The 56,355-nt window shown below is 71.5% G+C and carries 50 protein-coding genes and 1 pseudogene (1 of these 51 cut by a window edge); 21 read left to right on the forward strand and 30 right to left on the reverse strand.

Annotation, left to right across the window (positions count from 1 at the left end; translation table 11 throughout):
* A protein-coding gene (locus tag KQY30_RS32345) for a LacI family DNA-binding transcriptional regulator (protein WP_046499954.1) crosses the window boundary here: on the reverse strand, positions 1 to 541 show its 5' portion. The gene continues 497 nt to the left of window position 1, outside the view; the window shows 541 of its 1,038 coding nt (coding positions 1-541); its start codon is at positions 539 to 541; its stop codon lies off the left edge, out of view.
* Between the two features lie 205 nt (positions 542 to 746).
* Here KQY30_RS32345 and KQY30_RS32350 point away from each other — a divergent pair, with 205 nt between their 5' ends.
* Positions 747 to 1,706: an ROK family protein gene (locus KQY30_RS32350; RefSeq protein WP_217310087.1), complete on the forward strand. Its 960-nt coding sequence runs from the start codon at positions 747 to 749 to the stop codon at positions 1,704 to 1,706.
* A gap of 474 nt (positions 1,707 to 2,180) precedes the next feature.
* Here KQY30_RS32350 and KQY30_RS32355 read toward each other — a convergent pair whose 3' ends face one another.
* Complete coding sequence (locus tag KQY30_RS32355) at positions 2,181 to 2,603, reverse strand: hypothetical protein (RefSeq protein WP_217310088.1); 423 nt, start codon at positions 2,601 to 2,603, stop codon at positions 2,181 to 2,183.
* A gap of 92 nt (positions 2,604 to 2,695) precedes the next feature.
* Complete coding sequence (locus KQY30_RS32360; RefSeq protein ID WP_198533799.1) at positions 2,696 to 2,872, reverse strand: hypothetical protein; 177 nt, start codon at positions 2,870 to 2,872, stop codon at positions 2,696 to 2,698.
* 227 nt (positions 2,873 to 3,099) lie between these two features.
* Here KQY30_RS32360 and KQY30_RS32365 point away from each other — a divergent pair, with 227 nt between their 5' ends.
* Entirely contained in the window at positions 3,100 to 4,140 is a 1,041-nt protein-coding gene (locus KQY30_RS32365) for an NUDIX hydrolase (protein ID WP_217310089.1), read from the forward strand.
* 80 nt (positions 4,141 to 4,220) lie between these two features.
* On the opposite strand, the gene KQY30_RS32370 is transcribed toward KQY30_RS32365, so the two are convergent.
* Both KQY30_RS32370 and KQY30_RS32375 read right to left on the reverse strand, forming a co-directional pair.
* Positions 4,221 to 4,934 (reverse strand): MBL fold metallo-hydrolase, encoded by a 714-nt coding sequence (locus KQY30_RS32370; RefSeq protein ID WP_217311434.1) that lies wholly within the window; start codon positions 4,932 to 4,934, stop codon positions 4,221 to 4,223.
* Positions 4,935 to 5,235: 301 nt separating this feature from the next.
* Positions 5,236 to 6,621 (reverse strand): dipeptidase, encoded by a 1,386-nt coding sequence (locus KQY30_RS32375; protein ID WP_217310090.1) that lies wholly within the window; start codon positions 6,619 to 6,621, stop codon positions 5,236 to 5,238.
* 159 nt (positions 6,622 to 6,780) lie between these two features.
* Between KQY30_RS32375 and KQY30_RS32380 the strand changes: the two genes are divergently transcribed.
* Positions 6,781 to 8,067 (forward strand): geranylgeranyl reductase family protein, encoded by a 1,287-nt coding sequence (locus KQY30_RS32380; protein ID WP_217310091.1) that lies wholly within the window; start codon positions 6,781 to 6,783, stop codon positions 8,065 to 8,067.
* A 229-nt stretch (positions 8,068 to 8,296) separates the two neighbouring features.
* Here KQY30_RS32380 and KQY30_RS32385 read toward each other — a convergent pair whose 3' ends face one another.
* Positions 8,297 to 8,746, reverse strand: coding sequence for a nitroreductase family deazaflavin-dependent oxidoreductase (locus KQY30_RS32385; RefSeq protein WP_217310092.1), 450 nt, complete (start codon positions 8,744 to 8,746; stop codon positions 8,297 to 8,299).
* Between the two features lie 175 nt (positions 8,747 to 8,921).
* Between KQY30_RS32385 and KQY30_RS32390 the strand changes: the two genes are divergently transcribed.
* The 3 genes from KQY30_RS32390 to KQY30_RS32400 all read left to right on the forward strand — a co-directional run bounded on the left by KQY30_RS32390 (position 8,922) and on the right by KQY30_RS32400 (position 12,688).
* The gene (locus KQY30_RS32390) at positions 8,922 to 9,629 is read left to right on the forward strand and encodes a TetR/AcrR family transcriptional regulator (protein WP_217310093.1); all 708 of its coding nucleotides are present in this window, start codon (positions 8,922 to 8,924) and stop codon (positions 9,627 to 9,629) included.
* A gap of 1,198 nt (positions 9,630 to 10,827) precedes the next feature.
* Positions 10,828 to 11,976: a sensor histidine kinase gene (locus KQY30_RS32395; protein ID WP_254407725.1), complete on the forward strand. Its 1,149-nt coding sequence runs from the start codon at positions 10,828 to 10,830 to the stop codon at positions 11,974 to 11,976.
* 46 nt (positions 11,977 to 12,022) lie between these two features.
* On the forward strand, positions 12,023 to 12,688 hold the full coding sequence (locus KQY30_RS32400) for a response regulator transcription factor (RefSeq protein ID WP_217310094.1): 666 nt from the start codon (positions 12,023 to 12,025) through the stop codon (positions 12,686 to 12,688).
* On the opposite strand, the gene KQY30_RS32405 is transcribed toward KQY30_RS32400, so the two are convergent.
* The 3 genes from KQY30_RS32405 to KQY30_RS32415 all read right to left on the reverse strand — a co-directional run bounded on the left by KQY30_RS32405 (position 12,649) and on the right by KQY30_RS32415 (position 14,785).
* Positions 12,649 to 12,939, reverse strand: a complete 291-nt coding sequence (locus KQY30_RS32405) for a DUF6332 family protein (protein WP_217310096.1) — start codon at positions 12,937 to 12,939, stop codon at positions 12,649 to 12,651. The two genes, KQY30_RS32400 and KQY30_RS32405, sit on opposite strands and share 40 nt — an antisense overlap.
* Positions 12,940 to 13,079: 140 nt before the next feature.
* The gene (locus KQY30_RS32410; RefSeq protein WP_217310097.1) at positions 13,080 to 13,427 is read right to left on the reverse strand and encodes an SCO4225 family membrane protein; all 348 of its coding nucleotides are present in this window, start codon (positions 13,425 to 13,427) and stop codon (positions 13,080 to 13,082) included.
* A 71-nt stretch (positions 13,428 to 13,498) separates the two neighbouring features.
* Positions 13,499 to 14,785, reverse strand: coding sequence for an MFS transporter (locus KQY30_RS32415; RefSeq protein ID WP_217310098.1), 1,287 nt, complete (start codon positions 14,783 to 14,785; stop codon positions 13,499 to 13,501).
* A gap of 77 nt (positions 14,786 to 14,862) precedes the next feature.
* On the opposite strand from KQY30_RS32415, the gene KQY30_RS32420 reads away from it, so the two are divergent.
* Positions 14,863 to 16,080, forward strand: a complete 1,218-nt coding sequence (locus KQY30_RS32420) for an ROK family protein (protein ID WP_217310099.1) — start codon at positions 14,863 to 14,865, stop codon at positions 16,078 to 16,080.
* Between the two features lie 81 nt (positions 16,081 to 16,161).
* On the opposite strand, the gene KQY30_RS32425 is transcribed toward KQY30_RS32420, so the two are convergent.
* Positions 16,162 to 16,746 carry a DUF4865 family protein gene (locus KQY30_RS32425; protein ID WP_217310100.1) on the reverse strand — a complete coding sequence of 195 codons (585 nt, stop codon included), beginning with the start codon at positions 16,744 to 16,746 and terminating at the stop codon, positions 16,162 to 16,164.
* A gap of 86 nt (positions 16,747 to 16,832) precedes the next feature.
* Entirely contained in the window at positions 16,833 to 17,411 is a 579-nt protein-coding gene (locus KQY30_RS32430) for a TetR/AcrR family transcriptional regulator (RefSeq protein ID WP_217310101.1), read from the reverse strand.
* A gap of 227 nt (positions 17,412 to 17,638) precedes the next feature.
* Between KQY30_RS32430 and KQY30_RS32435 the strand changes: the two genes are divergently transcribed.
* From KQY30_RS32435 to KQY30_RS32445, 3 genes and pseudogenes are all read left to right on the forward strand, one after another.
* A complete protein-coding gene (locus KQY30_RS32435) occupies positions 17,639 to 17,950 on the forward strand; it encodes an SHOCT domain-containing protein (protein WP_217310102.1) in 312 nt (103 codons plus the stop codon).
* Positions 17,947 to 18,687: pseudogene (locus KQY30_RS32440) on the forward strand (ABC transporter ATP-binding protein); the annotation flags it as partial. The gene KQY30_RS32435 and the pseudogene KQY30_RS32440, both read left to right, overlap by 4 nt.
* Positions 18,688 to 19,049: 362 nt before the next feature.
* Positions 19,050 to 21,623 carry an ABC transporter permease gene (locus KQY30_RS32445; protein ID WP_217310103.1) on the forward strand — a complete coding sequence of 858 codons (2,574 nt, stop codon included), beginning with the start codon at positions 19,050 to 19,052 and terminating at the stop codon, positions 21,621 to 21,623.
* A 163-nt stretch (positions 21,624 to 21,786) separates the two neighbouring features.
* On the opposite strand, the gene KQY30_RS32450 is transcribed toward KQY30_RS32445, so the two are convergent.
* Positions 21,787 to 22,311, reverse strand: coding sequence for an ATP-binding protein (locus KQY30_RS32450; RefSeq protein ID WP_217310104.1), 525 nt, complete (start codon positions 22,309 to 22,311; stop codon positions 21,787 to 21,789).
* A gap of 472 nt (positions 22,312 to 22,783) precedes the next feature.
* A complete protein-coding gene (locus tag KQY30_RS32455) occupies positions 22,784 to 23,101 on the reverse strand; it encodes a hypothetical protein (RefSeq protein WP_217310105.1) in 318 nt (105 codons plus the stop codon).
* Between the two features lie 153 nt (positions 23,102 to 23,254).
* On the opposite strand from KQY30_RS32455, the gene KQY30_RS32460 reads away from it, so the two are divergent.
* Positions 23,255 to 24,439 carry a PLP-dependent cysteine synthase family protein gene (locus tag KQY30_RS32460; protein ID WP_254407420.1) on the forward strand — a complete coding sequence of 395 codons (1,185 nt, stop codon included), beginning with the start codon at positions 23,255 to 23,257 and terminating at the stop codon, positions 24,437 to 24,439.
* A gap of 29 nt (positions 24,440 to 24,468) precedes the next feature.
* Here the strand turns inward: KQY30_RS32460 and KQY30_RS32465 are convergent, their stop codons facing one another.
* Together KQY30_RS32465 and KQY30_RS32470 are read right to left on the reverse strand one after the other, a co-directional pair.
* The gene (locus tag KQY30_RS32465; protein WP_217310106.1) at positions 24,469 to 24,936 is read right to left on the reverse strand and encodes an SRPBCC family protein; all 468 of its coding nucleotides are present in this window, start codon (positions 24,934 to 24,936) and stop codon (positions 24,469 to 24,471) included.
* A 192-nt stretch (positions 24,937 to 25,128) separates the two neighbouring features.
* Positions 25,129 to 25,977 (reverse strand): DeoR/GlpR family DNA-binding transcription regulator, encoded by an 849-nt coding sequence (locus tag KQY30_RS32470; protein WP_217310107.1) that lies wholly within the window; start codon positions 25,975 to 25,977, stop codon positions 25,129 to 25,131.
* 421 nt (positions 25,978 to 26,398) lie between these two features.
* Here KQY30_RS32470 and KQY30_RS32475 point away from each other — a divergent pair, with 421 nt between their 5' ends.
* The gene (locus tag KQY30_RS32475) at positions 26,399 to 28,864 is read left to right on the forward strand and encodes a hypothetical protein (protein ID WP_217310108.1); all 2,466 of its coding nucleotides are present in this window, start codon (positions 26,399 to 26,401) and stop codon (positions 28,862 to 28,864) included.
* 10 nt (positions 28,865 to 28,874) lie between these two features.
* Here the strand turns inward: KQY30_RS32475 and KQY30_RS32480 are convergent, their stop codons facing one another.
* From KQY30_RS32480 to KQY30_RS32495, 4 genes are all read right to left on the reverse strand, one after another.
* Entirely contained in the window at positions 28,875 to 31,286 is a 2,412-nt protein-coding gene (locus KQY30_RS32480; protein ID WP_217310109.1) for a right-handed parallel beta-helix repeat-containing protein, read from the reverse strand.
* 306 nt (positions 31,287 to 31,592) lie between these two features.
* Positions 31,593 to 32,201 carry a hypothetical protein gene (locus KQY30_RS32485; protein ID WP_217310110.1) on the reverse strand — a complete coding sequence of 203 codons (609 nt, stop codon included), beginning with the start codon at positions 32,199 to 32,201 and terminating at the stop codon, positions 31,593 to 31,595.
* 245 nt (positions 32,202 to 32,446) lie between these two features.
* Positions 32,447 to 33,313, reverse strand: coding sequence for an MOSC domain-containing protein (locus tag KQY30_RS32490; RefSeq protein WP_217310111.1), 867 nt, complete (start codon positions 33,311 to 33,313; stop codon positions 32,447 to 32,449).
* Between the two features lie 36 nt (positions 33,314 to 33,349).
* Complete coding sequence (locus tag KQY30_RS32495) at positions 33,350 to 33,838, reverse strand: DUF6643 family protein (protein WP_217310112.1); 489 nt, start codon at positions 33,836 to 33,838, stop codon at positions 33,350 to 33,352.
* A 250-nt stretch (positions 33,839 to 34,088) separates the two neighbouring features.
* Here KQY30_RS32495 and KQY30_RS32500 point away from each other — a divergent pair, with 250 nt between their 5' ends.
* The gene (locus KQY30_RS32500; RefSeq protein WP_254407421.1) at positions 34,089 to 35,366 is read left to right on the forward strand and encodes a TerD family protein; all 1,278 of its coding nucleotides are present in this window, start codon (positions 34,089 to 34,091) and stop codon (positions 35,364 to 35,366) included.
* 8 nt (positions 35,367 to 35,374) lie between these two features.
* Here the strand turns inward: KQY30_RS32500 and KQY30_RS32505 are convergent, their stop codons facing one another.
* On the reverse strand, positions 35,375 to 36,544 hold the full coding sequence (locus KQY30_RS32505; RefSeq protein ID WP_217311437.1) for a glycosyltransferase: 1,170 nt from the start codon (positions 36,542 to 36,544) through the stop codon (positions 35,375 to 35,377).
* 82 nt (positions 36,545 to 36,626) lie between these two features.
* Between KQY30_RS32505 and KQY30_RS32510 the strand changes: the two genes are divergently transcribed.
* Positions 36,627 to 37,454: a glutamate racemase gene (locus KQY30_RS32510; protein ID WP_254407422.1), complete on the forward strand. Its 828-nt coding sequence runs from the start codon at positions 36,627 to 36,629 to the stop codon at positions 37,452 to 37,454.
* 238 nt (positions 37,455 to 37,692) lie between these two features.
* Positions 37,693 to 38,253, forward strand: coding sequence for a hypothetical protein (locus KQY30_RS32515; protein ID WP_217310115.1), 561 nt, complete (start codon positions 37,693 to 37,695; stop codon positions 38,251 to 38,253).
* Positions 38,254 to 38,396: 143 nt separating this feature from the next.
* Here the strand turns inward: KQY30_RS32515 and KQY30_RS32520 are convergent, their stop codons facing one another.
* Positions 38,397 to 39,497: an O-antigen ligase gene (locus KQY30_RS32520; protein ID WP_217310116.1), complete on the reverse strand. Its 1,101-nt coding sequence runs from the start codon at positions 39,495 to 39,497 to the stop codon at positions 38,397 to 38,399.
* A 485-nt stretch (positions 39,498 to 39,982) separates the two neighbouring features.
* Between KQY30_RS32520 and lnt the strand changes: the two genes are divergently transcribed.
* From lnt to KQY30_RS32540, 4 genes are all read left to right on the forward strand, one after another.
* Positions 39,983 to 41,611 carry an apolipoprotein N-acyltransferase gene (lnt, locus tag KQY30_RS32525; protein ID WP_254407423.1) on the forward strand — a complete coding sequence of 543 codons (1,629 nt, stop codon included), beginning with the start codon at positions 39,983 to 39,985 and terminating at the stop codon, positions 41,609 to 41,611.
* 10 nt (positions 41,612 to 41,621) lie between these two features.
* Positions 41,622 to 42,101 (forward strand): NUDIX domain-containing protein, encoded by a 480-nt coding sequence (locus KQY30_RS32530; protein WP_217310118.1) that lies wholly within the window; start codon positions 41,622 to 41,624, stop codon positions 42,099 to 42,101.
* Positions 42,102 to 42,156: 55 nt separating this feature from the next.
* The gene (locus KQY30_RS32535) at positions 42,157 to 43,038 is read left to right on the forward strand and encodes a 3-hydroxybutyrate dehydrogenase (RefSeq protein ID WP_217310119.1); all 882 of its coding nucleotides are present in this window, start codon (positions 42,157 to 42,159) and stop codon (positions 43,036 to 43,038) included.
* A gap of 99 nt (positions 43,039 to 43,137) precedes the next feature.
* A complete protein-coding gene (locus tag KQY30_RS32540) occupies positions 43,138 to 45,030 on the forward strand; it encodes a GAF domain-containing protein (RefSeq protein ID WP_217310120.1) in 1,893 nt (630 codons plus the stop codon).
* A gap of 69 nt (positions 45,031 to 45,099) precedes the next feature.
* Here KQY30_RS32540 and KQY30_RS32545 read toward each other — a convergent pair whose 3' ends face one another.
* Positions 45,100 to 46,512 (reverse strand): MFS transporter, encoded by a 1,413-nt coding sequence (locus KQY30_RS32545; RefSeq protein WP_217310121.1) that lies wholly within the window; start codon positions 46,510 to 46,512, stop codon positions 45,100 to 45,102.
* Between the two features lie 371 nt (positions 46,513 to 46,883).
* Between KQY30_RS32545 and KQY30_RS32550 the strand changes: the two genes are divergently transcribed.
* A complete protein-coding gene (locus KQY30_RS32550) occupies positions 46,884 to 48,599 on the forward strand; it encodes a pentapeptide repeat-containing protein (protein WP_217311438.1) in 1,716 nt (571 codons plus the stop codon).
* A 229-nt stretch (positions 48,600 to 48,828) separates the two neighbouring features.
* Here KQY30_RS32550 and KQY30_RS32555 read toward each other — a convergent pair whose 3' ends face one another.
* From KQY30_RS32555 to KQY30_RS32565, 3 genes are all read right to left on the reverse strand, one after another.
* Complete coding sequence (locus tag KQY30_RS32555; RefSeq protein ID WP_217310122.1) at positions 48,829 to 49,431, reverse strand: hypothetical protein; 603 nt, start codon at positions 49,429 to 49,431, stop codon at positions 48,829 to 48,831.
* Between the two features lie 407 nt (positions 49,432 to 49,838).
* Positions 49,839 to 50,351, reverse strand: coding sequence for a GyrI-like domain-containing protein (locus KQY30_RS32560; RefSeq protein WP_217310123.1), 513 nt, complete (start codon positions 50,349 to 50,351; stop codon positions 49,839 to 49,841).
* Positions 50,352 to 50,687: 336 nt separating this feature from the next.
* Positions 50,688 to 51,263, reverse strand: coding sequence for an ATP-binding protein (locus tag KQY30_RS32565; protein ID WP_217310124.1), 576 nt, complete (start codon positions 51,261 to 51,263; stop codon positions 50,688 to 50,690).
* 221 nt (positions 51,264 to 51,484) lie between these two features.
* Here KQY30_RS32565 and KQY30_RS32570 point away from each other — a divergent pair, with 221 nt between their 5' ends.
* Positions 51,485 to 51,949 (forward strand): hypothetical protein, encoded by a 465-nt coding sequence (locus tag KQY30_RS32570; RefSeq protein ID WP_217310125.1) that lies wholly within the window; start codon positions 51,485 to 51,487, stop codon positions 51,947 to 51,949.
* Positions 51,950 to 52,171: 222 nt separating this feature from the next.
* Here the strand turns inward: KQY30_RS32570 and KQY30_RS32575 are convergent, their stop codons facing one another.
* The 5 genes from KQY30_RS32575 to KQY30_RS37550 all read right to left on the reverse strand — a co-directional run bounded on the left by KQY30_RS32575 (position 52,172) and on the right by KQY30_RS37550 (position 56,029).
* A complete protein-coding gene (locus tag KQY30_RS32575) occupies positions 52,172 to 52,639 on the reverse strand; it encodes a TIGR03618 family F420-dependent PPOX class oxidoreductase (protein ID WP_217310126.1) in 468 nt (155 codons plus the stop codon).
* A gap of 171 nt (positions 52,640 to 52,810) precedes the next feature.
* On the reverse strand, positions 52,811 to 54,322 hold the full coding sequence (locus KQY30_RS32580; protein ID WP_217310127.1) for an FAD-dependent monooxygenase: 1,512 nt from the start codon (positions 54,320 to 54,322) through the stop codon (positions 52,811 to 52,813).
* Positions 54,319 to 55,224 (reverse strand): alpha/beta fold hydrolase, encoded by a 906-nt coding sequence (locus KQY30_RS32585; RefSeq protein WP_217310128.1) that lies wholly within the window; start codon positions 55,222 to 55,224, stop codon positions 54,319 to 54,321. Before KQY30_RS32585 ends, KQY30_RS32580 begins: the two co-directional genes overlap by 4 nt.
* Positions 55,221 to 55,556, reverse strand: coding sequence for an alpha/beta fold hydrolase (locus tag KQY30_RS37545; RefSeq protein ID WP_367997454.1), 336 nt, complete (start codon positions 55,554 to 55,556; stop codon positions 55,221 to 55,223). Before KQY30_RS37545 ends, KQY30_RS32585 begins: the two co-directional genes overlap by 4 nt.
* A gap of 35 nt (positions 55,557 to 55,591) precedes the next feature.
* A complete protein-coding gene (locus KQY30_RS37550; RefSeq protein ID WP_367997455.1) occupies positions 55,592 to 56,029 on the reverse strand; it encodes an alpha/beta fold hydrolase in 438 nt (145 codons plus the stop codon).
* Positions 56,030 to 56,355: the final 326 nt, after the last annotated feature.

Here is a 56,355-nt window from a genome sequence, read left to right on the forward strand (position 1 = left end):
CCGAACGGGCACCGCCGAAGCTGTCGGAGAGCACCGTGTCCGCGTCGATCCGGCCCGCCGGGCGGTCCACGAAGACGGTCGCCACTCCGGCCTTTATCTCGGGTTCCAGATAGCGGTGGTCGTGCCCGGCGGGGATCACGATCAGCCCGTCCACCCGGCGCGCGCACAGCGCGAGGACCAACTCCTGCTCACGGTCCGGGTCCTCAGCGCTCGACCCGTTGATGAGCAGCGCGCCATGGGCGCGGGCCACCTCCTCGACCGCGCGGTTCAGCGGCCCGTAGAAGGGGTCCGCGAGGTCTTCCAGCACCAGACCGATACTGGCGGTACGGCCCTTGCGCAGCACCCGCGCCGAGTCGTTGCGGCGGAAACCCAGCGCCTCGATGGCCTCCTGCACCCGGCGCTCGGTGTCGGGCGTGACACCTGGCTCCGCGTTGACCACACGGGATACCGTCTTGAGCCCCACCCCGGCCCGCGCTGCCACGTCCTTCATCGTGGGCCGGGTACCGTAGCGGGGTTCGGGGCGGCGGGCGGTGTCTGCCACAGTGCGCTGTCCTGTCGTCGTTTTCTTCGGTTTTCTCCGATGTTTCTCCGGCCGGTTTGCCGGGGGTTTGCCATCGGATGGCTGTGGCGTCGAGCATAGGCCCTGGACAACGTTGTCAGGTGAATGGAGACTGTTCAGCGAAGCCGCAGGTCCGTACATCCCCCCATACACGCGGGGATGCCTCATCCCCGGGAGATCCGACCCGATGCATACCGACTCCGTTGTCTCACTCGACATCGGCGGCACCAAGATCGCCGGAGCGCTGGTGGACGGAAGCGGCAGGATCCTCGTACGGGCACAGCGGCCCACCCCCGCGCGGGAGGACGGCGAGACGGTGATGCGGGCGGTCGAGGAGGTCCTCGCCGAGGTCTCCGCCTCCCCGCTCCGGGCATCGGCCACGGCCGTGGGCATCGGCAGCGCGGGTCCGGTGGACGCCTCCGCCGGCACGGTCAGCCCGGTCAATGTCGTGGGCCTGCACGGCTTTCCGCTGGTGGAGCGGGTACGGAGAGCCACCGGCGGACTACCGGTGACCCTGGTCGGCGACGGGGTCGCGATGACCGCGGCGGAGCACTGGCAGGGCGCGGCCCGCGGCTATGACAACGCGTTGTGCATGGTGGTCTCCACCGGGGTCGGCGGCGGGCTTGTCCTGAACGGGCAGCTCCACCCGGGACCGACCGGCAACGCCGGGCACATCGGCCATATCTGTGTGGAACTCGACGGCGATCCCTGCCCGTGCGGCTCGCGCGGCTGTGTGGAACGTATCGCCAGCGGTCCGAACATCGCCCGCAGGGCGCTGGAGGACGGCTGGGAGCCGGGCCCGGACGGTGACACCTCCGCCGCTGCGGTGGCCGCGGCGGCGCGGGCCGGGCACCCGGTCGCCATGGCGTCCTTCGAGCGGGCGGCCAAGGCGCTGGCCGCCGGGATCGCGGCGACGGCCACGCTGGTGGAGATCCGGATCGCCGTCATCGGCGGGGGAGTGGCGAACGCGGGCGAGGTGCTCTTCGCGCCCCTGCGCCGCTCGCTCCAGGACTACGCGACGCTCTCCTTCGTCCAGTCGATCAAGATCGCCCCTGCTCTGACGGGTACGGACGCGGGTCTGGTGGGCGCGGCGGCCGCGGCCACGCTCGCGAGGCGGGACGCGGCGACGGCACCGGCGGCGGGCTGAGTCCGGGGCGGGACATGACTTCCGGCCGGGTGTTGTCGAGCGGGCCGGCATTCGGCCTCGACGGTGTGACGCGCCGTGTGGTTTCCGGGGCGCGGCAATGCCCGTACCGCGACGGGAGGATGAGCGCGGCCCGCGCCAACTGCCGTACGTGAGGGGTCGGTCCGGTGTCCGGTCCGCGCCGCACGGCCCGGACCCGATGTCGGAAATCCCGCGCCGACCTGGGCGTTCCAGGTTTCCCCAAGGTTGGCCCAAAGTCGGCCGGTCAGAGTCCTCGGCAGGGGGAGTGCCCGTCGGACCACGGCCGGACCAGCGGCGGTGTTCCGACGGGCCCGGGGGCCGGGGTCCTTACGCACCACGGCAACCATCGCGGGGCCGGGGCGAGTTCACTTCCGCCCCGGGCGCCGGGCCACGAGCGGGGGGCGTGGCCCGGCGGAGGCATAGGCGCGGCGCACGCCCCGGCCCGCGGGACACCACCTAGTGCGTCGTCTGGCATGCCATGCGGCGGCTGCCCCGGAACTTCACGCACAGCTCGACCTCCGTGCCGGTGTGCGCGGTGGGCCAGCCGTGGGTCAGGGCGCGGCCCGAGCGGGTGGCCAGGGCGCGGTCCACGAAACGGCCGTTGCGGAAGAGGATCACCGAGCGGGAGGCGACATGCGCCGGCGGGTTGGTCCAGATCCCGGTCACCGCGTTCCGGCCGCCCTCGCCGTCGAGGCGGATGCAGATCTGCGGACCCGAGAAGTGATGCGTGCAGGCGCTGCTGTCGGCCGCCGCAGGAGGCGCGGTCAGCAGCGAGAGGGCGACGCCTGCCAGAGCGAGGGCCGTCGCACACCGCCACCCGCGTCGAGGGCGTACGGATACGGCGGTCGGCGTGCCGGTCCTACGGCCGGGCTTGCGCATGTCGGGAATTCTCCGGATCGTACGGCGCCCGGCTGCGAACCGGACCAGGACAGCGCCCCGCACCCGTCGGGGACCCCACAGCGGGACGCGCTCTAAGGCGTGGATTCCGTCGCCTGTTGTGGCACGACCACGAGGAACACGTCGGAGTCGAGATCCATCACGACCTCCGCCGGCGTCCCCTCGTCCCTGCGCGCCCGCGCGAACTCCTCCGCGGGCCAGCTCCCGCGCGGCCCTCCCGCGGGGAATTTCTCCAGCACTGTCCGGCACATCGGGTACCCCCTTGTCACATCGAATTCCAACGATGTTCCTCGGGAATGCGTTACGGCCCGGCACGGACATCGGTTCGTACAGTGGACGTTCCCGGCCTCGGTACGACATCGAACCGGCCACAGCTCGGCCACAGCACGCACGGTGAGCGCCCTGCCCGGCCTGGCGGGGGGTTTCCGGGGCAGGGTGTTGCGGGCAGTCCACTGGGGGCTACGGAAGAGGGGGAACCGTGATCGTCGTCTGGATCAACGGTGCGTTCGGAGCGGGCAAGACCAGTACCGCACGCGAACTGATCGACCTGATCCCGAACTGCACGCTGTACGACCCCGAGCTGATCGGCGGTGCGGTCGCGCGGCTCCTGCCGCCCAAGCGGCTCGCGGAGGTCGGCGACTACCAGGACCTGCCGATCTGGCGGCGTCTGGTCGTCGACACCGCGGCGGCCCTGCTGGCAGAAGTGGGTGGCACGCTCGTCGTCCCCATGACCCTGATCCGGCAGGAGTACCGGGACGAGATCTTCGGCGGGCTCGCCTCCCGTCGTATCCCGGTACGCCATGTGCTGCTGGCAACAGACGAAACGATCCTGCGGGGGCGGATAGCGGCTCGTGAGGCGGTGGAGGACGATCCGGCGGGGAACGGGCGGACCTCGCAGTGGTGTTACGACCACATCGAGCCCTACCGCGCCGCGCTCGGCTGGCTGACCGGCGACGCCCATGTGATCGACAACACCGGTCTCACCGCACGCGAGACCGCCGTCACTGTCGCCGCCGCCGTGCAGACCGGCGAGGCCGGGATCTGCGAGATCGTCCAGACGCCTGAGCCGACCGCCGAGACCCTCGCCGCCGGGGTGCTGCTCTTCGACGAGGAGGACCGGGTGCTGCTGGTGGACCCCACGTACAAGCCGGGCTGGGAGTTCCCCGGCGGGGTCGTGGAGGCCGGGGAGGCGCCCGCGCAGGCGGGGATACGGGAGGTCGCCGAGGAGATAGGCATAGAGCTGACCGAGGTTCCCCGGCTGCTGGTGGTCGACTGGGAACCGCCCAGGCCACCGGGGTACGGCGGGCTCCGGCTGCTCTTCGACGGCGGCCGGCTGCCCGCGCGGCTGACGGGGAGACTCCTGCTGCCCGGGCCGGAGCTGAGAGCCTGGCGCTTCGTCCGCGAGGACGAGGCCGCGGGGCTCCTGCCGCCCGGCCGCTATCAGCGGCTGCGCTGGGCCCTGCGCGCACGCGAGCGCGGGAAGGTACTCAATCTGGAGGACGGTGTCCCGGTCGGCTGACCCGTCCGCGCCCGCCCCGGGTACGCCACCTCCCCACCTCCGAGTACGCCACGAGTACGACCTGCCCCCGTCCCGCTCCTTCATGAGTCATGGGTGCGGTCCGCTCGGTGAGGTCTGTTCGGCGAGGTCGACTCGGTGAGGTCGCCGAAGCCCGGGGTGGGGTCGCCGTGGCCGTAACACACTGTCGTTGGGGACAGCGCGACCAGGCGGCGCATGGACTCCTGGGCGCGGGCGCGGTCCACATTGAAGACACCCAGCATGACGCGGCCCACCGCGGCGATCGTGTCGCCGACGAACAGCACACCGTGGCGGGGCAGATGGATGCCGATCGAGCCGTCGGTGTGACCGGGGGCGTGGATCACCCGGGCGCCGTCGCCGAAGTCCAGCTCGTCGCCGTCCTCCAGCTCGCGGTCGACCCGGGTGGGCGGTGCCTGAGGAACCGTCAGGCCGTGCTCGTACAACGGGACTTCCCAGTCCAGCAGCACCGGTTCGGGCACGGGCAGCTCTCCTCGTACCACCGGGGCGTCCAGCCGGTGTGCCAGCACCTCCGCGCCGTACCGCTCCGCCAGCTCCTCGGCGGCGCCGACATGGTCGCGGTGGCAGTGGGTGAGGACGATCCGGCGCAGGGCCTCGGGGCGCGCTCCGAGGTCCCGGATCGCCCGCTCGATGCCGGGCGCGCCATTGCTGTATCCGGCGTCGACCAGGGTCAGTTCGTCGCCGTCGCGCCAGAGATAGGCCTGGCCGATCGGGAAGCGCAGCATGTGCAGCCGGGGGCGAATCTCCACGAGGTCGATGAGGTCCATGCGTCGACCGTACGCAGCCGGGCGTGTCGGCCGTACGCGGCTACGCTCTGCGCGATCTCGCTCTCCGCTGAACGGCCGGACCGGGCTGGGAGAGGCCGTTCAGGCTGTGCCGACCGGGACGGGTCGTTCAGGCTGTGCCGGGCAGGGCCGGGCGTGCCCGGGTCGAGCCGGCCCACGCCGGACCAGACCGGGCTGGGCCCCGCCGGGGTGGGCGGGCCTGGCCGGGCCCGGCCTCTGAGCCCCGACGACCCGCCCGAACCCCGCCCGGCGCCGCCCGGCGCCGCCCGGCGTCTCAACCCTTCTTGGAATCCGCGTAGTTGACCAGGAAGTGCGCCTCCGCCACCGACAGCCGCCTCAGCTCCTCCGGCGACACACTCTCGTTCACCGCGTGGATCTGCGCCTCCGGCTCACTCAGCCCGATCAGCAGGATCTCCGCCTCCGGATACAGCGCGGCCAGGGTGTTGCACAGCGGGATGGACCCGCCCTGACCCGCCGTCTGCATCTCCTGCCCCGGGTACGCCACCCGCATCGCGTCCGCCATCGCCGCGTACGCCGGGCTCGACGTGTCCGCGCGGAACGGCTGGCCCTGGCCCATCTGTTCCACCGACACCCGCGCGCCCCACGGCGTGTGCTTCTCGATGTGCGCGGTCAGCAGCTCCGTCGCCTCGGCCGCGTCCTGGCCCGGCGGGATCCGCAGACTGACCGTCGCCCGCGCGCTCGCCTGGATGGACGGGGTGGCCCCCACCACCGGTGGGCAGTCGATGCCCAGGACGGTCACCGCGGGCCGCGCCCAGATCCGGTCGGCGACGGAACCGCCGCCGATCAGCCCGACCCCGTCGAGCACCTTCGCGTCCTCGCGGAACTCGGCCTCGCCGTAGGTGAGTCCGTCCCAGCCCGTGCCCGAGGGCAGACCGTCCACCGTGGTCGTACCGTCCTCCGCGCGCAGCGAGTCCAGCACCCTGATCAGCGCGGCGAGCGCGTCGGGCGCGGCTCCGCCGAACGCCCCCGAGTGCAGGTTCCCTTCGAGCGTGTCGATCCGTACGCGCAGCATCGTCATCCCGCGCAGGGTGGCTGTGACCGTCGGCAGCCCCAGCCGGAAGTTCCCGGCGTCACCGATGACGATCGTGTCGGCGGCGAGCAGCTCCGGATGCGCCTCCGCGTACCGTTCGAGACCGCCGGTACCCTGCTCCTCCGAGCCCTCGGCGATGACCTTGACCGTCACCGGCACACCGCCGTTGGCCTTGAGGGCGCGCAGCGCGAGGAGATGCATCAGGAAGCCGCCCTTGCAGTCGGCGGCGCCGCGCCCGTACCAGCGGCCGTCGCGCTCCGTCAGCTCGAACGGCGGTGTCAGCCAAGCCGATTCGTCCAGTGGCGGCTGTACGTCGTAGTGGGCGTAGAGCAGTACGGTGGGGGCACCCTCGGGGCCGGGCAGCAGACCGTAGACGGACTGTGTACCGTCCGGGGTGTCGAGGAGCGACACATCCTGGAAGTCCTCGGCGCGCAGCGCGTCGGCCACCCACGCCGCGGCGGCCTCGCACTCGCTCCTCGGGAACACCGCGGGATCCGCCACGGAACGGAACGACACCAGCTCCGCCAGCTCGGTACGGGCACGTGGCAGCAGGGACGCGACGGTTCCGGCGATCGGATCCGTGGTCTCGGCGATCGGATTCGCGGTCATGGGCACGCTCCTGGTGGCTGAGTCGTTGTCTCGTCGTGTACGTCGTCGTGTACGTCGAAGGGCACTGGCGATCCTCCCACAGCGGGCTTGCCGGGCCCTGGCCGTAGGATGCCGTTCGACAACAGGGGCCACCGGTCGGATCAGGAGCAGAAGCACATCGTGAGCAGCGAGAACGCAGACGCCGGAAGCGAGCACGACGAGCCGGTATGGGATGTCGTTGTGGTCGGCGCAGGACCGGCGGGAGCCTCCGCGGCATACGCGGCGGCGGTCGCGGGCCGTCAGGTGCTGCTGCTGGAGAAAGCCGAGTTGCCCCGCTACAAGACCTGTGGGGGCGGGATCATCGGGCCCTCGCGCGATGCGCTGCCGCCCGGCTTCGAACTGCCGCTGAGGGACCGGGTCCACGCGGTGACGTTCTCGCTGAACGGGAAGCTGGCCCGTACACGCCGCTCCAAGCGGATGCTCTTCGGGCTCATCAACCGCCCCGAGTTCGACCAGAGTCTGGTGGAGCACGCGCAGAAGGCCGGTGCGGTGCTGCGTACGGGCGTGAGTGTCACGCGCGTCGAACAGCACGGCCCGGCGGTGCCCGACCGCCGTACGGTCGCCGTGGTGCTGGCCGGCGGTGAGACGGTGCTGGCGCGGGCCGTGGTCGGCGCCGACGGCAGCGCCAGCCGGATAGGCGCGCACGTCGGAGTCAAGCTCGACCAGGTCGACCTGGGTCTGGAGGCCGAGATCCCGGTGCCGCCGCCGGTCGCGGAGGACTGGGCGGGCCGGGTGCTCATCGACTGGGGCCCGCTGCCCGGGAGTTACGGCTGGGTGTTCCCCAAGGGGGACACCCTCACCGTCGGGGTGATCTCGGCGCGTGGTGAGGGCGCGGCGACCAAGCGCTATCTGGAGGACTTCATCGCCAGGCTCGGGCTCGCCGGCTTCGAGCCCTCGGTGTCGTCCGGGCATCTCACCCGGTGCCGCAGTGACGACTCGCCGCTGTCCCGGGGGCGGGTGCTGGTGTGCGGGGATGCGGCGGGACTGCTTGAGCCCTGGACCAGGGAAGGGATTTCGTTCGCCCTGCGGTCGGGGCGGCTGGCGGGGGAGTGGGCGGTACGGATCTCCGAGGCGCATGACGCCGTGGACGCCCGGCGCCAGGCGCTGAACTACGCCTTCGCCATCAAAGCCGGCCTCGGTGTGGAGATGGGCGTCGGGCGGCGGATGCTCGCCATCTTCGAGCGCCGCCCGGGGATGCTGCACGCGGCGATCACCGGCCTGCGCCCGGCCTGGAACGCGTTCGCGGACATCGCGCGCGGCTCGACCTCACTGGCCGGCCTGGTCCGGACCCACCCGTTGGCCCGGCGCGCGCTCGACCTGCTGGACCGCAGACAACAGGGTGCGGCCGTGCCGGAGGAGAACGCACCGGAGCCGGAGACCGTACCGGGGGCGAGCGCGCGGGAGTGAGCGCACGGGGGTACGCGGTGGGCAGGCTGCGGGGCTGAGGGCTGAGGCGGGCGCGGTTCTGGTGGGGCGGGGACGTCTGTCGTCTGGGCTGTGGGCCCCTGGCGGTGGGCCCCGCGGTCGGGCGTAGTGCGGTTGGGCACAGTGCGGTCGGGCGCAGCGCGGTCGGGCCGGGGCTGGTCGAGCTGGGGCCGGTTGAGCTGGGACCGCTCCGGGCCGGTGGCCGCCGTGCTCAGAAGTCCGTCCTGATCAGGAAGACCGGGTGGTCCGGGGCCGCCGCGATGATCTCCGCGTCGGAGGACTTCACGGTGACCCCTTGGAAGTACTGGTTGACCTCCCAGCCCCAGCGCTTGAGATACGTCCGGAGGATCGCGAGCTTCTCGTCGTCGGGGACCTCGGTCGCGGTGAACCGCCGCACCTTGCGGCCGACCCGCAGCTCGCCGCCGCCCGCGACGCGCATGTTCCGCACCCACTGCGAGTGGCCCCGCGCCGAGACCAGGTACTGGCTGCCCTCGTGGGTGTGCGGGTTCACGGGTATGCGCTGCATCTGGCCGCTCTTCCGGCCGCGTACGGACATCTCCGCCGTACCCAGCATGCTCACCCCGTGCCGGGCGAGCCGGCCGACGATGTTGTTGAGCCAGCCGGCGGCCCGGCCAGCCTTGAGGTAGTAGGGCTGCGTCATGGTGGCTCCCCTGAGGTTGGGTTGAGGGTGGGTTCCCCGCGAGTTTGCGAGAGCACTGCTCTCGCTTGAGAGCAGTGTGCACGGAAGGGATGCTCCAAAGCAAGAGCAGTGCTCTCTGATGTGGGCGCCGCTCCGAAAATTGGGCGGTGCTCCGAAACATGGCACACTGCTCTCCATGACGACCATCAGGGGAGCCCGGGAACGCGCCCGTACCGAAGTCACGGTGGCCATCAAGGACGAAGCGCGCAGACAACTCGCGGCCGAGGGCGCCGCGAAGCTCTCGCTGCGCGCCGTCGCCCGCGAGCTGGGCATGGTGTCGTCCGCGCTCTACCGCTACTTCCCCAGCCGGGACGATCTGCTGACCGCCCTGATCGTCGATGCCTTCAACGCGGTCGGCTCGGCCGCGGAACAGGCGCTGGCCGCCGCAGACTCGGCCGGTCCCGTGGACCGCTGGGCGGCCATCTGCGCGGCGGTACGGGCCTGGGCCCTGGCCCATCCGCACGAGTACGCGCTGATCTACGGCTCCCCCGTACCCGGCTACACCGCACCCCAGTTGACCGTCGCGCCCGCGTCCCGCGTCGGCCTCGCGCTGATCTCCGTCGCGAGCGACGCCCACCGCGCGGGCGGTATCGCACTCCCCGCGCTCTCCCCGGAACTGCGCCCGGAGGCGGAGCGCCTGGCCGCGCAGTTCGCCCCCGGCCTTCCGCCGGAGGTGGCGGCGGCACTGGTCGCGGCGTGGGCGCAGCTCTTCGGCCTGATCTCGTTCGAGGTCTTCGGCCAGTTCAACGACGTCGTCGTGGCCCGCGACGAACTCTTCACCCAGTCCACCCGCCGCCTCGCCCACGAAGTAGGCCTGCTCGCCACGACGGGGCCCACGACCTAGGGGGTGTCTCGTCGGTCTTGCCGGGCTTGTGGGGCTTGGCGCGCACGCTCGGGGCGTTGTCGTCTTGCGATCGCACGTACCGGACCCTGCTCACCGACCGGGCTTGATCGACAAGACACCTGGGTCCGGTCCGGTGGATTTTTGCGGGGCCGCGACGCCGCAGTGACATCAGCCGCTGCTGCTGCGGGCGGTACCTCGCTGCGTTAACGCCGGTCCTCCGCGTTGCCATGCTCCTCCGTGGCCCGAACAGCACGGACAGGAGGGACCTCCAGCAGACGCCGCGGCCTGATCCACGTAGATCCCTGGCCCCGCAGTCAAGCTGCACATGTCCGGGCCGTCGGGCGCGGCGTACCGGATGCCGTCCTGCCGCCGACGAGGCGGCACGCAGGGGGCCGCTGGTGTGCGTTCCGGTCGCGGGGCGAGATGCACGGCCGCCGCGTAGAACGGGCCGTACCACCCGTCGTACTCCCCAGGGAGTACGTGTGATCGCCACGCCCGACGGACGCCGGAACTGTCCGGCCGGTTTAGCGTGGCCGACATGGCACAACACCCGAGCGGTCGCAACGGGGGCGACGAAGATACGCCGAGCCCGCCCCGACGAGGCGGTTTCCCCTGGTCACGGGGCGGCTCGCGGTTCCGGCCGCCGTGGCGGCCCGACGGTGGGATGGGCGAGGCACCCGAGGGCCGGGGCGGCGTTTCCGGCGAGGCGACCGGCGCCGGGCCGGGCGACGGGCTCGACGGCCGGGCCGACGGTTTCGCCTACGGGGCCGACCTCCGGGCCGGGACCCTCGGACGTGGGTCCGACGCCCGGACCGGCACCCTGGCCCCGGGCTCCGGCACGGGGTTCGACGGCCCGACCGACAGCCTGACCGACGGCACCGACGCCGACCGGCGGGCCGTCGGCCTGGATTCTGACCGCCGGACCGGATCCTGGGCCCGCCGGGGCTTCGGCCCGGGGGCCATCAGCCGTACCCGAGGTTTCGGCCGGCGAATCGGCGGCACAGGGGCCGACCGCTCGGCCGGATGTTTCGGCGGGGGGACCGGCCGCTGGGGCGCTGGGCCCCGTCGGCCTGCCGACGGCATCCCTGCCGGCGGCTTCGGCGCGGGCGGCTTCGGCTCCGGCGGCTTCGGCGCCTGGGCCGAGAGCCGGGGCCCGGGGGCCTTCGGGGCCGACGGCGGCCGGTGGGAGCGGCGCCGACTGCCCTGGGCCTCCACGTTCCTCCTCGCCGTCTTCGTTCTCGTCGGGACCACCTTCGCCGCCCAAGGCCAGCACGGCCAGCGGCTCCCCCTCGACATCTACGCCCGCCTGTTGCTCCTCGCCGGACCCGCTCTCCTTCTCTTCCGGCACCGCCGACCCGTGGCCGCCGTCTTCGGGGTCTCGGCCATCGCCCTGGTCTACTTCGCCGCCGGCTACCCGTACGGACCGATCTTCCTGACCGTCGGCGTGGCCTGCTACGCCGCGATCGCCGCAGGTCACCGCCGTGCGGCCTGGTGGGCCGTCGGTTCGCTCTGGCTCGGGCATGTGCTCATCGCGCACTGGCTCTACCGCTGGCTGCCCCCGCCCCACGACCGAGCCGCGCCCTGGGGCCAGGAACTCGTCATCGCCGCCTTCGTCGTCGCCCTCTGCGCGGCCTCCGAACTGGTCCGGGTCCGCAGGGAGCAGTGGGCCAGGGAAGGCGCCGAGCGCAGGGCCGCAGAGAAACGGCGGCAGGACGAGGAGCGGCTGCGGATCGCCCGCGAGCTGCACGACGTACTCGCGCACTCCATCTCCGTGATCAACGTCCAGGCCGGTGTGGGGCTCGCCCTGCTCGACTCTGACCCCGAGCAGGCCCGTACCGCGCTCACCACCATCAAGGCGGCGAGCAAGGAGGCACTCGGCGAGGTACGTCAGGTACTCGACACCCTCAGAACGCCCGGCGACGCCCCACGCGCCCCCGCCCCCGGGCTCGACCGGCTGCCGGAACTCGTCGAGCAGGCCGCCGGCGCCGGACTGACTGTCGAGATCGTCCGCGACGGACGGCGGATCGCGCTGCCGCCCGGCACCGATCTGGCGGCCTTCCGGATCATCCAGGAGGCGCTGACCAATGTGGTGCGGCACTCCGGTTCCCGTACCGCGCGGGTACGGCTCGGTTACGCGCCCGGACGGCTCGAACTCCTCATCGACGACGCGGGCCCCGCGACCGGCGGCGACGCGGGTGGCAGCGGCAACGGACTCGTCGGAATGCGTGAACGCGCCGCCGCCCTCGGTGGCACCATCGAGGCCGGACCGGGACCCGGCGGCGGCTTCCGCGTCCGGGCGACACTGCCCCTGCCCGGCCCCGGCCTGCCTCCCGAGGAGCCAGTGTGATCCGTGTCCGTGTCACCGCCCCCGTCCTTGTCCTGGAGGACTCACCGTGATCAGTGTGCTGCTCGCCGACGACCAGTCGCTGGTACGGGCGGGCTTCCGCGCGTTGCTCGACGCCCAGCCGGACATCGAGGTCGCCGGTGAGGCCGCGGACGGCGAGGAGGCGGTGCGCCGGGTGCGCGAACTCCGCCCCGATGTGGTGCTGATGGACATCCGGATGCCGCTGCTGGACGGCCTGGCCGCGACCCGGCGCATCACCGGGGACGGAGGGCTCGACCAGGTGAAGGTGGTGATGCTCACCACCTTCGAACTCGACGAGTACGTCTTCGAGGCGATCCGCTCCGGCGCGTCCGGCTTTCTGGTCAAGGACACCGAACCGGAGGAACTCCTGCGCGCGGTAAGGGCGGTGGTGGACGGCGACGCGCTGCTGTCGCCGGGGGTGACGCGGCGGCTCATCGCGGAGTTCGCGTCGCGTTCCAAGGCGCCCACGGACTTCGCGGGGCTCGGTGAACTCACCGAGCGGGAACGGGAGGTGATGGCCCTGGTCGGTATCGGCCTCTCCAACGAGGAGATCGCCCGCCGCCTGGTCGTCAGCCCGCTCACGGCGAAGACGCATGTCAGCAGGACGATGGTGAAGCTGGGCGCCCGCGACCGGGCCCAACTGGTCGTGTTCGCCTATGAGTCGGGGCTCGTAAGGCCGGGCTGGCTCGGCTGACCGGGCATGTCCGGTTCACGGCTGCTGCGCCGTCGCGGAAAGCGCCACAGCACCTGAACGGCCCGGGCGACAAAGGCGAGAGCCCCGGCGACAGCGCCAACCCGTATGAAAACCTCGGGTAGTCCGAAGTACCACGCGGCCCCCGCGACCACGCCGAACACCAGCCCCGCCGCCAGCATCCCCGTCACCACGGCGAAGCCGATCTCGACCGTGATGGCATCCCGCTCGGCGTCGCTCCGTGTCGTCCCCATGGCCCGAGTCTGGCCCGAGCCGAGGCGGGGGACAAGACGCCGAAAGCGGGCGGGCCGTAAGCACCCGGGCGTCGGGTCGGCGGTCTCCGGGCCCGGCATCGTGCCGGCCGGTACGGAGGGCCTTCCGCCCCATCAGGCGCTCAGGCCTCGCGCGGGTGCGAAGGCCGTGGCCCGCCGCGCATCAGGCGTACGAACGCGCCCAGCGCCGCCGCCTGGATCAGTACCGAGAGCACCAGCGCGGGGTAGACGAACGCGGCGGAATCCGCGACCGTCGCGCCGAGCAGTTCGCCGCCTATGAAGAACACGAAGACCGTTGGCGCCGCGAGGAAGAACAGCCATACACCGGCGAACGACGCGTCCTCGCGATGCACCAGAAGGGTGTCGACCGCGACGAACACGGCCGCCGCCGCGACCAGTGCGAGATAGGCCTGGGACGCCCGATTGCCGAAGGTCAGCCGTACGAGCGCGGTAAGCGGTCCAGAAGCCATGATTTTCTCCCCTGAAGTGTGCTGCTTCCCTTCCAGGGTCCGTCAGATCGAATGGCTGTGCCTGAGTACGCCTACTCAATCCCCATCTGGCCCGCCGGTTCCGGCGACGCGCTCCGGGCCAGATACGCGACAAGCGCGGCGGCGCCCGCCAGCAGTGCGACGGTCGTCAGAGCGAGGGGCAGGGTGAACCAGTCGGCCAGGAACCCGATCGCGGGCGGGCCCAGCAGCATCCCGCCGTACCCCAGCGTCGACGCCGCGGCCACTCCACCGGGTCCCGCCAGGGCTCCCGCCTGGCCGACGGCCACGGGAAAGATATTGGCCAGACCGAGCCCCGCCACCGCGAAGCCCGCCAGCGCGAGCCAGACGGTGGGGGCCAGTGCGCCCAGCAGCATGCCGAACGCGGCCGCCGTACCGCCGGAGACCAAGGCGCGGGTCTGGCCGAGCCGCTCCAGCAGGAACGTGCCGGACAGCCGTCCCGCCGTCATGGCGAGGGCGAAGAGCGAGTAACCGGCGGCGGCGACCCCGGCACTGGCGCCCAGGCTCTCGGTGAGATGGAGGGCGCTCCAGTCGGCCATGGCCCCCTCGCCGTACGCCGTGCACAGCGCGATCACCCCGAAGAGCAGCACCACCCGGCGCGCCCCCCGCCCGAGCCCGCGCGCCCCGTCGCGATCCCGCTCCGCCCCTTCCGCCCGCTCCTTCTCCGCCGTCCGCTGATCCCGCTCCGGTACGGGTGCGGGTACGGGCTGCCGCAGCAGTACGGGCCCGATCACCGCGGTCACCAGCAGCCCAAGTCCGGTCAGAAGCAGCAGATGAACGGCCGGCGAGAGCCCGCCCGCGACCAGCCCGCCGACCCCTGCCCCCACCATGCCGCCCAGGCTGAACGCCGCGTGAAAGCTGGACATCACCGGCCGCCGCAGGGCCGCGACCAGATCGACGGCCGCGCTGTTCATGGCGACATTGAGGGCCCCGTATGCCGTGCCGAACACCAGCAGCACCAACCCCAGGGCCAGCGCCGAGTGCGCCTGCGGCGGCAGCGCGATGCTCAGCGAGAGCAGCACCGCCGACACCACCGTCACCGGATGGCTGCCGAACCGCTGGCACAGCCGCCCCGTGACCACCATCGTCACCACGGCCCCCGCTGACACCCCGAGCAGCGCCAGCCCCAGATCGCTCTCCGAGGCCCCGATCCGCTGCTTGATGGCGGGAATGCGGACCACCCACCCGGCGAACATGAAGCCGTCGAGCGCGAAGAAGACAGTCAGTGCGATACGGAGACGGGAGAGGGAGGACCGGGCCGCGCGGTCCGAGTCGTCGCTCCCCGAAACGGCGCCGGTCCCTACTTTGTTCAGATGCGGCACAAAGTGAGGGTACGCTTCAGGTCGGCTCAGCGGAAGCTCCGTGAGCGTCTGTCGCGCGACATGGGAGACTCGCCCCCATGAACGGCAAGGGCACCACTACCCGGACACGGCTGGAGAGAGGCCGCGGCGCGCTCGGGCCCGCCTTGGAACTGGTGCATACCGGGCGCGCGCCCACCCGGGCCGTACTCACCGCCGAGTTGGGGGTCACCCGGGCCACGGCCGGTGCGGTGGCCGCGGAGCTGGAGGCCCTCGGCCTGATCACGGTCGATTCGCGGCCCGGTGCCGGCGCGGGTTCCCAGGGGCGGCCCTCGCACCGGCTGTCCGTCGACGACCAGGGGCCCGTCGCCCTCGCCGCCCAGGTGCACGCCGACGGCTACCGGGTCGCGCTGGTCGGGCTCGGCGGCCGGATCGTCGCCACCGCCCCCGGCTGCGGTACGGTTCCGGCCGATCCGGCCCAGGTGCTCGGGGAGGCGGTGGAGGCCGGGGCCGCGCTGCTGCGCGCGACCGAGCGGCGGTGTGTGGGCGCGGGCCTCGCCGTGCCCTCGGCCGTCGCCGAGCCGGAGGGCACCGCGCTCAACCCGTTGCACATCGCCTGGCCCGTCGGCGCCCCCGTCCGGGACATCTTCGCCGAGCGGGTCCGCGCGGCCGGTATCGAGGGCCCCGCCTTCACCGGCAACGACGTCAACCTCGCCGCGCTCGCCGAGCACCGGCACGGCGCCGGCCGCGGCGCACAGCATCTGCTCTGTGTCGCCACGGGACACCGTGGTGTCGGCGGCGCGCTCGTCCTCGACGGCCGTCTGCACACGGGCAGTTCGGGCCTCGCCCTCGAAGTCGGCCATCTCACGGTCAACCCGGAGGGGCGGCCCTGCCACTGCGGCGGAAAGGGCTGTCTCGATGTCGAGGCCGATCCGCTCGCCTTTCTCACCGCCGCCGGCCGTGACCCGGGCCCGGAGGTCTCCCTGCTCCAGCAGGCCCGTGATCTGCTCCGTACGGAGGCCGCGGACCCGGCCGTACGGAGAGCCACCGAGGAACTGATCGACCGGCTGGGCCTGGGACTTGCCGGGCTGGTCAATATCCTCAACCCCGACCGGATCATCCTCGGCGGCCTCCACCGCGAACTGCTCGACGCGGACCCCGAGCGGCTGCACGCCGTCGTGGCCGACCGCAGTCTGTGGGGTCAGGGCGGTGGCGTACCGATACTGCCGTGCACACTCGACTACAACAGTCTGGTGGGCGCGGCCGAGGTGGCCTGGCAGCCGGTGCTCGACGATCCGCTGGGCGCGCTCGTCCGGTAGGCGCTCGACGGCATACGGTACGCCGGGCGCCGCTCAGCGGCTCAGCCCCCAAGTTCCCTGCTCGGCCCGCAGGTTCGCGCGTCAGCCGCCGAGTTCCGCGCGGTGCGGCTGCGAGAGATGCAGGACCTGGTACCGGTCGCCGGTCTCGCGCGGGGTGTCGTGCTCCCAGAACGTGAGGTGTACGAGTTCCCAGTGGCGCGGATCGAGTGCCAGCGCGGCGCACACCACCCCGTCGAGCCCGGCCAGCCGCTCGGTGTCCCGCAGCGCCGCGCCGGCCAGGGCGGGCAGGTCCGCGCCCGGCCGGTCCGTACCCCCGGGCAGGTGCAGGCGGCGGCGTACGGCCGTACGGGGAGCGCTCGCGCGGGCCGGGCCCTCCGCGTACAGCAGGCCTGACCAGTGCTGGACGACGGGCCGCCCGAAGTCCCTTACGATCCCGCCGAATCCGGGCCCCAGCAGGAACGCGTTCATCGCTGTGCTCTCGGTCCAGAGATAGAACGGCGCGTACTGGTTCACCGGTGAGCCGTCGGCGCGCTCCCGGATCAGATACGCCTTCAGCCCGAGCCCCGGAAGACCGTCCAGCAGCGGGCCCTTGTCCGCGACGCGCTTGCGGATGATCCCCATGTCGTAGTCGGCGGGCAGGGTGATCTCGTACTGCATGGCGTGCATCGGGTGCTCCTGGACGTGGGAGTACGGGTGCGGCTACGGGGAGGGGGCGTACGGGTACGGGAGGGGGCGCGGATACCAAGGCGGCCTCAAGGGGCCGAGGAGCCGGGCGAGTCGGGGGCGAGCAGGGCCAGCAGTCCCCGTACCCCCGCGTCGAACGCGGCGGGCGAACCGGCCGCGCGGGCCAGGACATAGCCGCCCTGCACGGTCGCCAGAACCGTCGACGCGATCTCCTCGGGATCGAGCCCTGCCGCGAACTCGCCTCGCTTCTGGCCCTCTTCGACGATTCCCGCCAGCCTGCCGCGCAGCCAGCCGATCGTCTCGTCGACCGGGGCCCGCAGGGTGTCGTCGGCGATGATGTCGGGATCCATGGTCAGCCGTCCGACCGGACAGCCGCGCAACACCTCGCGTTCGCGCAACAGATACGCCGAGAGCCGGTCGTACGCGGAACCGCCTCCGCCGAGCGTCGCCTCGGCCGCCGTCCGCAACTCCTCGGCGGTACGGCGTATCGCGGCCAGCGCCAGCGCGGGCTTGCCCGCGAAGTGGTGGTACATGCTGCCCTGGCCCGCCTCCGCCCGCTGCTGGATCGCCCTGGGGCTGGTGCCCACATAACCCCGCTCCCACAGCAGCTCGCGCGTGGCCTCGATCAGACGGTCGGGAGTGCTCATGGGCGCCACTGTACATACCAGTAGGTACAGAGATCCAGAGCGGCCGGGAGCAGCCCGAGGCCCCGCCGCTACTCCCGGAGTCGTACGCGCACGGCCGCTGGCCGTACGACGACTCGGGCCCTCCTCCGGCGCGAGGCTCGGAAGCGACAAGGACGTGCGGCACGACAGGACGTGCGGCACGGCGGAGCGAAAGACACCGACACGCTTCCTGGAGGAGCTGTACCGACATGAACAATCTGGCCTTCGACGGCGGGCCCGGCCCGTGGATTCTGCTGTTCCCCCTGTTCTGGGCGACCGTTGTCATCGGCGGTCTCGCCCTGCTGCGCCGTACGGTGTGGCGGGGCGGCCGGGGCCTCGGCCCTGGCGGCAGGTTCCGCGGCCCCTGGCAACCCGTCGACACCGGGCACGACGACCGGTCGCCCATCGCGCTGCTCGGCCGCAGGTTCGCGGCGGGGGAGATCGACGAGGACGAGTACTGGCGCCGGCTCTCCGTGCTGGACGAGCAGTTCGGCCGTACGGGCAAGGGCGGCGCCGTATGAGCGCCACTACGGTCACCTCCCGCGCCGCGGCCCGGGTCGTGGACGCCGTGAAGATCTACGGCAAGGGCGACACGGAAGTGCGGGCCCTGAACGGGGTGAGCGTCGACTTCCCGGCCGGCCGGTTCACCGCGATCATGGGGCCCTCGGGCTCGGGGAAATCCACGCTGATGCACTGCGCGGCCGGACTCGACACCCTCACCTCGGGCTCGGCCCGTATCGGCGGTACGGATCTGAGCACGCTCGACGACCGCGCGCTGACCCTGCTGCGCCGCGAGCGTGTGGGCTTCGTCTTCCAGGCCTTCAATCTCGTACCGACCCTGACGGTCGCGGAGAACATCACGCTGCCGATGGATCTGGCGGGCACACCGCACGACCGTGAGCGGCTGGACGATCTGATCGACACCGTCGGACTGCGCGACCGGCTGCACCACCGGCCCAGCGAACTCTCCGGCGGCCAGCAGCAACGCGTCGCCGTGGCACGGGCGTTCGCCGGCGGACCCGATGTCGTGTTCGCCGACGAGCCGACCGGCAACCTCGACTCGCGCGCGGGGGAGGAGGTGCTGCGGCTGCTGAGCCGTACGGTACGCAAGACGGGCCGTACGGTCGTCATGGTCACCCACGACCCGGTCGCCGCGGCCCACGCCGACGAGGTGATCTTCCTCGCGGACGGCCGGCTCGTGGACCGGATGAAGAGCCCGACCGCGGAGCGCGTCCTGGACCGGATGAAGGCGTTTGACGCGCGGGGCGCGTCGGACATGGGCGCGGTGGACATGGGCTCCGCCCACACAGACCCGGCACACATGTCCCCTGGACACATGGGTCCGGCCGACATAGCCCCGGCCCACACAGGCCCGGCCCACACAGGCCCGGCCCACATGGGTCCGGACCACACGGTCCCTGGACACGTGGGCCCTGACCACATGAGTCCGGACCACATGGGCTCCGCACCCATGGGTCCGGGCGACACAGCTCCGGCCCATACAGACCCGGACCATGCGGCCCCGGACCACATAGATCCTGCCAACACGGCCCCGGCACACATGGACTCCGCCAACACTGCCCCGGCCCCCACAACCCCCGTCGACACCGAGGCAGTCACATGACCGCCGCCCTCCGTGCCTCGCTCCGTATCAGTCGCAACGCCCTTCGCGCCCACAAGCGGCGCTTCGCCGGTACCTTCACCGCCGTGCTGCTCGGCGTCGGATTTCTGACCGGCACCCTCGTCATGGGGGACACCCTGCGCGGCAGCTTCGACACCATGTTCGGCGAGGCCGCGGGCGGCACCGACGCCGTCGTCCGCAGTTCCCGCGTGGTCACCGTCCCCGGTGACACGCAGGGCACCCGGCAGCCCGTCGACACCGCGTTGATCAGCCGGATCGAGCGGATCCCCGAAGTCGCCGCCGTCGCTCCGAAGATCGAGGGCGCCGGGCAGCTCGTCGGCAAGGACGGCAAGCCCATCGGCGGCCAGGGGCCGCCCACCCTCGCCGGCAACTGGATCGAGGACCCGCGGCTCAACCCGTACCGGCTCGCCGAAGGCCGTCTGCCGGCCAGGAGCGGCGAGGTCGTCGTCAACCGCGGCGCGGCCGGGACCGGCGGACTGCGGATCGGCGACCGTACCGTCCTGCGCACCCCCGATCCGGTCCAGGTGACCGTCGTCGGCCTGGCGACCTTCGCCGGCGAGGACGGCATGGCCCAGGTCACCTACACCGGTATGACCCGGGCCGACGCCGAGAAGTACCTCACCGCGAAACCCGGCGAGGCCGCGAGCATCCAGGTCCGCGCGGGCCCCGGCACCAGCCAGCAGGACCTGGTGGCCGCGCTCGCCCCCGTACTGCCGGACGGCGTCGAGGCCATCACGGGACAGGACTCCGCCGACGAGAACCAGGACATGATCTCCGGTCAGTTCCTCGGCCTGTTCACCACCCTGCTGCTGGTGTTCTCCGGGATCGTGCTGCTCGTCGCCACCTTTTCCATCCACAACACCTTCGCCATCGTCGTCGCCCAGCGCACCCGCGAGAACGCCCTGCTGCGCGCGCTCGGCGCCTCCCGCGCCCAGGTCGTCGGCTCGACCCTCGCCGAGGCGACGGTCGTCGCGCTGGCCGCCTCCGCCGCCGGGCTGCTCGGTGGCATCGGGATCGCCGCGGGCCTCCAGGCGTTGTTCCCCGCTGTCGGATTCCCCTTCCCCGAAGGCCCTCTGGTGATCAGCGCGCTCTCGCTGCTGCTGCCGCTCGCCGTCGGTGTGGTCGTCTGTCTGGGGTCCGTGCTGCTGCCCGCCGTACGGGCAGGGCACACCGCTCCGCTGGCCGCGCTGCGCGAGACCGCGGTGGACCGTTCGGGTGGCTCCAGGGCCCGCGCGCTCGCCGGTACGGTCCTGGGCGCGGCGGGCGCGGCCGCGATCCTGACCGGGGTGTTCGCCATGCCCTCACTGCCGCTGGCGGGAGCGGGCGCGGTGCTGGCCCTGGTCTCCTTCGTGGTGTTCGGCCCGGTCGCCTCCTCGTACGCCGTACGGATCCTCGGCGCGCCGCTGGACCGGCTGCGCGGTGTCTCGGGCGGGCTGGCCAGGCGTAACGCGCTGCGCAGCCCCAAGCGCACCGCGGCGACCGCCACCGCGTTGATGATCGGGGTCGCGGTCGTCTCGCTGTTCACGCTCTTCGGCGCCTCGCTGAAGGCCACCATGGACCGGACGGTGGACCGTTCCTTCGCCGGGGATCTCGCGGTGAGCGCACCGGCCTTCGGCGGCGGAGGAAGCGGGCTGAGCCCCCGGCTCGCGCCCGCCCTCGCGAAGCTGCCCGAGGTGGACACCGCCGTGGGCCTTGGCAAGGGCGTGGCCGAGGTCGACGGGCAGGGCCGCACGCTGACCGTCACCGACCCGGCCGCCCTCGCCAAGGGCTTCGACCTGGGCTCCGTACGGGGCTCTCTGACCGGTCTCGGTACGGACGGGATCGCGATCTCGGACACCGAGGCCGGCAAGCAGGGCCTCAGGCTCGGCGGCACCACCGAACTCGCCTTCACCGACGGTGAGAAGCAGACGTTCACGGTCCGTGCCCTCTACGGGCAGTCGGAGCTGGCGGGCGACTATGTGATCACCCGGGCCGCCTGGGCACCGCACCGCGCGCGGGACTCCGACTCCCTGGTCTCCGTCACTTTCCGCGACGGTGTTCCGGCCGCCACCGGCGAGGCGGCGGTGGAGAGGGCGGCGCGGGCGTACGGGAACCCCGAGGTGCAGACCCGGGACGAGTACGCGCGTACCGCCGCGGGGGCCATCGACATGATGCTGACCCTCGTCTACGCGCTGCTGGCCCTCGCCGTGGTGATCGCGCTGCTCGGGATCGCCAACACGCTCACCCTCGCGATCCATGAGCGGACCAGGGAACTCGGTCTGCTGCGGGCCGTCGGCCAGACCCGGTCCCAGCTCCGGGCCATGGTCCGCTGGGAATCGGTGCTGGTCGCGGCGTTCGGTACGGCCGGGGGACTGGCGCTGGGCGGGCTTCTAGGCTGGGTCATGGTCAAGGCCTCCGAGGGCACCGGGGACACGCCCTTCGCCTTCGCCGTACCGCCGGTCCAACTGACGGTGGTCGCGGTTGTCGGCGTGGTGGCCGGTGCGATCGCGGGCTGGCGGCCCGCGCGCAGGGCCGCGCGCCTGGACGTACTGCGCGCCATCGCCGTGGAGTAGGTGCTGGTGCGGGTCGAGTAGGTGGGATGGACGGTGCAGCAGGAGCGGGTGGTCGGGAGCGGGTGGTTACCGGTCACAGGTGGTTGGTGGTCACGGTGGTCACTGGTCAAGCGGTGGCTGCTGGTTACGGGGAAAGCATGGTGGCCGGGCCGGTCACAGCCGGTCAGGCCACCACGAACGCCCGGGCCGTGGCCGGCCGGTACGCACCGTCCAGCGCGCCGAACTCGGTGCCCGGGAAGGGGCCGTCGGTCGTCGCGCCGTACACCGGACGCTGGGACAGAGCGAGGGCGGCGGGCGGGGCGGGGAGCGTGAACCAGATGCTCTTGCCCGTCTCGCCCCGGGGGCGTACGCCCCAGCTCTCGCTCACGGCCGCGATCAGTGCGAGACCACGGCCGCTGGTATCGAAGGGACTGGCACGGTTGACCGTCGGTATCCGGGGGTCGTGGTCACTGACCGAGACCGTGAGACGTTCGAGCAGCAGCTCGATATCGACGGTGCACTGCTTGTCGGGCTGTGCGTGCCGGTGGACGTTGGTCAGCAGCTCGGTGACGCCGAGTGCCGCTTGGTCGATCAAGGGATCGAGATGCCAGAAGCGCAATTGCGCGGAGATGATTCTGCGGACCTGGCCGATCCGCGACGGCAGGGCCTGGAGCTCCACCGTGCAGTGCCTGCTGGGCTGGCTGATCACGGCTGCGACTCCCCGAATGGAGGTGAGGAAGACGACGAAGGATTTGGGACGCGGCAACTGGCTCGCCCACAGGCTGCTGTCAACCGCTCGACGGAGGGCTGGATCTCAGCGTTACCGCCGGTTCACCCTGAGTGATGTGAGACCAGAGTGAAGCAGGGGGTCCGGCTTCGCAACTCGCGGCGGATCAGGGGCGGATCAGGGGCGGTTCGGGGAGTGATCAGGCCTGAATCGGGGCAGGGGGCAGCGTGGTGTCCGAGCCGGAGCGCCGGCCCGCCGGGGTACGCCGTAGGTACGTGTCCGGGCACGCCGGAAAGTACGTTCCCGGCAGGTGGGAAGCAGGCGCGGCACAGGCCGAAACGTACGTATGCGGGACAGGCCGTAACGTACGTTTGCGGGGCAGGCCGGAAATGCGCCCCGGGCAGCCCCTGGGCAGTTCAGGCCTTGGCAGCTCAGGTCTTCGGGTCTTCGCAGCTCAGGTCTTCGTACGGCCGGCCCGGCTGACGGCCTCCAGGAACCGCCCCGCCAGCGCTGTCGCGTCCGGTCTCTGCCCGCGCTGCCCCATCGTCAGCCGGTAGCGGATCCCGTTCACGGTGGCGACCGTGCTGCCACGGCCCGCGAACCAGGGCCTCGCCGCCCGTACGGCCCGCAGGGGCGCGCTGTCGATCACCCGGCCGTAGCTGGTCAGCAGCGCCAGCCTGCCGTCCTGGATGAGGACCTGCCCGGCCTTGGTGAGGGAGCGCGGCCACCGCTCGATCCGTACCCCGCGCGCGTCGAACTCCGGCTCAGCCATGGCGTTCAGCCCCCTCCGTGCCCGTACCCCTCACAGGCAGTCTGCCCAAGTATGCGCCTGGACACCAGACCGCCTTGCGCAGGGGTGTCCAAGGCAGCGCTATGGCACCCCAAAGGCGATGTTTGCCCAGGTGGTGCCGGTACCTTCAGGCGTATGACGCAGCGAGACAGCACGCAGCGGGACGGCACGCGGCGGGATGGTATTCAGCAGGACAGTGCGCGCCGGGACAGTACGCGGGCGACCATCGACGCCGACCGCAGCGACCCCGGCTACCGGGCCTGGCTCAAGGAGGCCGTACGGAAGGTCCAGGCCGACGCCAACCGCTCCGCGGACACCCATCTGCTCCGCTTCCCGCTGCCCGAGCGGTGGGGCATCGACCTCTACCTCAAGGACGAGTCGACCCATCCGACCGGCAGCCTGAAACACCGGCTCGCCCGCTCGCTCTTCCTCTACGGCCTGTGCAACGGCTGGATCCGCCCCGGCAAACCGGTGATCGAGGCGTCCAGCGGTTCGACGGCGGTCTCCGAGGCGTACTTCGCGAAACTGATCGGGGTGCCGTTCATCGCGGTCATGCCCCGTACCACCAGCGCCGAGAAGTGCCGGCTGATCGAATTCCACGGCGGGCGCTGCCACTTCGTCGACGACTCGCGGAAACTGTACGAGGAGTCCGCCGGGCTGGCCGCCAGGACCGGCGGTCACTACATGGACCAGTTCACCTACGCCGAGCGCGCCACCGACTGGCGCGGCAACAACAACATCGCCGAGTCGATCTACCAGCAGCTCCGGCTGGAGCGCTATCCCGAGCCCGCCTGGATCGTCGCCACGGCCGGGACCGGCGGCACCTCGGCGACCATCGCGCGCTATGTGCACTACATGCAGTACGACACCCGGGTCTGTGTTCCCGACCCGGAGAACTCCTGTTTCTTCGACGGCTGGACCCGGCACGACCCGGCGGCGTGCAGCGAGCGCGGCTCCCGGATCGAGGGCATCGGCCGGCCGCGGATGGAACCGAGCTTCGTGCCGGGTGCCATCGACCGGATGATGAAGGTGCCGGACGCGGCGAGCGTCGCGGCCGTACGGGCGCTGGAGCGGGCCATCGGGCGGAAGGCGGGCGGTTCCACGGGCACCGGGCTGTGGAGCGCGCTGAAGATCGTGGGCGAGATGGTCGCGGACGGGCGGCAGGGCAGTGTGGTCACGCTGCTGTGCGATCCGGGCGACCGCTATCTCGACAAGTACTACTCGGACGACTGGCTCGCCCAACAGGGCCTGGACATCGGCCCGTACACGGCGACACTCGACCAGTTCCTGACGGACGGCGTCTGGCCGGACAACGCCTGACGCCGCCGTGCCGCCGCCGGCCGTTGGTGTCAGGTCTTGGTGAGGCGGCGGTCCAGGGCGCGTACCGAACTCCGGAACGTACGGCCCATTGCCGGCCGGGAGCCCCGCAGCACGGCCCGGTACAGCACGGTCCCGTCCGTGGCGACGGTCCACCGCACCCTGGTCCCGTCACCGGCCGGTGCCAGCCGCCAAGCCTCCAACAGGGCACGCACGCCGGGTGCGTTGGTCTCGTCGGTACGGTACGCGTAGAGCACGTCCGGCTGCGCGGCCAGCACCGTCTCCCGGAAGCGCGAACCGCCCGTGAGCCGGACCGTACGGCCCTCCGGGGTCGCCGCGGCCTCTGTCAGCCCGCTGAACCACTCGGGCCAGGACTCCGTCTCGGTGGCGAGCGCCCGGTACACCGCGTCCGGCGGGGCGGCCATCGTGCCGGTGAACACCAGGCGCACCGGCGCGGTGTCGGCGAAGTCCAGTTCCACGGAACGGAGTTGGCGGGCCATGGACAGCACATCCCTGAACGGAGTCGAAGGGGTCTGACGGACCGTACAGTCTAGTGCGGGGTGCGCGGGGAGCGCTTCGACCCGGCGCGTGGCAAACGGCTCACAGCGTGGCCGGACAGCAGCCGCCAGGCCCCCGACCCTCGGCCGCGCGGTGTCCGGCTGCCCGGCCTCCGGCTGCCCGGCCTCCGGCCGTCAGGTGTCTCCCGGGGGCGGCAGCTCCTCCAGCTCGCCCGCCACCACCAGATCCGGCAGCAGCTCGGCCATCTCCTCGCGTGCCCGGGACGACAGCCCCGCGTCCGTCACCAGGGTGTCCACCTGATCCAGGGTCGCGAAGGAACTCAGGCCCACCGTGCCCCACTTGGTGTGGTCGGCGATGACCACCACCCGGCGCGCCGACTGGATGAACCGCCGGTTGGTCTCCGCCTCGCCCAGGTTCGGTGTGGACAGCCCGGCCTCCGCGGAGATGCCGTGCACCCCGAGGAAGAGCACATCGAAGTGGAGCGAGCGGATCGCCTGGTCGGCCACCGGGCCCACCAGGGAGTCCGACGGAGTGCGCACCCCGCCCGTCAGCACGACCATCGCCGCGCCGGAACGTCCGCCGCCCGCCACTCCGGCCCGCTGCGCCGCGTGGAACACATCGGCGACCCGTGTCGAATTGGTGACGACCGTCAGCTCCGGAACATCCACGAGATGGTGCGCCATCGCATATGTCGTCGTTCCGCCGGAGAGCGCGATGGCGCTGCCGGGCACCACCATCGCCGCCGCGGCCCGCGCGATCTCCTCCTTGGCGGCCAGCTCCAGTCCCGACTTCGCCTCGAAGCCCGGCTCGTGCGTACTCGCCTCGACCACCGGCACCGCGCCGCCGTGCACCTTCTCCAGGACGCCCTGGCGGGCCAGCGCGTCCAGATCCCGGCGGACCGTCATGTCCGAGACATTGAGCCTGCGCGTCAGCTCGTTGACCCGGACCCCGCCGCGCCGGCGCACCTCGTCCAGGATCAGGGCACGGCGCTGCTCCGCGAGGAGATTCTGACTGTCGGTCACCGCCGGTCCCTGTCCTTCCGTGTCATCGCCATCGCCGCCATCGCTGTCGCTGTCGCCGTCCGCGCGGCCGTCCCGGCCCGTACGACCTCAGCCGTGGCCGTACGCTCTCGTCCCCGATGGCCGGGGATGTCCGATCAGCGCGGGTCCCTCATCCTCCCACGCGGTTCGGACACCGGTGCCGGGGGTTGGGGAGCCGGGCGCCGGGGAAGCTCCGTGTGGGCCCCGCCGGACAGGGCCTGACGGCCGGGAGCCGGGATTCCGGTGTACCCCGGCCCGCGCCCGCCCCGCGCCCGGCTCGGCCTGCCACTCCCGTACATCGCGTTCACGCCGCTCCTTCCCGCTTCTTACCGCTCCTTCCGCCCCTCCCGCTCCTCCCTATTTCTTCCCGTCACTCCTGTCACTCCGAGAGCGAGTCAGCGAAGTGCCCTCAGAAACCCAGGATCCGCGCAGCGGCGCAGCCGCCCTCGAACTGCTCATTCATGGCGTCGGCGGCGCCACCCCGCAGAAGATGCTCGACGATCCGCGTACGGTCAGGATCACCGGCGACAAGACGGCCGCCGTCTACCGGCGCACGGACGACGCCGACGCGGAGCAGCACCCCGGGCGTTACGCCGACGGGCCCGTGCCCGAGGCGTACTGCTGGTCCAACCTCACCTCGGGCAATGGCTCGCGCGCCCTGTGGCTCCTGCTGCTCCCCTTCACGGTGGTCAATCTGGCGCACTGGATGCGGCCCGCCACCAAGGGCCTCGGCCGGGCCCAGCGGCTGTACGGACTCCTCGTACGGCTGGTGGCGCTCACCCTGACCGTGCTGCTGACCGCCACGGCCTGCGAGGTCGCGATGGATCTGACGGCATGGCAGTGCGCCGGTTCCGCGAGCTGTGTGGCCGAGCGGTCCTGGCTCGGTTTCCTGTCGCCGGAGGGACACGGCTGGTGGGCGCAGCCCGGGCGGCGCCTCGCCCTCGCCGCGCTGGTGCCCACGGCGCTGGTGGTGCTGCTCTGGTACCTGTCCAACCGGACCTGGAGCGCGTACGAGTCCCAGCGCCCGCCCACCAATGGGCAGTCGGCCGGATTCGGCACCCACGACGAGCGGCCCGCGCGGACCGGCAGCACCGACCGGACCGCCGACGACCGGCGGCCCTCCGCGACCCAGGGTCCGGCGCGGACGCGGCCCGCGCTCGGCCGCCCCGGGTTCTGGTACGGCCGCAGGCTCGTCGCGCGGCTGCGCGCCGCGCACACCGCCGCCGGTTTCCTCACCGTCGCGGCCGTGCTCGCGGAGGCCGTCACCGAATACGACACCGCCTCCGACAGCGGTCCGCAGGCCCTGCTCGGCCGACTGCTCCAGGCAACGCTGGTCATCTGCGCGGCCGTTGTGCTCTGGGTGGTGTGCAGCAGGGGCCGCAGCGAGCGCAGGCGCGACACCACCCTCGACCGGATGCTGATCAGCGTCCTGCCCGTCACCGCGCTCGCGCTGCTCGTCCTGGCCGTGGTGTACGCGGCCTGGTCCCGGCCCGGCTGGGTCTCCGCCGGTACGCTGCCCGGCGACGCCGCCTTCCGGGTGATCGCCCTCGCACAGGTCGCCCTTGTCGTCGCGCTCGCTGTCACGGCCCATGTCCTGCACCGCCCCGTGGCCCATCACAGGACCGCGATGCGCGGCCTCGGCGGGCCCGCCGTCGCGATGCTCGCCTGCGCGCTGGGCGGAGTGATGACCGGGGGAGTCGCCCAGTGGGTCGCCGACTGGCTCGACGGGGACGCCACACCCGGCATGGGCGAGGGCGCGATCGCGGGCCCGCCGGTGCTGCTGAGCTGGCAGGCCTCGGTCATTCCCGTCCTGCTCGCGCTGCTGCTGATTCCGGCCGCCGTCCTCGGTGTCCGTACCGTACGGGCCACCCGCCGGCTGATGCCCGACGTGGAGGCGGAGTACGGCGCGTACGGCACGGCGGGCGAGCACGGCACCGAGCGCGTCAAGGCCAGCATGGACACCGCCCGTACCCGGCAGGTCGCGGGCGCCCGCGCCGCGGCCGCGCTCACCGACGCCGTGCCCTGGCTGGTCGGCCTGATCTCCGGTGCCGCCCTGCTCCTCGGCACCGCCGCGCTCGCTGGCTCCTGGGCCAGCGGCGAGGTGCCCGGCCAGGCCGCCAAGGGCACCGACTCGTTCCTGGAGTCCGTCGCCGACATCGCGCAGTCGCTGGGCTCCTGGCTGATCGGCCTCGGCTTCATCCTGTTCGTCACCTGGGGCCGCCGCGCCTACCGCGACGCCTCGGCGCGGCGCACCATCGGCATCCTCTGGGACGTCGGCACCTTCTGGCCGCGCGCCGCCCACCCCTTCGCGCCACCCTGCTACGCCGAGCGCGCCGTCCCCGATCTGACCTGGCGGATCGCCGCCTGGACCGGGACGACCGGCGGCAGGCTCGTCCTCTCGGGCCACTCGCAGGGCAGTGTGCTGGCCGCGGCGGCCGTCTGGCAGTTGCCCGCCGCCGTACGCCACCGGGTGGCGCTGCTGACGTACGGGTCACCGCTGGAGCGGCTGTACGGGCGCTGGTTCCCGGCGTACTTCGGCGCGGGACCGCTCGGCGAGCTGAGCAGGGAGGTGCACTGCTGGCGCAATCTGTGGCGGATCACCGACCCGATCGGCGGGCCGGTCCGGGTCCCCGCGCACGACGGCCGGCCCGCAGTGGACTGCGAGCCGTTCACGGACCCGCTCGCCTTCGGACGTACGGCGCTGCGCCCGCTGCCCGAGCCGGTCCTCGGCCACTCCGACTACCAGGCGGACCCCGCCTTCGCGGCGGAACGGGCCGCGCTGCTCGACCGGCTGCCCCCGCCGGCGGTGCCCCACCAGCGGATCATGAAGGAGCTCACCGAGGAGCCCACGGAGCGGCCGGCCCAATGACACCGGCTTCTCAGGGCAGTTCGGGCAGATCGTCCGCGTAGAGCAGGGTCAGATCGTCCGTACTGGCCTCCGGCAACTGGGCGACCCGGCCCGCGTGCCGCTCCACCATCGACTCGAACGTCTGGCGCGCGGTACGGCCGTTGCCGAAGGCGGGGCCCTTGGGCAGCTCCGTGAAGTACTTCACCAGGGCCTCGGCCGTACCGTCCGCGAGCCGGTACTCCTGCTCCTCGGACTGCTGCTGCACGATCCTCAGCAACTCGGCCGGATCGTAGTCGGTGAAGGTGATGGTCCGTGAGAAACGCGACGCCACACCGGGGTTGACCGTCAGGAAGCGTTCCATCTCCACGGTGTACCCGGCGACGATCACCACGACGGCGTCCCGGTGGTCCTCCATCAGCTTCACCAGGGTGTCGATCGCTTCCTTGCCGAAGTCCCGCCCCGAGTCCTCGGGGGAGAGGGCGTACGCCTCGTCGATGAAGAGCACTCCGCCACGCGCCCGGTCGAAGGCCTCCTGGGTACGGATCGCGGTGGAGCCGATGTGCTCACCGACCAGGTCGACCCGGGACACCTCGACGAGATGGCCGCGCTCCAGCACCCCGAGGGAGTGCAGGATCTCGCCGTACAGCCGGGCCACCGTGGTCTTGCCGGTGCCGGGGGAGCCGGTGAAGACGAGATGGCGGCGGACCGAGGCGGCCTTGAGGCCCGCCTCCTTGCGCCGCCTGCCGACCTCGATCATGTCCGTGAGCGCCCGGACCTCCCGCTTGACGCTCTCCAGACCGACCAGGGCGTCGAGTTCGCCGAGGACGTCCTCCGAGGAACGTGCGGGCGCCGTGGGCGGGGCGGCGTCCGCGGGCTTCGCGGTCACGGCGGTCGGCTGCGCGGGGACCGCCCCCAGCAGACCGGTGGTCTGGGTCGCGGTCAGTACGGCGGGCGGCTCGGAGGACGGCGTCAGGACACCGCTCTCGTCGCTGGTGCAGTCCTCGACGGTCGGGCCGTCCTCCGGGAACTCGTACCCGCCGCGCGCGCACCGTTCCGTACGGCACCGCGTCAGCGACGTACGGCAGCCGTCCATCACATGGAAGCCGTAGCCGCCACTGCCCGTGACCCGGCAGTTGTGGAACGTGCCGCGGCCCTCGGCCGACACATAGAAGCCCGCCTCGGCCGGCGAGGTGACCGTACAGCGCTCGATGGTCGGATCGGCGCCCTTGGTGACGATGACCCCGGTCTGAACGGCGTCGACGGTACAGGAGTTGAGGGTGCCGCCGCTGCCGTGGTCGCGGAACCAGGCGCCGGTGGAGGCCTCCCTGATCCGGCAGTCGTCGAGCTGCGCGGTCGCGCCGTCGCTCACCGACACGGCCGTGTTCCGCACCTGGGAGATGTCGCTGTCGACGACATCGGCGCGCGAGCCGCGGTCGAGGACGAAGAGCGCGTCGGGCACGTCGTGCACACGGCAGGAGTCGAGGACGACGGTCGCGCCGTCGCTGACCCACACGGCCGGATAGTCGCCCGTACTGTCGTGGATCTCGCACTGGTTGGCGTCGACACGGGTGCCCGGGTCCCAGACGGAGAGCCCGTTGCGGCCGAAGCGCCGCACCGTGGAGCGGGTCAGGGTCAGCACCGAGCGGGAACGCAGATCGACCGCGTTCTCCGGGATGTCGTGGATGTCGCAGTCGGAGAGGGTGAGGACGGCGTCGGTGTCGAGGGTTATGCCGTCGGCCGAGGTGCGGTGCACGGACGAGTCGGTGAGATGGGCGGCGGCGCGGGACGCGATCTGCACACCCGTGCCCTTGATCTCGTACACCTCGCAGCCGACCGCCTCCACGCCGCTGCCCTCGCCGGTGACGGACAGGCCCGCGCCGGAGGCGTGGTGGACCCGGCAGCGCTCCAGCCGGGGGTGCGCGCCGCCGCGCACCGAGATGCCGGCCTGCCCGGCCGCGACGATCTCGCACTCCTCGAACACGCCGCCCGCGCCGTCGAGTACGCCGATGCCGACACCGGCCGGATTGTCGACGGTGCAGCGCCGTACGGTGGGCCGGGCCGCGCCCCGTACCTCGATGCCCGCCGCCGAACGGGTCACGACCCGCAGCTCGGTCAGCTCGGGCGTGCCGTCCTCGACGAGCAGCGCGGGCGATGTGGCGTCCTGGCCCTCCACATGGAGGTCCTGGATGGTGGCGGAGGCACGGACGGTCAGCGGCACACCGTCGGCGGGCGCGATACGGACGGAGCCGAGCGAGCCCTCGGGGCCGCGCAGCGTGACGGCGCGCGCCACGATGAGATTCTCCCGGTAGGTGCCGGGGGCGACGGTGAGGATGTCGCCGTCGCCCGCCGCCTCCAGGGCGGCGGCGAGGGAGGTGTACTCGCCCGTGCGGCGACGCCAACGCGAAGTTCCGGTGTGCGTCACCTGGACCGTGCCCTGTGCCATGGCGCTGTTGTGCCCCCACCTCGTGCGTGTGCGCGTGTTGTGCCGTCCGGGGCCCCGGCCCCGCAGAAGGACCTGGGGCGGGACCGTGCGGCACCACCGTAGCGCGCATGACAGCGCCGAGTTGACGCGAGCGGCTGGTCCCGGCAGCTCGTGGGCGGGACTTCGCCATGCTCGCCGGGGGTGGGAGCGCCCGGTGGGGCGCGTGGTGCGGCGCCTTCGCCGGGCGTACGGCTGCCGGGCCCGGCTCCTGGGCCGGACGGGGCTTCCGAAACGAAACCGGACGGGACTTCCGAAACGAATCAGGCTCTAGCTGCCCGCGCCGGTGCGGCCCCAGTCCGGACCCGCCTCGGCCCAGGCCTCGTCGAGCCGTTCGTACCGCCGTCGTACCAAGTGCCGTACGACCAGCCGTCTGGCGCACTCCACCAGCCCGGCGGCCAGTACGGCGATACCGAATCCGGCCAGTACGGCATGGAGGTGCGCGGTCTCCGTGCTCATCGGGCCCTTGACCGGCCTGCCGCGGTGGTCGGCCCAGATCGGGAAGGTGTCGCCGGGGTGGGGCTCGCGCAGCGGCGCCGAGATCGTCCCGGTGTGCGTACTGCCGTCCGCCGCCCGCCAGTTGGCGATCACCCGGCGCCCGAGATCGTGCTCCCTCGCCGACTCGGCGTCGAACGCGCGCACATGGTGGTCCGCGGAGCCGCGCACCACCACGGCGGTCGTACGGTGCCGCTGTTCGTGCTGGCGTCCGATGGTCTGCCGCATGGACGCGTCGACCGCCCTGCCGCCGAACCAGCCGACCGCGGGGACCGCCACGGCGAGCAGCGCCACCGCCGCCAGCGCGACCCACGCCTCGATCAGATCGGTGCCCCTGCGCAGGGGGTTGCGCCGCCAACGCCAGAGCCCGGTTACGGTGCGCACAGTCCTCACACCCCCTTCCGTGTCCGTTTTAGCCTTACGGAGCACGGTTTACGCGCGAAGAGAGCGAAGAGAGAGCAAGCTCACCTCATTGTCCCCTGCACTCAGTGGTTCGTGCACCGAGTGTGCGGGGCCGGACGCGGGCGGTGTGCCGGGCGGGAGGCCTTCGAGCAGGGGCGGTTCTCAGCCGACTCAGCCGTCTTCGGCCGTGCGGACCGTCCCGGCTGTCTGTCAGTCGTCCCGTTCTGTCAGTCGTCCCGTTCGAGGACCGTGAACGGATCTCCCACCCGGAGCGTGCCCGTGGACTCGGGCACCAGGTTCTGCCCGAAGATCAGCCGGCCGTCGAGTCGGCGGTGGCGCCCGAGGGTGTGCAGCGGCTCCTTGCCGCGCTCGGCGGTGCGCTGGTCCGTCGTCGTGATCACGCACCGCGCGCACGGCTTCGCGACCCGGAAGACGACCTCCCCCACGGCGACGCGCCGCCACCCGTCCTCGGCCCAGGCCTCCGTCCCCGCGACGACGAGATTCGGCCGGAACCGGTCCATCGGCAGCGGGCCCTCCTCCTTGTGATCGCCCCGCGCGATAAGGGAGTTGAGGGCGTCGAGCGAACCGAGCGTCGTTACGAGCAGCGGAAAGCCGTCCGCGAAGCTGACCGTCTCCCCGGGCTTCGCGAACAGTGGATCGACGGGCCGCCGCGAGTCGGGCGCGTCGAGATGGACGAGCCTGACCTCCACCCCGAGGTAACTGCTCGCCCAGACGTGCGCGTCGTGCCCGGCGGGCACCGCCTCGACCCGTGTCCCGAAAATGTCCACCGCGACCGTGCCGCCCCCCACCGGCTCCGGCACCCCGACCGTCAACGGCTCAAGGCCGGGCGCGTACAGCCGGACCCCGCCGTCCGGCTCCTGCCCCGGTTCCGCGCGGGCGAGTGCCAGCCGCGGCTGCTGGCGCTGGGTGACCACCTTTCCCGTGCTGTCGATCAGTGTCCAGCGGCGGTCCCCGGCGAGTCCCCAGGGCTCGACGAGCGCGCGCCCGGGCGCACAGCCGGCCATCGACTTGACCGGATGGATCCGCAGGGCGTGCAGAACGGCGTGGACGGGCTGATGAGGCGGCTTCGGCATGAAGCCATCCTGTCAGCGGCCTCCGGTCCCGCGCGGTCAGTACCCCCGGGGCTGGTACGGCCTGTTGTACGGATCGTCGTACTGTACGGGCGGCGCGGGCGCCGGGCGCGGAGCCGCCGCCGGACGCATCGCCTCGTACCCCGTGGCGGGCATCGGGCGCTGCGGCTGACGCGGTGGCTGGGGCGGCTGCGGCTGGGCGGCCGGGTAGCCGCGCTGCGGCGCCTGCTGCGGGATGTACGGCGCGGGCGCGTGCTGCAGCGGCATGGGCTGCGGCATCGGCTGCTGCTGGTAGCCGCTGCCGTACGAGGGGGCCGCGGGCTGGGCGGAGGGACCCGCGGGGAGGGCGGGCAGCGCGGAGGGCAGAGCCGGCAGATAGCTGTTGCCCGTGTCGTAGGCCGAAGGCACTCTGATCGGGGCGATCTGAGGCGTGCCCCGCTCCGCGACCAAGGAGTCGTAGATAGGGGTGTCCGGGAACGACGGCGCGGTGTAGTAACCGCCGCCGTAGGTGGCGCGGGGGGAGGTCATGGAACATAAGTTAAGCCCACGATGTGCCGGTTGGGGAGTCGGATAAGGGGGTTGTTTCGGGAGCTGTGGGCGGCTTCGGATCCCCAATGCGAGCGAACTTGGGAAAAACGGTCGTCCGGCAGTGTTCGGATCGTGTAAAGGGCAAGCTAGCAGGGGGTTACGGCGGGTCTCGCGGGGTCCGAACCACGTTCCTGCCATTAGGTTTGGCGGCACAAAATCTTCGGACACCCGACGCGCGATGGGGGCGAGCATGTCCATGCTTAAGGGAGCGAATCTTCCGGTACCGGTACCCGCCGTCCGGGTCGAATTGGGATGGCGTTCAGGACCCGGCGTACCGGACGTCGACGCGTCCGCGCTCCTGCTCGTCTCGGGGAAGGTCCGCTCCGACGCGGACTTCGTCTTCTACAACCAGCCGGAGCACGCCTCGGGCGCGGTACGCCACGAGAACAAGAAGACCGCGGGAGCCGGTGTCACCGACACCGTCACCGTCGATCTCGCACGTGTGGAGCCCTCCGTCGAGCGGATCGTTCTGGCGGCGTCGGCCGACGGCGGCAACTTCGGCCGGGTGCCGGGGCTCCATGTACGGGTGCTGGACGCTGCGGCGGGCACCGAGATCGCGCGGTACGACAGCCAGGACGCGACCGTCGAGACGGCGTTCGTCCTGGGTGAGCTGTACCGGCGGCAGGGAAACTGGAAGTTCCGTGCCGTGGGGCAGGGGTACGACAGCGGACTCGCGGGCCTGGCCAGGGATTTCGGAATCTCCGTCGACGAACCGCAGCAGAGCGCGGCGCCCGCTCCCACACGTGTCGCACAGCCCGCGCCCGCTCGTACGGTCGCGCCGCCGGCTCCTCCCGCGCCCGTGCCCGCTCCGGCGCCCGCTCCGGCACCCGTACGGCTCAGCAAAGTCACCCTGACCAAGGAGGCACCGACCGTCTCCCTCTCCAAGCAGGGCGGCAACTCCGGTGCGATGCGCGTGAACCTCAACTGGCAGGTGCGCAAACAGTTCAAGGGCTGGGGAGCCAAACTCGGCCGGGCCGTCGCCATGCACGGTGATCTCGATCTCGACCTGTGCGCTCTCTATGAACTCACCGACGGCCGCAAAGGCGTCGTCCAGGCGCTCGGCAATGCCTTCGGCGCGCTCAACCAGCCGCCGTACATCCATCTCGACGGCGACGACCGCACGGGCGGCTCCGCCAGCGGCGAGAACCTCACCATCAACCTCGACCACAAGGACCGGCTGCGCAGGATCGTCATCTTCGTGACGATCTATGAAGGCGCGCGCAGTTTCGCGGATCTCGACGCGACGGTGACCCTCCAGCCACAGCACGGCGCCCCGATCGAGTTCTCACTCGGCGAATGCACCGTGCCCTCGACGGTCTGCTCACTCGCGCTGATCACCAATACCGGCTCGGACCTCGTCGTCCAGCGCGAAGCGCGCTTTCTCGTACCGGAACGCGGGGTGAGTCCGCAGCGGACCATCGATTACGCCTATGGCTGGGGCATGAACTGGACGCCGGGCAGGAAGTGATCCATCCGTCAGGGGTCCGGCGTGGCCCGGGGGCGGGTGTACGTACGCCCCTTCCAGGCCGCGCCGCGGCCCCGGTAGTGCTGCACGGCGGAGTCGACCGTCATCAGCAGATAGAGCGATGCCGTCAACGGCAGGAGCGGAGCCAGCGCGAGCGTCTGCCGGTAGTACCGCAGCATGGGGATGTACGTCGCCGTCATCACCGCCCATGCGGCGAATCCCAGCCACCCGGCGGCCGTGTCCCCGGCGGACACCCCCACGCCCAGCGCGAGCGGCGGCGCCAGATAGATCACCGCGAGCCCCGCCACCGTACCGGCGAGCACCAGCGGATTGTGCCTGAGCTGTGCGTAGGCACTGCGCGAGACCATCCGCCAGAGGTCCGCCAGCCGCGGATACGGACGCACACTGTCCACCCGGTCCGCGAGCCCGAGCCAGATCCGGCCGCCATCACGCCGTATCGCGCGCGCCAGTGACACATCGTCGATCACGGCCTGATGGATCGAGTCGGGAATCCGCGCCCGCACGGCGGCCTCCGTACGGAGGAGGACACAGCCGCCGGCCGCCGCGGCCGTGCGCCCGCCGGGGCGGTTGATCCAGCGGAACGGATAGAGCTGCGCGAAGAAGTAGACGAACGCCGGTACGACGAGCTTCTCCCACAGGCTCACCACCCGCAGCCGCGCCATCTGCGAGACCAGATCGAGTTCGTGCGCGCGGGCGGCGGCCACCAGCTCCCGCAGACTGTCCGGCTCATGGGCGATGTCGGCGTCCGTCAGCAGCAGATACTCGGGGTCGTGGGCACGGGCCAGCGCGATGCCATGGCGCAGCGCCCACAGCTTTCCGGTCCAGCCGGGCCCGGGTTCGCCGGGCGAGGCGACGGTCAGCGGCAGCCCGCCGTAGCGTGCAGAGAGTTCGCGGGCGAGTACGCCCGTACCGTCCTCGCTGCCGTCGTCGATCAGGAAGACCTCGGCCTCGCCCGGATAGACCTGCGCCAGCAGGGACGGCAGGCTCGCGGGCAGCACGGCCGCCTCGTCCCTGGCCGGTACGACGACGGCGACGGACGGCCAGCAGGCAGCGGGTCCTTCCGGTACGTGGTACTCCTCGTGCGCCGGCAGCCGCTGATCCGTACGCCAGAAGAACCCCTGACCCAGCAACAGCCAGCCCCACGCGGCCAGCGAACCCATGGCGATCCAGGCAACGGCACTCACCCGCCGCAGTCTGCCCCACATCGCCGGGACCGCACACGCGGTCGACTATGGTGACCGAGTGAAGATCGCGCTCATGGACTCGGGCATCGGCCTGCTCGCGGCGGCCGACGCGGTACGCAGACGGTGCCCCGAGGCAGATCTCGTCCTCTCCTGCGACCCCGACGGAATGCCCTGGGGCCCGCGTTCGCCGGAGGATGTCACCGAACGGGCCCTCGCCGTCGCCCGCGCCGCCGCCGAGCACCAGCCCGACGCGCTGATCGTGGCCTGCAACACCGCCTCCGTGCACGCCCTGCCGACGCTCCGCGCCGAACTGGAGCCGGCGCTGCCGGTCATCGGTACGGTCCCGGCGATCAAGCCGGCCGCGGCCGGCGGCGGGCCCCTCGCGATCTGGGCCACCCCGGCCACCACCGGGAGCCCGTACCAGCACGGGCTGATCCGCGACTTCGCTCCGGCGGTGGACGTCACCGAGGTGCCCTGCCCGGGGCTGGCGGACGCGGTGGACGCCGCCGACGAGACGGCGATCGACCGCGCGGTGGCCGCGGCGGCGGCGCTCACACCGCGCGACGCGCGGGCCGTCGTCCTGGGGTGCACCCATTACGAACTGGTCGAGGAACGCATTCGTACGGCCCTCCAGCGGCCGGGACTGCCCGCGGTCGTCCTGTACGGCTCGGCGGACGCGGTCGCCGCGCAGGCGCTGCGGAGGGTGGGAGCGGCTGTCGCCGACGGGGCGGGCGGCGGACGGGGGCCGGTGACATCGGTCACGCCGGCGGGTCCGTCCGGCGGGCGGCTCACCGTACTGCTCAGCGGTCGGGAGGGCGTACTGCCCGAGCCCGCGCTCGCCTACGCGGAAGGGCGGCTCCTGGCCGCCGTCAGCCAGGTGCGCTGACCCGGGCTGACCTGAACGGAGCATCTTCACGGGCGCGTCCGGGGTACGTCCGGAGCGCCTGCTGGACGTCCGTCGCGGCCGTACCGAAGGCTCGCGGAGACGCTCGGACGGCAGACGGGACGCATGCGCGGCCACGTTCGGAGTACGCGGGGAGCGGTCGGGAAGTGCCCCTGGAGTAACGCGGCATCAGCTCGCCGAGGGGCTACCGGCCCGGCGGAACCTGGGTAGTCTGCAAGACATGAGGGAGCATCCCCGGCATGAGGGCGACGCCGCTGAGCCCTTGCCCGACACCTGGACGGGCCGCGCCACCAACCGTGTGCAGTGGCTCCTCGCCGCCGCGGGCGCCGCGTGCATCGCGCTCGGTGTTCTGCTGGCCGTGGAATTCTCCTGGTCCTCCGGCTTCGCCGCGCTGCTGATGGCGGTCGTCGGCTGTGTGACGGCGGGACTGCTCGTCCTGTTCGGGACGCTGGCGTTCGTGCATGTCGCGGTCAGGGTCGAGGGCGACTGCCTGGAAGTGCGCTGCGGTCACATGGGACTGCCGCGCCGCCGCATTCTGCTCGCCCATGTCGTGGACGCCGATTTCGAGCCACGGGTCACGCCGCGCCAGTGGGGCGGCTGGGGATACCGGTGGCGGCCCGAGAGGGGCACGGCCGTGGTGGTGCGCCGGGGTGAGGCCCTGGTGCTCAAGCTGGGCGACGGCAGGATCTTCACGGTGACGGTGGACGACGCCGAGTCGGCGGTGCGGTTCATCCGCAGCCGTCTGCAGCTCGCGCCGAAGCCCAACGCGGCGGGCATCTGACGCCTGCCTGTCCTTCTGACGCCTCCTGTCCTGCTTTACGCGCGTCGGCTCGGTTTTACGTCGGCGTTGTCTTACGTCGTCGTTTTTGCGTTGTCGTTTTGTTCGTCCGCGCATTGCGTCGTACGCGCATCGCGTCGTACGCGTCAGGCCGGTGCCGTACGGGCATGACCCGCGCCGGGATCGCCGGGGCCAGGGCCGTCGGGGCCGGCACCGGGCCTTGTCTCCGGCCGTGCCGTGGCCAGGCCCGCCAGCAGCCCCGCGCCCGCCGTCACCGAGGTGAAGCTCAGCGCGTTGCCCACGCTCGCCACGGCGGCGAGGGCCGTCAGCGCCGCCCCGGCCGTGAGGGCCACCGGCGTCGAGCACGCCGAGCGGGCCAGCCCGTACATCAGCCAGCCGTACACCGCGCCGAGCAGCACGACTCCCACGACGCCCTGCTCCGCCGCCTGCTGGAGCGGTGCCGAGTGCGGGGTGCCGTCGCTGTCCAGCGCGCGGGTCGCGGTCGGACTGAGATCGCCGAAACGGTCGGGCCCGGAGCCCAGCAGCGGATGCTCCTCCGCCAAGTCGGCCGCGTCCTGCCAGAGCGCCACCCGGTACTGGGTGAGCTGCCCCTCGAGCGACACCGAGAGGCCCTCCGGCAGAACCTGCTCGGCCACCGCCCACGACATGCCCACCACCAGCGCCGTGACCAGCGCCAGCCCGGCGAGACCGGCCGCCCGCCGCCGCGTCCTGGCCGCCGCCAGCGAGCACAGCACCACCCCGAGCACCGCGATGAACCCCGCGATCGAGCCGAAGAGCAGCGCGGCTCCCGTGATCGTCAGCGCGAGCAGCCACAGCACCAGCCGTACGGCAGGGAGCCGGGCCGCCGTCGCCGCGCAGCAGGCCGCCCCCGCCGCCAGCACCAGCAGCCCGGCGACCGCGCCCACGTCCCCGGGCGGTGTGCCCACGGAGAGGGCCATGCCGAACCCCTCATGGCCTGATGCGATCGCCGCCGCGAGTCCGGCGACGGCCGTCACCGAGGCGGCACCGACCGGTACGAGGGATCCGCTGATCCGGCCGCAGGCGTAACCGGCCGTGACGGCGAGCACCGCGAGCAGGACGCCCTCGGGCCGGCCGCCGTTGCCCGCCGCGCTGATCAGCGCCCACAAGGCGCAGCCGCCGAGGACCGCGGCGCCGAGGACATCGGGAGCGCTGCCGCGTTCACGTACGACTGATCGTTCCAACGGCGGTTCCGCAGGTGCGGTCATCCCGTCGCCCCCCGAACTCTGACGGGCCCCGCCCACAACCGCCGGATCCGGCCATGTGACAAGGACTGGCGCACACGCTAACGGCAGTGGTGGCGATGTGTGGAGGGATTGCGAAGGAATGTCACCGTACGTGTCGATCGCATGTGCCGACCGTCACGACGACGGGGTGATGACTCGGCTGTACGGGATCGGTCGTGGGCGTTTGTCATATGAAGTCGAATGAAGTCCATGAACCGGTCGTACGGACCAGTCGTACGAATCGGCCGTACGAGTCGGCCGTGCTCGGCCATATATATCGGGCATATTCATCAGTCCCGCGAGCCGGGCTTATGCGCCGGGCGTACGCACCGCGCGTACGGTCGGTCCGCCGGACTCCGTGGTCCGTACTTTCTGCCCGGACACCGTGGCCCGTACCGAGTGGTGCCCGTACTCCGTACATACGCCCGTGCTCCCGCGTGACGGCGGCCCACCGTAGACTCCGCCGGGTGAGCGCCACCATCACCACCGCCGAGCCGACCCCGTCCGCCCCGGCCCCGGCGGGCCGAGGGCTGTCCGCGCTGCTGCGACGGTTCATCCGGCCGGGCGCCGCCGTGCTGTCCGGCGTCATGCTGTACGTGAGCTTCCCGCCCCGCACCCTGTGGTGGCTGGCGCTGCCCGGCTTCGCCCTGCTGGGCTGGAGCCTCTACGGCCGCCGGCTGCGCGCCGCTTTCGGTCTCGGCTATCTGGCGGGCCTGGGCTTTCTGCTGCCGCTCCTGGTCTGGACGGGCGCGGAGGTCGGCCCGGGACCATGGCTCGCGCTGGTCGCGATCGAGGCGCTCTTCATCGCTTTCACCGGGATGGGGATCGCGGCCGTGTCGCGCCTGCCGGTATGGCCGGTGTGGGCCGCGGCGGTGTGGATCCTGGGCGAGGCGGTCCGGGCCCGGGTGCCCTTCGGTGGTTTCCCCTGGGGCAAGATCGCCTTCGGCCAGGCCGACAGCGTCTTCCTGCCGCTGGCCGCGGTCGGCGGTACTCCGGTGCTCGGTTTCGCCGTCGTCCTGTGCGGCCTCGGCCTGTACGAGGTGGTGCGGCAGGTCCTCGCGTACCGTACGGCCGGAACGTTCCCGCGCCGTGCGGCGTCCGTCGCGGCCCTCACCGTCCTCGTACCCGTCGCGGCGGCGCTCGCCGCCCTGCCGCTGGTGGACGACTCCGCCGAGGACGGCACCGCGACCGTCGCGGCGATCCAGGGCAATGTGCCCAGGGCAGGCCTCGAATTCAACGCCCAGCGCCGCGCCGTGCTCGACAACCATGTGCGCAGGACCCTCCAACTCGCCGACGATGTGAAGTCCGGCAAGGAGCCGCAGCCCGATTTCGTCCTGTGGCCGGAGAACTCCTCGGACATCGACCCCTACCGCAACCCCGACGCGCGGGCCGTGATCGATCAGGCCGCGAAGGCGATCGGCGTACCGATCTCCGTCGGTGCCGTGGTCACCCCGGACACCGGACCGCTGCGCAACACCCAGATCCTCTGGGACCCGGAACACGGCCCGACCGCCACCTACGACAAGCGGCAGATCCAGCCCTTCGGCGAGTATCTGCCACTTCGTTCCCTCGTACGGATGATCAGCCCCGGATATGCGGACATGGTGCGCCGGGACTTCGGGCGCGGCACGGAGCCGGGCGTCTTCGATCTCGCGGGGACGCGGGTCGGGCTCGCCACGTGTTACGAGGCGGCCTTCGACTGGGCGGTACGGGACACCGTCACGAACGGCGCGCAGCTCATCTCCGTACCCAGCAACAACGCGACCTTCGACCGCAGCGAGATGACCTATCAGCAGCTCGCGATGTCGCGGGTGCGGGCGGTCGAGCACAGCAGGACCGTCGTGGTGCCCGTCACGAGCGGGGTCAGCGCCATCATCCAGCCGGACGGAACGATCACCCAGAAGTCGGGGATGTTCACTCCGGACGCGCTGGTCGCGAAGGTCCCGCTCCGCTCCTCGCTGACGCCCGCGACCCGGCTCGGGACGCTGCCCGAGGGGCTGCTGGCGGCTGTGGCGCTGGGCGGACTCGGCTGGGCGACGGCCCGCTCGGTCCGTGGTTCCGCGCGAGCCGGCGGGCAGCCGGCGGACGCCCGTTAGGGTCGGGGGCATGGGAACCCCTGACTTCATCCGAGAGATCCGCGCCACCGCGGGCCACCAGCTTCTTCTGCTGCCCGGTGTCAGCGCGATCGTCTTCGACGACGACGGGCGCGTGCTGCTCGGGCGCCGCGCCGACACCGGGCGGTGGTCGATCATCGGCGGGATCCCGGAGCCGGGGGAGCAGCCCGCGGGCGCCGCGGTACGTGAGGTGTACGAGGAGACCGCCGTGCGATGTGTGGCGGAGCGGGTCGTGCTCGTCCAGGCGCTCAAGCCGGTCACCTATCCCAATGGCGACGAGTGCCAGTACATGGACATCACCTTCCGCTGCCGGGCGGTGGGCGGTGAGGCGCGGGTCAATGACGACGAGTCCCTGGAGGTCGGGTGGTTCCCGGTGGACGGGCTGCCGGAGCTGGCGGACTTCGCCCTGCTGCGGATCAAGCAGGCGCTGACCGACGCACCCACATGGTTCGAGCCCATGCCTTCCTGGTGAAGTATGGGCGCTGACCACATCGGTCGGGGCTTGGGCGCTGCTTAGGGTGCGGATTATGACCGCGCCCACCACATCAGGTCCCGTTTCCCGCCCGCCCGGGTCCGCCGCCGCGGAGGCCTCCGGCGGGGGACCCGCTTCCGATTCCTCCCCGGCCACCGCTCCGACCGCCCCTGTCGCGCTCGACCTCGGCGGCCGTGTCGCCCTGGTCACCGGCGCCGCGAGCGGGATCGGCCGGGCCTGCGCGCTGAGACTCGCGGCGGCCGGAGCCCGGGTCAGAGCCGTGGACCGGGACGCGGAAGGGCTCGACGGCCTGGCCATGGACGCCAAGGGGCTGGTGGGCGCCGTCGAACCGAGCGTCCTCGATCTGACCGACCTCGACGCGGCGGAGCGGGTCGCCGCGGGCACGGACGTCCTCGTCAACAACGCCGGACTGCAACTGGTGCGCCCCATCGAGGAGTTCCCGGCAGAGGTCTTCCACACCGTCCTCACCGTCATGCTGGAGGCCCCCTTCCGACTGATCCGTGGCGCGCTGCCGCACATGTACGGACAGGGGTGGGGCCGGATCATCAATGTGTCCTCGGTACACGGGCTGCGCGCCTCGGCCTTCAAGTCCGCCTATGTGGCCGCCAAACATGGTCTCGAAGGTCTCTCCAAGACCGCGGCGCTCGAAGGGGCGTCGCGCGGGGTCACCTCCAACTGCGTCAACCCGGGGTATGTGCGTACACCACTGGTCGAGAAGCAGATCGCGGACCAGGCGGAGACCCATCGCATCCCGGAGGAACGGGTCCTGGCCGATGTACTGCTCCAGGACTCCGCGCTGAAGCGGCTTCTGGAACCGGACGAGGTCGCTGAGGCGGTGGCCTATCTCTGCACCCCGCAGGCGTCCTTCATCACGGGGACCTCGCTCGCCCTCGACGGCGGCTGGACCGCGCACTGAGCCTGTCGGCTGAGCCTTTCGGGCGGCCGCGTTTTCCACATCGCTTGCGTTGTCCACAGGGCTGGCGCGGCCGGCCGTACGACGGGTAATCCTGTGTCCATGTCCCAAGAACAGGCTTCCTACCTGGAACTCCTCGCGCGCGGCGCCGCGGCGGAGGCATACGACCGGCCCGCGCTGCTCGCCCGTGCCGACGGCGCGGCGGCGGAGACGCTCCTCGCGCTGGAGAACGCCAAGCAGCTCGCCCTGCGCGTACGGGCCGAGCTGGCGGAGCGGCGCCGCCGGGAGGCCGAGCTGTCGGCGCTCTTCGAGACCGCGCACGACCTGGCCGGGCTGCGCGATCTCGACGCCGTGCTCCGTGCGATCGTGCAGCGCGCCCGGTCCCTGCTGGGCACGGAGGTCGCGTATCTGTGCCTCAACGACCCGGACGAGGGCGACACTTATATGCGTGTCACGGACGGTTCGGTCTCCGCCCGCTTCCAGCAGCTCAGGCTCGGCATGGGCGAGGGGCTCGGCGGGCTGGTCGCCCAGACCGCCCGCCCCTATGTCACCGACAGCTATTTCGACGATCCCCGCTTCCAGCACACCAGTGCCATCGACTCGGGTGTGCAGGACGAGGGGCTGGTCGCCATCCTCGGTGTGCCGCTGATGCTGGGCAGCCAGGTCATCGGGGTGCTCTTCGCCGCCGACCGCCATGCCCGGGTCTTCGAGCGTGAACAGATAGCGCTCCTCGGCTCGTTCGCCGCGCACGCCGCGGTCGCCATCGACACCGCGAATCTGCTGGGAGAGACCCGTACGGCGCTCGCGGAGCTGGAGAAGGCCAACGAGATCATCAAGGAGCACAGCGCGGTCATCGAGCGCGCCTCGGACGTGCACGACCGGCTGACCGAACTCGTGCTGCGCGGCGGCGGGGTCCACGACGTGGCGAGCGCGCTGTCCGAAGTGCTGGACGGCACCGTGGAGTTCGCGGGCCCCGGCTCCGCCTCGGTGACGGCGCTGGAGCTGACCGGGACCGACGGCCGCGCCAAATGCCATGGCGAGGTCTGGGGCGCGGCCGTCTCGGCCGGCGGTGAGCTGCTCGGCGCGCTCGTCCTGCGCGGCCATCCCGGGCTCGACCCCGTCGACCAGCGGACCCTTGAGCGGGCCGCCATGGTCACCTCACTGCTGCTGCTCGCGCGCCGTTCCGCGGGCGAGGCGGAACAGCGGGTGCGAGGCGAGCTGTTGGACGACCTGCTCGACGCCCCCGACCGGGACCCCCGGCTGCTGCGCGAGCGAGCCGTCCGGCTGCGCGCGGATCTCGACGCCCCGCATGTGGTGCTGGCCGCCAGGATCGACGGCCCCGCCCCCGACACCACGGAACGCGAGACCGCCGACCGGCGCCGGCTCTGGTCCGCCGCGTCCCATCTCGCCGCCACCGGACAGGGACTGGCCGCCACCCGCGACGGGGGCACGGTCCTGCTGCTGCCGCTCGCCCCCGGCGACACGGCCGCCGGACTCGCCCGCCGTACGGCCAGACAGCTCGGCGGCGCGCTGCGCGAGCCCGTCACCATCGGCGCGTCCGCCGTCGTCGAGGCGCCCGCGGCCCGGCCCGGGGCGATAGCGGAGGCGTACGCGGAGGCCAGACGCTGTCTCGACGCGCTGCGGCTGCTGGGCCGCTCCGGCGACGGCGCGGCCGCCCAGGACCTGGGCTTCCTCGGACTGCTGCTCGCCGACACCCGCGACATCGAGGGCTTCGTCCAGCGCACCATCGGCGACCTCGTCGACTACGACCGACGCCGCGGTACGGACCTGGTCCGCACCCTGGGGGCCTACTTCGAGTCCGGGATGAGCCCGGCCCGTACGAAGGACGAGCTGCACGTCCACGTCAACACCGTGGCCCAGCGGCTCGAACGGGTCGCCCGGCTGCTCGGCCCCGACTGGCAGTCCCCGGCCCGGGCTCTGGAGATCCAGCTCGCCCTGCGGCTGCACGCGATGGCCGCCGCTGTCGTGCGGTGAGGAGCGTTACCTCCACACGACAGCGACAGCGGCGGCCATGGCCGGACCGTCCCGTACGCGCCCGAGGCGTCAGGCGCGCGGGGTACGGAGGGAAGCCGCGGTTCCGGCGTCGGCTCCGGCGCCACGCGGCGCCGGCACCTTCGCGGAATCCGGCTCGGCGTCGACGTCCGCGAGATCCCGGTTCCGGGTCTCCCGGGCGCAGGCGATCGCCACGACGGTGATCAGCGCGGCGGCGATGACATAGAGAGCGATCGGTGTGGAGCTGTCGTAGTCGGCGAGCAGCGCCGTCGCGATGAGCGGCGCGGGCGCGCCGGCGGCCACCGACGCGAACTGCGCGCCGATCGAGGCCCCCGAGTAACGCATCCGGGTCGCGAACATCTCCGAGAAGAACGCCGCCTGAGGCGCGTACATCGCCCCGTGCAGCACCAGCCCGACCGTCACGGCCACCAGCAGATTGCCGAAGCTCGCGGTGTCGATCAGCGCGAAGAACGGGAACATCCAGGCCCCGACACCGACCGCGCCGATCACATAGACCGGCCGTCGGCCGATCCGGTCCGACAGCGCGCCCCAGGCGGGGATCACCGCGAAGTGCACGGCGGAGCCGATGAGTACGGCGTTGAGCGCGGTCTGCTTGCTCACCTCGGCCGCGGTCGTCGCGTACACCAGGATGAACGCGGTGATCACGTAGTAGCTGATGTTCTCCGCCATCCGCGCGCCCATCGCCACCAGCACATCACGCCAGTGGTGCCGGAGGACCGCGACGACCGGCATCTTCTCGGCCGCGGCGGCGGACTTCCGCTGCTCGGCCTGGGCCAGTGCCGCCTTGAAGACGGGGGACTCGTCGACGGAGAGCCGGATCCACAGCCCGACCAGCACCAGTACACCGGAGAGCAGGAACGGTATGCGCCAGCCCCACGAGGTGAAGGCGGCGTCCGAGAGCAGTGCGGTGAGCGCCGAGAGCACCCCGGTCGCGAGCAACTGCCCGGCCGGCGCACCGGTCTGCGGCCAAGAAGCCCAGAACCCGCGCCGCTTCGCGTCCCCGTGCTCCGACACCAGCAGCACGGCCCCGCCCCACTCACCACCGAGCGCGAACCCCTGGACCAGCCGCAGCACGGTCAGCAGCACGGGTGCGGCCGTACCGATCGTGGCATGTGTGGGCATCAGCCCGATGGCGAAGGTCGCGCCGCCCATCATCAGCAGGCTCAGCACGAGCAGCTTCTTCCGCCCCATCCGGTCCCCGAAATGCCCGAAGACCAGCGCCCCGATGGGCCGTGCGGCAAACCCGACCGCGTAGGTCAGAAAGGAGAGCAGCGTCCCGACGAGCGGATCGGAGTCGGGAAAGAAGAGCTTGTTGAAGACGAGCGCGGCGGCCGAGCCGTACAAGAAGAAGTCGTACCACTCGATGGTGGTCCCGATAAGGCTCGCGGCGACAATGCGCTTGAGTGAGCGGGGCGTTGGCGGAGCGGATGCCGAGGCAGCCATGGTCACCACTTCCGGACGGGATGGGGACGGTATGTGTCGCCACACCGTAGGAATGCCGACGTCAAGGGCACATGTGGTGGGGCACCATAGTTCGGGGCCGGGGTGTGCATGTGCGCCCCATGTCAGCCATCCGGGACGTGCGGCACGGGCGCGATCGACAGCGGAGCGGCCGGGGGCCGAGCATCCCGTGGAGCAGGCCCTCGTCGTGCTCTGCCCTGGGAGCAGGAACATGGCCTCCGTACTCGCCGATGTGGCACGTGGCGCCGGGACGGCAGTGATCTGGTCTGTCATGGTCCAGCTCGTGCTGTCGGTGGCGTAACGGTTCGGCGATCTCCGTCCGGCGGGTGCCGGGCATGGGCTATCACCGGGGCATGGTGACTGCGGCTTTCCCTTCGTGGGCTCATTGCGGGCAAGGTGCCGGTCCGGGCGATCTGGTCGGGTGCCGTGGGGTCGCCATCCCGGGGTCCGCCCGCTGCCTGGCGCACGCCACCCCGGCCGAGCAGACCGCATACCTGGCGTCCCTTTCCCCCGGCGCGGACCTGGATCTGCGGGGGACAGCCGTCGATGCGGCACACATCCAACAGATCCACGTGCGGACGAACGACCCCGCCACCGGGAGAGCGAGGCTGGGAAACGTCCTCTTGGACCAGGCCACCTTCGCCGAAGAGGCAGAGTTCTCATCGACCGACTTCACCGGAAGTGTTTCCTGTACGCAGTGCACCTTCGAGGGCAACGCCTGGTTCGACGGCGCCGTTTTTGCCAAGGGCGCCAGTTTCAAAGCGGCGCACTTCGTCGGGGACGCCCGGTTCGACCGGACCGCCTTCCCCACAGACGTCTGGTTCGTCGAGACCACCTTCTCCGGCGACGCCCATTTCACGGAGTCCGAATTCGGAAGCGGCTGGTTCCACCGGGCCTCCTTCGCCCAGAACGTCCTGCTCACCGGAGCCGTTTTCGCCAGGCATGCCGGTTTCAACGCGACTTTCGCGCGTGCGTCATGGCTCGGGCCCCTGTCGTGCGGGACAACGCTGGACCTGGGCGGCGCGGTGTTCGCGGCGCGGGTGACCGTACAGGCCGCCGCGCGCAAGGTGGCATGCCGCCGCACCCAGTGGGCTCAGCCGGCGACGCTGACGCTGCGCTACGCCGAGGTCGACCTGACAGACGCCGTGTGCGAGTACCCGCTGGCCGTGGCCGGGCATCTGCGCCCCTTCCTCACCCCGACGGGACCGCTGGACGAGAGCGCGCTGGCCAGCGCGCCGGAACAGCCAAGGGTGGCCTCATTGCAGGGGGTGGACGCAGCCCAATTGCTTCTGACCGACCTTGACCTGACCGAGTGCCTGTTCGCCGGCACGATCCACCTGGACCAGGTGCGCCTGGAGGGCGACTGCTCCTTTGCCAAGGCGCCTGCCGGCTTTCACTGGCGGCGCTGGCGCGTGGTACGTCACACTCGCCGCAGCACCCTGGCCGAGGAGCAGCACTGGCGCTCCACCCGGCCCGCTTCGGTCCCCGGGTGGCAACTGCCCCTGCCCGGCGCGGACATCGTGCAGCCCAGCGCCCTGGCGGCGCTGTACCGCGCGCTGCGCAAGTCCTACGAGGACTCCAGTAACGCACCGGGCGCCGCGGACTTCTACTACGGCGAGATGGAGATGCGCCGCGTCGATCGACGCACCGCACCGGCCGAACGCGGCCTGATCACCGCGTACTGGGCCCTGTCCGGCTACGGCCTGCGCGCCACCCGCGCACTCGGGTGGCTGCTGCTCGCAGTGATCCTCACCATGCTCGTGATGATGCTCTGGGGTCTGCCGGAACGGGACGCTCCGTTGCTCAGCACCGGCACTCTCACCGGCCACCGCATCACGATGACCACCGACGACTCCGATCCCGAAAACCCCACCGGACCGGTCACTGACCGCCTCACCAGCGCACGCTTCGAGAAGAGCCTGCGCGTTGTCGTCAACTCCGTCATCTTCCGTACCAGTGGCCAGAACCTCACCACCACCGGCACCTACACCGAAATGGCCTCGCGCCTCACCGAACCCGTTCTCCTCGGCTTGGCCGCCCTGGCCGTCCGTGGCCGCATCAAACGTTGACCCTGTGCGCCGCCGCAGCGCGAGGCAGGGGTGCGGACTGGACGACTATCTGGTCCGCCGCTATCAGCGGCTGGCACCGGCAGACGACCCTTGCGACGGGGTCACAGCCCGTAAAGCTGTGACCCCGTCGCACCAACCGCAGTTGTGGGTCACCGGCCGCCGGTCACCTGCTCCCTGAGGCGGCCGGTCTTCGGCCTTCCGCGGAGTGCGGACTTGCCGGGATGTGTGCCTACAGATGCGGGAGGACGAAGTTGAATCCCTGGGCGCTGTGGGCACCGCCGGCCTTGCAGACGCCGTCGGTCGGATAGCCCCAGAAGAACATGGAGTAGCACTTCTGGCAGAAGCGCCAGTTGTTCTGGGAGTACAAATTTGCAGGCACGTCGTGCGGAAGGGTGAAGTTGAATCCCTGGGCGCTGTGCGGGCCGCCGGCCGGGCAGACGCCGTCGGTCGGGTAACCCCAGAAGAACATGGAGAAGCACTTCTGGCAGAAGCGCCAATTGGCCTGCGCGGTCGAGGTTTCCGGCAGGCTGTGGGGGAGGTTGAAGTTGAACCCCTGCGCGGTGTGCCCGCCGCCGGTCGGGCAGACGCCGTAGTTCGGCTTGTAGCCCCAGAAGTGCATCACGAAACACTTCGAGCAGAATGCCCAGCTCGTCTGGGTCGCCTGGGCCCCGGCGGGCTTGGCGGAAGCGGGGGTGGCAAGGGCGCCGGTCGCCGCCGTGGCTCCGACCAGACCGGCGGTCACCCCCAGCGATCTGACGAGAAAGGTCCTTCTGCCCGACAACTCGGTTTCATTCCGCTTGGGCGAGTTCTCGGATTCCCTCAGGATGTCCATGGCTGAACCTCTCCTTCAATCCTGTCGGCAGATTGCCGCGCAGCGCGTTTCGCCTGAATCAGGGGGAATCGCTTCCGTACGCCACCCGCGGCACTGAGAAAATACGGTTCGAGGCCGTGTCGCGTCGTGAGTAACGGGCTACTCAATCTCAGGCATGAGCCCGCGGGACCGCCGGGCGCTGACCGTACGCGGCGGGCGCGCCGACGACCGACGGCCGAGCTGTCCGACCGCGCTCACCGCCGGACCGGCTGCGCCGGGGCCCGATGACGTGCGCGAGTACGTGAGCGAACACCTCTGGGACCTGGTTACGGGCGAGGTGTGCGCGGCAGCTTGCCGACCCCTATGTCGACAACCAGGAGAAGCGGCAGGCGGAGCCTGGTGTGCTGGCGGGCGTGGTCCTGCGATATCTAGGCCCCGTCTGCCAGGCGGAAGGCCAGCTCCGTACGCCATTTCTCCGGGTTCGGCTCCTCCGCCGGGTTCGTCAGGAAGCGCTCCAGGCGGCAGCCCCACCGGTCGCCGGACGGCGTCTCCTTCCTGTCCCACTCCATCCCGTGCGCCCGGGCCCACTCCAAGAAGTCGCGGGTCACCGCGACGTCGGCGGTGCCGGCGCAGACGGCGGTCAGATATCGGCCGCCCGGCAGTACGCCGGCGGACAGCCCGCTGTCCGTTGGCAGCTCCCGCGTTGTCGCCACAGGTACCCCGGCCTCCACCTCAAGCAGGTTCTTCATGTCGATCACGTGGTAGCGGAGAAAGGGCGGCCCCGCCGGTGCGATCCCGAGTCCCGCCAGCCGGCCGATGGCCCAGGGCACGAGGTCCGCGATCTCGTGGAGCGTCTCCATGGTGACGCTGCGGGAGACCCCGACGTACGGCTGCTCATCGCGTACGGAGACAGTCGGCTGTTCGATCAGATATGCGTTCATGACCTGGTAGACCGCCTCCGGCCCGCAAACTCATCGCATGACCACGCCGAAGGCCGACAGTCTTCGACGGCGCCGGTCATCGCGCCATCGCGCGAGTACGCCCACCCGGGGCCGTCGCCGGATGGAGTCGTCAGGCGAAGTCCGGCTCAGGGTTCAGGGCGGTCACCAGGCGCACCGCGCGCGGCGCCTGCTCGTGGGCGTCGGCCGGGGTACGTTCCCGTAGTGCGTCGGCACGGCGGGTGACGGACGGTGGACGGCGGCCACGACCACTCAGATGCGGCGGCCATGGTGGCCGGAGGCGCTCCCACGACGCTTCCGTTCGCAAGTGGTCGGGTTCTACGCGGAGTCTCGGAGGAACGCCTCGATTGCCTTCAGGCCCGGTTGGTACCCGTTCGACGTGTCCACTGTCAGCATCGGCACGTCGAGCGAGATGGGCGTGAAACGGTCGTACGAGAACTTCCCCGCGGCAATCGCGTCCAGAAGCTCTTGGTCGGCGTGGGCTGCCCGATGGGCGGAGTCCCTGGCGCGTTGGGCAATCCTGCTCTGGGCGACGGCTGACGGCGTGGTGCAGCGCACGACACGGATCCGTGCGAATGCGGCAAGGGGTTCCAGGCCACGCTTCCATAACTTGTCCTGGTACGCCGCCTCGGCGACCACGGTCGTTCCGGCCTTCAACAGTGCCGTCAGCACCTCGAAGAAGGCATCCAGTGTGCGGTAGTTGAGAGGATCGTCGCCGTCGCTCCGGTGGTCAGGTGTCGCCAGAACCATCCCTTGCTTGATCTCGTCGCGAATGATCGCGGGACAACCCAGCTCCCGTGCGACGTTGTGGGCCAGCGTCGTCTTGCCGGTTCCTGGCGGCCCGCTCACAACAGCCAGCGTGGGAGAACTCGTGGAGCTGTTGGAGTGCGACATGGGCGAAATCCTCGTTATGTTCGTTCGGCAAAGAAGGCGGCTGAAGCCCGCCCAGGTGGTCCAGGTGGCGGGAGCAAACATCCGGACATCACCTCGGGATTTGGGCTGCGTGCTCTGTACAGGGGTACGTCGGTGTGTCGTCGCAGTCGCCGATGTCACGCTTTGCGACATTTCAAGCTGCGGGGCATTCCGTTCCGCTTCCAAGCAAAGAAAGGGATGTCGTGAAACGAATCGGCGTGTGCGCCCTGTCCCTTGCCGCCTCCGTGGCCCTGACGGGTGCGACCGCGGGGCATGCCTCCGCGGGCACCGGAGACGATCCCTCGACCGTAACCGTCGTCTTGAACCAGGGTGACGGCAACCTGTTCAACCAGGGTGACGGCAACAGCAACAACACTCAGGTCGGCGACGGGAACACGGCAGGGGGACACACCGTCACCCCGACGCCAGGCCCCTTGCCCGTTGTGACTACCTTCTACAGTCCGCTGGTGAGCGTGCAGCCAGGGCAGACACGCAGGGTGACCGCTACCTGCGGCGCGAACATGGAGGCGCTTTCCGGCGCCTACCAGCAGACCGGTCTGCAGGTGCTGCAGACCAGCCAGACCGCCAACTCGTTCATCGTCGAGGTGGAGAACACCAGTACGTTGGTGGGAGCCGCGGTGGCTTCGGTCAACTGCGTGTCGCTGTAGCACGGCAGGGATCGCCTGCCCGGCCTGGTGTCCGTACGTACGGTGCTGCGACCAGGGCATGCCTGTGCCTTTCGGGCCACGGGGGAGCATCGCAAGGCGGGGCATCAGTCTCGTACGGGGCGTACTCGGCTGACTCCGACAACGCGGCGAGGTGCCGTCCGCCGCGGCAGCGGCCGATGTCACTGCGGCGTCGCGGGCCCACGAAGAACCGCCGGACAGGGACTAAGCCTCTGGTGACGCCCCATCGGCGCCGATGACGCCGTAGGTGCGGTGTGGGCGTACGAGCACGGCGGTGCGGCGCTCTTGGGCCATTGTGCGGTCGTACGCCTGCCAGTCGTCGTGGATGCCGCCAGCGGCGGTGTAGATCTCGCGTAGGAGCAGGCGGATGCCTTCCGCGTCGAAGGCGGGGTGCGGGTCGTCGGGGCCGATCAGTTCGGCGGTGCCGTCGTGGGCTGCCCAGGTCCATCCGGAGCGTGCGGTGACGGTGAGCTGGGGGCGGGCGCGGAGGTTGGCGAGCTTGACGCGGCCGTAGGTGACGAAGGCGGCGACGGGCGTCCCGGTGGTCGGGTGAGGCATCACGGCGAGGTTGACCACGGAGGAGTGGATGCTCTGGTCGGCCCGCAGGGTCGAGACCACGGCCAGATGCCGCTGTTCGCGCAGGAGGCGGTCGAAGTCGTCGAGGGTTGTCATAGGTGCTCCTGACGGGCCGGGGGTGGGCGGTGCGCCTGCGGTCCTGTGGGTGGTTTCGCTTTTCGGTCTTGCTCGCAGTCTCGCATAGTGGGTTCGGAAAGCGAACCAACCCGATGGGGAGGCGCCGCACCCTCGCGGGCTGGGCGGTGCGGTGAGGTGCCTGAGGGGTGGTCAGGACGGTGTCAGTGCCAGGGCCCGTATCGCCTCGGCGAACCCGGCGTCATCCCTGGTGGTGGAGACGTCGGCGATGTAGCCGTCGGGCCGGATCAGCACCAGGGCGTCGCCGTCGACGCCGTAGGTGCGGGTCAGTTTGCCGCTGGTGTCCGCGATTTCGCCCCCGTTGCCCGGGCGGCGCACCACGCGGTAGGCGTGCAGTTCGGCGCCGGTCTCCGGCCAGGGCAGGCCGGTGGGGGCGTTGCCGAAGGCGAGGAGGGTGAAGTGGGTTCCTCTGAGGAGGTCGAACAGGCGGCGTGCTCCGTCCGCGGTGAGGCAGGGTGCGTCGGGGGCGCGGTCTCCTGCGGCGAGGGTGCGGGTGGTTCCGGTTCCAGCGAGGGGTCCGCCGCGGTAGGACAGGGTGAGCTGTCGTTCTTCGTCGCCGCGTTTGAGGCCGGACAGGCGGTGCCGGCTGAGGTTCTGGTACAGCTCGCTGGATTTGCCCAGGACGTGGGCGGCGACCGGTCGTCGTTCGGTTTCGTAGGTGTCCAGGAGGGCGTCGGGTGCGCCTGCCAGGACCTGGGCGAGTTTCCAGCCCAGGTTGTAGGCGTCCTGTACTCCGGTGTTGAGTCCTTGTGCGCCGGCCGGGGTGTGGACGTGGGCGGCGTCGCCCGCCAGTAGGACGCGGCCGGTGCGGTAGTGCTCCACCAGGCGGACGTTGGGCCGGAACACGGAGGTCCAGGTGATCTCGCGCAGATGCAGTCCGGTGAGTGTGTGGAACGTGCTGGCGAGCGCGGTGTGGTCGAGATCGGGGTCCTGGCCCGGGCGCAGCTTGATCATGATCTGGAACTGGTCGCTGTGCGGGAGGGGGCAGGCGGCGGCGGAGGTGCCGTGGGTGCGTGGCCATATGTGCCACCGGTTGCGGGGCAGGTCCGCGATGGTGGCGTCGATGAGCAGGGTGCGGTCGGTGTTGTCGGTGTGTCCGGTGAAGTCGAGGCCCGTGTGTTTGCGCACGGTGCTGGCGCCGCCGTCTGCGCCGACGAGGTACCGGCTGCGGACGGTTGATCCGTCCGCGAGGGTGGTGGTGACGCCGTCGCTGTCCTGGGTGAAGTGGGCCACGGCGGTGTCGAATTCGATGTCCAGGCCGTGGTGGTGCAGGAGGCTGTGCAGCAGGGCGTCGGTGCGGTGCTGCGGCAGGAGCAGGATGTTGGGGTAGGGCACGTCGGGAGTGGGGCGGTGGTTCTGCTGCATCCTCCACGGGAGGGTGAGCGGGCCCAGGTGCAGCCCGGCCAGGGGGTAGCGGCTGCCCTGGGTGTGGGCTTCGTGCAGGATGCCGAGGTCTTCGAGGATTTCCTGGGTACGGGGCTGGATGCCCTTGGCACGGGAGCCCTGGAAGGCGTGGTGTGCTTTGTCGATCAGCCTGACCGCGACGTCGCGGCGGAGCAGATCCGCGGCCAGGGTCGAACCGGTGGGGCCCGCTCCGGCGATCAGGACGTCGGTGTCGTAGTCGTAGTCGTAGGGGATGGTCATGCGGGGAGTTCTCCGGTGCGGTTGCTGAGGAAGGGCAGGAGCAGTCGTACGGTGGTGGGGGCGTCCTCGAAGGGGACCATGTGGCCGCAGTGGTCGAGGATGTGGCTGCTGCTTGGCCGGTAGAGGTCGCGCACGGTGGGGAGTTGGCCGATCGGGGTGACGTGGTCGTGGCGTCCCCAGATCAGCAGTTTGGGCACGGGCAGGTCCCCGGCGCGGCGGTAGAGGTCGTGCCGGCCGGTCAGAGGAAAGTCGCGCAGTGTGGACAGGACCGCGTAGGTGGTGCCGTGGAAGCGGGCGGGCTCGCGCAGGAGCTGCCGCAGGCGCTGGGCGTCCTGGGGCCGGCGCACGTTGTTGGCCGTGTGCTTGTCCAGGATCCGTGCGCCCAGGCGCGATCCCAGGAGGCGGGCGATTGCGTCGTGTCGCAGCAGGCCGGTCAGCGGCGGTCGCTTGGGCGCCATGCCGGCGGGGCCGATCAGGGCCATGGACAGTGGCAGACGTCCGGGGGCCTCGGTGGCGTAGGCCATCGCGACCAGGCCGCCCAGGGAGGTGCCGACGAGGTGGATGCGTTGCCCGGGGGCTAGGACGTTGAGGAGTTCGGCGAGCTGGCGTACGAACAGCTCCGGGTCGTAGCGGCCCTCGACGCGGTCGGACCAGCCGCGGCCGTACGCACTGTAGGCCAGGGTGCGGAAGCCCCGGGTGCGCAGGGGCGCCGCCACCGGGTCCCAGTAGCCCAGCGGGATGGTCAGCCCCGGGACCAGCACGACCAGCGGTCCCTCCGGGGGGCCGGCGAGGCAGTAGTGGGTGATGCCGTCGGACAGTTCCAGGAACGATCCTTCGACCGTGCGGCGGGCCTCTTCGTCCAGTCGGCGGTCCTCGCCGCGGGCGACGTACAGTCGGCTCACCGGTTCTCCTTCACGAACACGGTGATGGCCTCGGCCACCTGCTCGGGGGCTTCGTCCGGCATCAGGTGACCGACCCCCGGCAGCACGATGTCGGTGGCGTGGGGGATGTCGCGGGCGAGGTGCCGGACGTCGATCGCCCCGCCGCGCAGGACGAGCGTGGGAACCTCAAGGCGCGTCAGCTCGGCGCTGCGGTCGACCTGGTCGGTGCGCGACAGGTCGATGAAGGCGTCGCGGTTGCCGGGCAGGTTCATCATGTGGTGGACCCGGTCGACCAAGGCGTCGGTGAGGGTGAAGTCCGGGCCGACCGTGCTGCGCAGGGTGCGCAGCGTCATGGAGCGCGAGACGCCGCGGCGCAGGAGTTGACGGGTCAGGGGGTGCGGGCCAGGCGCATCGCCAGTGGCAGGGTCTTGCCGGGGTATCCGGTGGCGTTGAGCAGGACCAGCCCGGTGGTGCGGGCCGGGTGGTCCAGGGCGAAGTTCCAGGCGATGTTCCCGCCCAGCGAGTGTCCGACCAGGGTGCAGGCCCGCACGTCCTGGTCGTCGAGGAATCCGGCGACGAAGCGGGTGTAGGCGGCGATGCGGTAGTCCCGGTCCGGGCGCGGCCCGGTCAGCCCGCACCCGGGTAGGTCCGGGCGGATCACGTCGAACGAGGTGCGCAGCCGCGCGGTGACCGCGTCGTACGCGTCGAGCGAGGACCCGGAGCCGTGCAGTAGCAGTACGACGGGCCCGCTGCCCTCACGCGCGTAGCGCACGCGCATGCCCTCCACCACGGTGAAGCGGGCCGTACCGCCCTGGGTGGTATCCATGGCTTGCCCCCTTAACGGATACGTCGTATCCAATAAATTTCGGCTACATCGTAGCCGTTTTTGCGGCGCGGCTCCACCGGCCCGCTGGCAGCCTGCGGGGGACGCCGGGAACGGGGGTGTGTTCGGATTTCGGGTTCACGCTGTCGGGTCCGAGCTGTCGGGCGGTTGTCTACCTCTGACGGCGCTCGGTGTTGCCGCGCTCGGGGCCGGACCATAGGTCTTCGTCCTCGACGCGTCGCGCTGCGGCCCGCCTGCGGAGTGCTCGACGAGACCTCGTTTGCCAACCTGGCTCGGGCGCCGGGCGCCCGAGCGACCGGGTGCGGTTC

Source organism: Streptomyces sp. GMY02 (assembly GCF_019056675.1).
In the GTDB taxonomy this organism is placed as follows: domain Bacteria; phylum Actinomycetota; class Actinomycetes; order Streptomycetales; family Streptomycetaceae; genus Streptomyces; species Streptomyces odonnellii.

Coding starts and splice junctions, on each gene's coding strand:
- KQY30_RS32350 (WP_217310087.1), top strand. CDS start 747: ATGCATACCGACTCCGTTGTCTCACTCGACATCGGCGGCACCAAGATC.
- KQY30_RS32355 (WP_217310088.1), bottom strand. CDS start 2,603: ATGCGCAAGCCCGGCCGTAGGACCGGCACGCCGACCGCCGTATCCGTA.
- KQY30_RS32360 (WP_198533799.1), bottom strand. CDS start 2,872: ATGTGCCGGACAGTGCTGGAGAAATTCCCCGCGGGAGGGCCGCGCGGG.
- KQY30_RS32375 (WP_217310090.1), bottom strand. CDS start 6,621: ATGACCGCGAATCCGATCGCCGAGACCACGGATCCGATCGCCGGAACC.
- KQY30_RS32385 (WP_217310092.1), bottom strand. CDS start 8,746: ATGACGCAGCCCTACTACCTCAAGGCTGGCCGGGCCGCCGGCTGGCTC.
- KQY30_RS32390 (WP_217310093.1), top strand. CDS start 8,922: ATGACGACCATCAGGGGAGCCCGGGAACGCGCCCGTACCGAAGTCACG.
- KQY30_RS32405 (WP_217310096.1), bottom strand. CDS start 12,939: ATGGGGACGACACGGAGCGACGCCGAGCGGGATGCCATCACGGTCGAG.
- KQY30_RS32410 (WP_217310097.1), bottom strand. CDS start 13,427: ATGGCTTCTGGACCGCTTACCGCGCTCGTACGGCTGACCTTCGGCAAT.
- KQY30_RS32420 (WP_217310099.1), top strand. CDS start 14,863: ATGAACGGCAAGGGCACCACTACCCGGACACGGCTGGAGAGAGGCCGC.
- KQY30_RS32425 (WP_217310100.1), bottom strand. CDS start 16,746: ATGCACGCCATGCAGTACGAGATCACCCTGCCCGCCGACTACGACATG.
- KQY30_RS32430 (WP_217310101.1), bottom strand. CDS start 17,411: ATGAGCACTCCCGACCGTCTGATCGAGGCCACGCGCGAGCTGCTGTGG.
- KQY30_RS32435 (WP_217310102.1), top strand. CDS start 17,639: ATGAACAATCTGGCCTTCGACGGCGGGCCCGGCCCGTGGATTCTGCTG.
- KQY30_RS32445 (WP_217310103.1), top strand. CDS start 19,050: ATGACCGCCGCCCTCCGTGCCTCGCTCCGTATCAGTCGCAACGCCCTT.
- KQY30_RS32455 (WP_217310105.1), bottom strand. CDS start 23,101: ATGGCTGAGCCGGAGTTCGACGCGCGCGGGGTACGGATCGAGCGGTGG.
- KQY30_RS32460 (WP_254407420.1), top strand. CDS start 23,255: ATGACGCAGCGAGACAGCACGCAGCGGGACGGCACGCGGCGGGATGGT.
- KQY30_RS32465 (WP_217310106.1), bottom strand. CDS start 24,936: ATGGCCCGCCAACTCCGTTCCGTGGAACTGGACTTCGCCGACACCGCG.
- KQY30_RS32480 (WP_217310109.1), bottom strand. CDS start 31,286: ATGGCACAGGGCACGGTCCAGGTGACGCACACCGGAACTTCGCGTTGG.
- KQY30_RS32490 (WP_217310111.1), bottom strand. CDS start 33,313: ATGCCGAAGCCGCCTCATCAGCCCGTCCACGCCGTTCTGCACGCCCTG.
- KQY30_RS32495 (WP_217310112.1), bottom strand. CDS start 33,838: ATGACCTCCCCCCGCGCCACCTACGGCGGCGGTTACTACACCGCGCCG.
- KQY30_RS32500 (WP_254407421.1), top strand. CDS start 34,089: ATGTCCATGCTTAAGGGAGCGAATCTTCCGGTACCGGTACCCGCCGTC.
- KQY30_RS32505 (WP_217311437.1), bottom strand. CDS start 36,544: ATGGGTTCGCTGGCCGCGTGGGGCTGGCTGTTGCTGGGTCAGGGGTTC.
- KQY30_RS32515 (WP_217310115.1), top strand. CDS start 37,693: ATGAGGGAGCATCCCCGGCATGAGGGCGACGCCGCTGAGCCCTTGCCC.
- KQY30_RS32520 (WP_217310116.1), bottom strand. CDS start 39,497: ATGACCGCACCTGCGGAACCGCCGTTGGAACGATCAGTCGTACGTGAA.
- KQY30_RS32530 (WP_217310118.1), top strand. CDS start 41,622: ATGGGAACCCCTGACTTCATCCGAGAGATCCGCGCCACCGCGGGCCAC.
- KQY30_RS32535 (WP_217310119.1), top strand. CDS start 42,157: ATGACCGCGCCCACCACATCAGGTCCCGTTTCCCGCCCGCCCGGGTCC.
- KQY30_RS32540 (WP_217310120.1), top strand. CDS start 43,138: ATGTCCCAAGAACAGGCTTCCTACCTGGAACTCCTCGCGCGCGGCGCC.
- KQY30_RS32545 (WP_217310121.1), bottom strand. CDS start 46,512: ATGGCTGCCTCGGCATCCGCTCCGCCAACGCCCCGCTCACTCAAGCGC.
- KQY30_RS32550 (WP_217311438.1), top strand. CDS start 46,884: ATGGTGACTGCGGCTTTCCCTTCGTGGGCTCATTGCGGGCAAGGTGCC.
- KQY30_RS32555 (WP_217310122.1), bottom strand. CDS start 49,431: ATGGACATCCTGAGGGAATCCGAGAACTCGCCCAAGCGGAATGAAACC.
- KQY30_RS32560 (WP_217310123.1), bottom strand. CDS start 50,351: ATGAACGCATATCTGATCGAACAGCCGACTGTCTCCGTACGCGATGAG.
- KQY30_RS32565 (WP_217310124.1), bottom strand. CDS start 51,263: ATGTCGCACTCCAACAGCTCCACGAGTTCTCCCACGCTGGCTGTTGTG.
- KQY30_RS32575 (WP_217310126.1), bottom strand. CDS start 52,639: ATGACAACCCTCGACGACTTCGACCGCCTCCTGCGCGAACAGCGGCAT.
- KQY30_RS32580 (WP_217310127.1), bottom strand. CDS start 54,322: ATGACCATCCCCTACGACTACGACTACGACACCGACGTCCTGATCGCC.
- KQY30_RS37545 (WP_367997454.1), bottom strand. CDS start 55,556: ATGACGCTGCGCACCCTGCGCAGCACGGTCGGCCCGGACTTCACCCTC.
- KQY30_RS37550 (WP_367997455.1), bottom strand. CDS start 56,029: ATGGATACCACCCAGGGCGGTACGGCCCGCTTCACCGTGGTGGAGGGC.